Here is a 41644-nt window from a genome sequence, read left to right as displayed (position 1 = left end):
GCGGCGGGCAGCGTCCCGGCGCCTGGCCCACCGCGGCATCGGCGTCGGCCCCGGCCCCGGCGTCCGCCCCCGCGGCGCCGCCCGCACAGGACCCCGCTCCTGCACCGCCCGCGGCGGGCGCGCAGCCCATCGGCGACGCCTCACGTGTCCACCAGATGTGGCCCACCGTCCTCGAGGCGGTCAAGCGGCTGCGCAAGGTGACGTGGATACTGCTCGACCAGAACGCCCGGCTCGTCGGCTTCGACGGCTCGACCCTGCAGATCGGCTTCGACAACCCCGGTGCCCGCGACAGCTTCGCCAACCGCGGACACGAGGAGGTGCTCAAGCAGGCGATCAGCGAGGCCCTGGGCGTCCAGTGGCGCATCGAGGCGATCGTCAGCCCGGGCGGCGGCCCCGGAGGCGGTGGCCCGGGCCCGGCGGGACCCGGCGGTGGCCCCGGCGGCTCCCGTCCCGCCCCCGCGTCCCCGGCACCGTCCGCGCAGCAGCAGCAGCAGCCGCACCAGCACCATCACCAGCAACCGCAGCAACAACCCCACCAGCAGTCCCAGAGCCCGGCGCCGTCCCCGTCGCCGCCCGCCGCCGCGGCGGCCCGTGCCGCCGTCAACGCGGCGCCTGCGGCGTCCGCGTACCCGCCGGTCACCGACGAGCCGCCGCCCATCGAGTACGACATGCCCGAGGACGACGACCCGGACCTGGACGAGACGGCGCTCAGCGGCCACGACCTCATCGTGCGCGAGCTGGGTGCCACCGTGATCGAGGAGATCGCCAACGAGTAGCCGCGGCGCCCCCGTTCCCCTGTGCGGAACGGTACGGCGGGGGCGGAACGGGCGACGCGCGCCGCTCGTTCCCTCGTACGGGTAGCGCGAGCGGGCCCCCGAGCACGTAGGCTCGCCCTACCCGCACAACCGACGTCGTGAGGCAGGAGCGAGACCGTGATCCCCGGTGGTGGTCAGCCGAACATGCAGCAGCTGCTCAAGCAGGCACAGAAGATGCAGCAGGACCTCGCGGCGGCCCAGCAGGAGCTCGCCGAGACCGAGATCGAGGGAACGGCCGGCGGTGGTCTGGTGAAGGCGACCGTGACCGGAGCCGGTGAGCTGCGGGGGCTGGTCATCGACCCCAAGGCGGTCGATCCTGAGGACACGGAGACGCTGGCCGATCTGGTCGTCGCCGCCGTGCACAACGCGACCGCGAGCGCGCAGGAGCTGCAGCAGAGCAAGCTCGGCCCGCTCGCCCAGGGGCTCGGGGGCATCCCCGGCCTTCCTTTCTAGTTCCAGGCGACGAAGAGGGCACAGCGTGTACGAGGGCGTGGTTCAGGACCTGATCGACGAGCTGGGCAGGCTGCCCGGCGTGGGTCCCAAGAGCGCGCAGCGGATCGCCTTCCACATCCTGCAGGCGGACCCCGCCGACGTCCGACGGCTCGCGCACGCCCTCAGCGAGGTGAAGGCGAAGGTCAGGTTCTGCGCGGTCTGCGGCAACGTCGCCGAGGCCGACCAGTGCCGGGTCTGCCGTGATCCGCGCCGCGACCCGGCCGTCATCTGCGTGGTCGAGGAACCCAAGGACGTGGTGGCGATCGAGCGGACCCGCGAGTTCCGCGGCCGCTACCACGTGCTCGGCGGCGCGATCAGTCCGATCGAGGGGGTCGGCCCGGACGACCTGCGCATACGGGAGCTGCTGGCGCGGCTCGCGGACGGTAGCGTCACCGAGCTGATCCTGGCCACCGACCCCAACCTCGAGGGGGAGGCGACGGCCACGTATCTCGCACGCATGGTCAAACCGATGGGACTGAAGGTCACCCGTCTCGCGAGCGGTCTGCCGGTCGGCGGCGACTTGGAGTACGCCGACGAGGTCACGCTCGGCCGGGCCTTTGAAGGAAGGCGGCTGCTTGATGTCTGACAACGCCCTGGACCCCGACGACTTCGCCTCCTCGATCTCGGACCAGATCGAGAGCTTCATCCTGTCGGTACGGGAGGTCGCCAAGGGCGACGACCCCGACAGCGCGGTGCCCTACCTGCTGCTGGAGGTCTCCCAGCTGCTGCTGGCCGGGGGCCGCCTCGGGGCGCACGAGGACATCGTCCCGGAGGAGCGCTACGAGCCCGACATCGGCCCGGAGCCCGACGCCGACGAGCTGCGCCAGCGGCTCGCGGTGCTGCTGGAGCCGATCGACGTCTACTCCGAGGTCTTCGACCCTTACGTGCCGCGCAGCACCCCGGTGGCCTGCCGGATCTCCGACGACCTCGCGGACGTGGTGACGGACCTCGCGCACGGCCTGGCGCACTTCCGCGAGGGCCGGGTCAGCGAGGCGCTGTGGTGGTGGCAGTTCTCCTACCTGTCCAACTGGGGGCCGACCGCCTCGGCCTCGCTGCGGGCCCTGCAGTCCCTCGTCGCCCATGTGCGGCTGGACAGCCCGCTGGACGCGCTGGACGGACTGGACACCGACCACGGCGCGGACGACGAGGACAAGCTCGCCGCCGAGGCCGGCCGGGTCATGGCCGCCGAGATCGCCAAGCCGCTGGGGCTGCGCCCCAGCCGCTGAACCCCCACCGCGCCCGCCCCTCCCGAGGGGCGGGCGCGTGTGCGTGGTCGGGTCTCCCAGGCGGGGACCCGGGGCCGTAGTGACCCGGAGCACGCCGCCCGGTGTGCATAGGTCGGCGTGTCGTTGGGCAGATGGCTCGCAGAGTGGGCCCGGCGTCTCAGCATGTGGTATTGAGGGGTCGGTTCCGGCCTGCTCGTTAGACTGAGCCGAACGCAGTACCGGATTTGAGGAGCGCACGTGGGCCTTGTCGTGCAGAAGTACGGCGGCTCCTCCGTTGCGGATGCCGAGGGCATCAAGCGCGTTGCCAAGCGGATCGTCGATGCCAAGAAGAGCGGCCACCAGGTGGTCGTCGTGGTCTCGGCGATGGGTGACACGACGGACGAGTTGATCGAGCTCGCCGAACAGGTATCTCCGATGCCTACCGGCCGCGAGTTCGACATGCTGCTGACCGCCGGAGAACGGATCTCCATGGCCCTGCTGGCGATGGCGATCAAGAACCTCGGACACGAGGCGCAGTCGTTCACCGGTAGTCAGGCGGGTGTCATCACCGACTCCGTCCACAACAAAGCACGCATCATCGACGTCACGCCGGGCCGCATCCGCACCGCCCTCGACCAGGGCAACATCGCGATCGTGGCCGGCTTCCAGGGCGTGTCCCAGGACAGCAAGGACATCACGACGCTGGGCCGGGGCGGCTCCGACACCACCGCGGTGGCGCTGGCGGCGGCCCTCGACGCCGGGGTGTGCGAGATCTACACCGACGTCGACGGCGTGTTCACCGCCGACCCGCGCGTGGTGAAGAAGGCGCGGAAGATCGACTGGATCTCCTCCGAGGACATGCTGGAGCTCGCCAGCTCCGGCTCCAAGGTGCTGCTCCACCGCTGCGTGGAGTACGCCCGCCGTTACAACATCCCGATCCACGTCCGGTCGTCGTTCTCCGGCCTCCAGGGCACTTGGGTCAGCAATGAGCCGCGAGAGGACCAGACGGGCATGGAGCACGCGATCATCTCCGGTGTCGCGCACGACACATCCGAGGCCAAGGTGACGGTCGTCGGTGTGCCCGACAAGCCGGGCGAGGCGGCCGTGATCTTCCGGGCGATCGCGGACGCCGAGATCAACATCGACATGGTGGTGCAGAACGTGTCGGCCGCGGCCACCGGCCTGACCGACATCTCCTTCACCCTCCCCAAGGCCGACGGCCCGAGGGCGATCGAGGCCCTGAAGCGCGTCCAGGGCACCATCGGTTTCGAGACGCTCCGCTACGACGACCAGATCGCCAAGATCTCGCTGGTCGGCGCAGGCATGAAGACCAACCCCGGTGTCACGGCGCAGTTCTTCGAGGCGCTGTCCAACGCGGGCGTGAACATCGAGCTGATCTCGACCTCCGAGATCCGCATCTCGGTCGTCACCCGCGCCGACGACGTCAACGAGGCCGTGCGCGCCGTGCACTCCGCGTTCGGCCTGGACAGCGAAACCGACGAAGCGGTCGTCTACGGAGGAACAGGCCGCTGAGCACCCCGATTTCGGTCGGGTGACCCAAATCTCTGGTCTGGACCGCTTGATCGGAAGCCTGTAGGCGCCAGACAATTTCAGCTCCCTGTGTGTCGCAACCGTGCGACGCGCAGGGAGCGTCTTTGTGTCAGCGCACTGCCCTACTGTGCTGCAGGCCGGGCGCGGCGCAACAGCGCCAGCAAAAGGGGCATTGGGGAAGAGTTGGTACGCATGCGCATATGTGCTACACCGTCAAAAACGGTGCCTCGGGCGTACAACCCTGACGGGGGGACGCGTGTCCAACAGGCGTGGCAGAGGCACTCGGCATCGAAGCACCCCTCGTGGGGCGGGGCAGCGCTCCGGCGCGTCCGCACGTCCGGCGGCCGTCGCGCGCAGTCGGCGGCATCCCGGTGATCGCGCCCTGGCCTGTGGTGCAGGCGCCCTCGGACCGCGACCGCGGCGACACTGACGCCGCGATGTCAGTCGGGACCACCGTCGACCACCTCACCGAGACCTACCGGGCCCACTACCGCTCGCTGCTCGGCCTCGCCGCACTCCTGCTGGACGACACCGCCTCCTGCGAGGACGTCGTCCAGGAGGCCTTCATCCGCGTCCACTCGGCCCGCAAGCGGGTCCGCGAACCCGAGAAGACCCTCGCCTACCTCCGGCAGACCGTCGTCAACCTCTCCCGCTCCGCGCTGCGCCGCCGCATCATGGGCATGCGGCTGCTGTCCAAGCCCATGCCCGACATGGCGAGCGCCGAGGAGGGGGCGTACGAGGCGCTGGAGCGTGACGAGTTGAAGGCGGCCCTGCGCAAGCTGCAGCGCCGGCAGCGCGAGGTCCTCGTCCTGCGCTACTTCGCCGACATGACCGAAGCCCAAGTAGCCGAGACCCTCGGCATTTCCCTAGGCTCGGTGAAGGCGTACGGCTCGCGTGGTCTCGCGGCGCTCCGCGTCGCGATGGAGGCCCCGGCATGACCAACCCGAACCCACCCGGCGGTATGGAAACCGAGAACGACATCGGCGGTGGCAGCCCCGAGGAGCGGCTGAACCCCGACGAACTGGCGCTGCGCCGGCTCATGCGCGACGCCGTGAGCGACATCCAACCGGGCCAGGAGGCGCTGGAGCACCTGCGCCGCGCGGTCCCCGCCCGGCGGGCGCACCGTCGGCAGTTGCTGGCCGGCAGCGCGGCCGCGTGCCTGCTGGCGCTGGTCGCGGTCCCCGCCGCCCTCCACGCGGCGGACCTCTCCGGATCCGCCAGGACCGGCACCGCCAACGCCTCCAGCGCCCAGGACACCGGTGGCACCGACGGCGACGCGAACGGCCCCGCCGCCGGCGCCGGCACGCCCTCCCCGTCCGACGGCGACGGCCGTCGCGACGAGGACCCCACGCGCACCGGCGGCTCCCACGGGCACGTCACCCCCGGAGCAACGGGCTCCGCGGACCCCTCCGACACGCTCGCGGCCAACGCCCCGCTGTGCACCGCCGGCGACCTCGGCAGCGCCTCCGGGTACGCCGGCGCCGCCGACGGCTCGGGCCGGGTCGACGGCTGGTTCCAGGTGGCGAACACCTCGAAGGGCTCGTGCACCGTCGATGGCGGCGGTTCGGTCAGCGTCTCCTCCACCCAGGGCGCGGCCGACTCCGCCCGCATCAACGTCGTCGACCACACCCCGAACGACGGCACCACACTGCCCGACTCCCTCGGCACGACGCTGATCCTCAAGCCCGGGCAGAGCTACCGGGTCGAGTTCACCTGGGTCCCGGCCGCCGGCGGCGACTCGGGCGGCTGCACCCCCCCGGCCACGCCGACGCCCACCGCGACCGCCACCAACACCCCGTCCGGCGAGGCGTCCGCGCCCCCGGCGGGTGTGGACGGCCCCGGCCAGGGCGGCCCGGCGGGCAGCATCGTGCTGAGCCACACGCCCGAGGCCGGAGCGCCCGTCGTCATGGCGACGATCGGCGGTGCCTGCGCCGGGACGGTCTACAGGACAGGCGCCATCGCCGCGCAGTAGCGGGGGGCGGTTCCCGGGGACGCCCGGGCGCCCCGTACCGTTGACGGCGTGTACCGGTTCCTGCTGTCCCCCCGCTGGCTGGGCGGGCACCTCTTCATGGTGTGCGCCGTGGTCCTCTGCACCTTCATGGGCAGCTGGCAGCTGAGCCGGTTCGAGGCCCGCGTCGACAGCCACCGCGCCGCCCAGGACAAGCCCGCGGCCACCGCCCGGGACGCGGCGCCGCTGGAGCGCCTGCTGCCGCGGGCGACCTCCGCGCTGACCACCGAGACGGCCGGCCGCACGGTACGGGCCACCGGCCGCTACGACACGGCGCACCAGTTCCTCGTGCCCGGCCGTGAGCTCGACGGACGCACCGGCTACTACGTGCTCACCCCGCTGCTGACCGGCGACGGCGCTGCCGCCCTGCCCGTCGTCCGCGGCTGGCTGCCCGGCGACGCGGACCGCGCGTCCGCCGTCGGCGTGCCCGCACCGCCGGCCGGCGAGGTCACCGTCACCGGGGCCCTGCAGGCCCCCGAGAGCGCCGGCACCGACGGCGCGATCGGCCGCGGCGGGCTCGCCGAGGGACAGCTGGGGATCATCAGCGCGGCGTCCCTGGTCAACCTCGTCCCGTACCAGGTGTATGGCGCCTGGATCACCCAGACCGAGGCCGTCCCCGCGCCCCTGCGGGCCGTCCCGCCGGTCGCGCCGAGCGGCACCGGCCTGGACCTCAAGGCCTTCCAGAACCTCGGTTACACCGGCGAGTGGTTCGTCTTCGCGGGCTTCGTGGTCTTCATGTGGTTCCGGCTCGTCCGGCGGGAGGCCGAGACCCGGCGCGACGCCGAGCTCGGCCTCACCGGGGAGGAGGGGCCGGCCGCGGCCTCAGCCGCCGAGGTGGCGCCGGACGAAATCCAGCTCCAGTCGTAGCTGCTTGATCCGCTCGTCGACGACGAGCGAGCCGTGCCCGGCGTCGTAGCGGTAGACCTCGTGCGCCTTGCCCAGGCCCGCCAGCCGCTCGACGTAGTTGTCGATCTGCCGGATGGGGCAGCGCGGGTCGTTGAGGCCCGCCGAGACGTAGACCGGGGCCTTGACCCGCGCCACGTACGTGATCGGCGAGGACGCCTCGTAGCGGTCCGGGACCTCCTCGGGGGAACCGCCGAACAGGGTGCGGTCCAGCGCCTTCAGCGCCTCCATCTCGTCGCCGTACGCCGTCACGTAGTCCGCGACCGGCACCGCCGCCAGGCCCACCGTCCACAGCTCGGGCTGGGTGCCCAGCCCCAGCAGCGTCAGGAAGCCGCCCCAGGAGCCGCCGGACAGCACCAGCCGGGCCGGGTCGGCGAAGCCCGACTCCACCGCCCACGTCCGGACGGCCGCGATGTCCTCCAGCTCGATCAGGCCGACGCGGTGCTTGAGCGCGTCCGTCCACTCCCGGCCGTAGCCCGTGGAACCGCGGTAGTTGACCCGCACCACCGCGTACCCGTGGTCCAGCCAGGCCGCCGGGCCGGCCGCGAAGGCGTCCGAGTCGTGCCAGGTGGGCCCGCCGTGGATCTCGAACACCGTCGGGTACGGGCCCTCGCCCCGCGCGGGCCGCTGGACGAGCGCGTGCACCGGCCCGCCGGGCCCGTCCACCCACACGTCCTCCACCGGGAGCGAGCCCGGGGCCCGCTCACCCGGCGCCTCCAGCACCACGGCCCCGGTCGTCGACCGCACCTCGGAGGGCGCCGCCGCCGACGACCACAGGAACTCCACCGTGCCGTCGGGGCGGGCCGTCGCGCCGCTCACCGAACCCGCCGGGGTGTCCAGCCGGGTCAGCTCGCCGTCCGCCAGCCCGTAGCGGTAGATCTCGCTGCGGGCCCGGTACGTGTGCACCACCAGCAGCGCGGTGCCGTCCGGGTACCACTCCGCCGCGACGTCACCGGGCAGGTCGATCGCCAGGGCGGTCTCCGTGCCCGCCGCGACGTCCCAGACCATCGGCTCCCAGCGGCCGCGCCGCTGGTGCGCCACCAGCAGCCGGGCGTCGCCCGGCACGGGGGCGAACCCCAGGCACTCCAGGCCCAGTTCCTTCGTGCCGCCCTCGCTGTCGTCCAGCTCCGCGACCGTCGTGCCGTCCGTCGTGACGACCCGCAGCGCCGAGTGCATCGCGTCGCCGTGCTCGGTGTGCTCGACGACGACCAGCGTGCCGTCCTCCGACAGCGCGCCGACCCCACCCGACTCCTCGTGCCGGTAGATCTCCACCGGTTCCGCCCCGGGACGCACGACGTGGATCGTCGTGCCCTCCTCGTCGGTGGAGCGGCCCACCACCGACAGCCCGCCCCGGCCCAGCGCCAGCCCCGCGGGGTACGAGGGCTCCAGGCCGGGCGCGGCCGGCTCGTCCGGGCCGCCCGCGAAGGGCTGCCGCATCCAGACCCCGAACTCGTCCCCGTCGGTGTCCGCGAACCACCACACCCACGCGCCGTCCGGCGTCAGCGTCCCGTCCGACGTGCCGTTCGGCCGGTCGGTGACCTGCCGCTGCGCCCCGGTCGTCCGGTCCCACGCGTACAGCTCGTAGGTACCCGTCGCATTCGACACGAACAGGCTGCGGTGGGGGGCGTCCTCCGCCCACTCCGGCAGTCCGACGCGTGGCGCCCGGAAGCGCTTCTCCCAATCCGGCATACCAGCCATGACGTCGCTCATGCCACCATCAAACCCGATCGCGCCCCGCAGCGGACCGTGGCCGTCGTCACCAGCTGCGATCACGCCCCGGAACGACGATCAGCGCCGTCCCCCGCCCCAGGTCCACCCGCGACCGCGGGGGTGCCCCGTCGCCCTCCTCGTCGCGCAGCATCAGCGTCGCCCGGCGCTCGTCCAACTCGCTGCGCTTGCCCGGCGAGAAGCTCGCGTGCAGCTGCTCGAAACCGGTCGCGGAGACCTGCCCGCTCCGTCCGCCCCACCGGCCCGCCCGCAGCACCTGGTCGACGAAGGCCACCCCGATCAGCAGGATCACCAGGCCCGGCAGCGTCATGAAGACCACGAACTCGACACCCATGGCCCAACCTTCGCACGGCGGCGGCGCACCTGCGACGGCCCGGGCGGCACCCGGTTACCCTCGCGCCATGACCGACACCGAACATCCCCTCGTCCCGCCGGACTTCGTCGTCCCGGACCCGCCCGCCACCGAACGCTTCCGCCTGGAGCCCCTCGGCCCGCGGCACAACGCCGCCGACCACGCCGCCTGGACGTCCGGCATCGACCACATCCGCGCCACCCCCGGCTTCGAGGGCCGCTCCTGGCCGCCGCCGGACGGGATGAGCCTCGAAGCCAACCTGGAGGACCTGCGCAAGCACGCGGAGGACTTCGAGCGCCGCACCGGCTTCACCTACACCGTCCTGTCCGTCCCCGGCGGCGACGTCATCGGCTGCGTGTACGTCTACGGCTCACGCACCGAGCCCGGCGTCATCGACGTCCGCTCCTGGGTCAGCGCCCCCCACGCCGCCCTGGACGCCGCGCTCCACCGCGTCGTCAGCGACTGGCTGGCCGACGCCTGGCCCTTCGAGCGCATCGCCTACGCGCCCCGCTGAACCCCTGTCCGGGCCCTTGGGAAGTTCACGCGTTCGGCCCACTCGGGCCGCCATCACGTACGACGTGTGATGGGGTGGTGACGCAGCGGAGCCGCGGGGGGTGCGTCCGAGCGCTCCGCGACACGACCGGACCCTGATTCCCCGGGGCGGCCCGGGCGCCGCGTCCGGCGGTCCCCCCGTCACACGGGCGTACGAGGAAGGCGTGGCGATGATCGCTGTACGGGACACCGACGGGATACCCCGGCGCAGGCTGCGGGGCGCGCTCGCGGTGCTGAGCACCTGCGGGCTCCTGCTGACCGCTGCCTGCGCCACCGCCGACCCGCTGCGGCTGTCCCCCGACCCCGGCCGGGCGGCCGCGGACCCCGCGGCGGGCGTACCCCCCGAGCTGCGGCGCTACTACGAGCAGCACCTCGACTGGGAAGCCTGTCAGGACGTGCCCGGCTTCCAGTGCGCGACCGTGACGGTGCCCCTGGACTACGCCCACCCGGAAGCGGGCGACATCACCCTGACCGCCGCCCGCGTGCGGGCCACCGGCGAGGCCGCCGCCCGCGTCGGCTCGCTCCAAATCAACCCCGGCGGTCCCGGCGAGTCCGCCGTCGACTACCTGGTCGCCGCCGCCGGCACCTTCTCCCCGGCCACGCGCTCCGCGTACGACCTGGTCGCCGTCGACCCGCGCGGCGTGCAGTACAGCACCCCCGTGGAGTGCGCCACCGACACCCCGGCCATCCCCATGGGCTTCGGCCTGCGGCTGTCCGGCGACGCGGCCGAGATCACCGACTCCTACGAGGCGTTCGAGGAACTCGCCGACGCCTGCGAGGAGCACGCCGGGGAACTGCTGCCCCACCTCGGCACCCCGGACGCGGCACGCGACATGGACGTCGTGCGCGCCCTCCTCGGCGACGAGCGCCTGCACTACCTCGGCTACTCCTACGGCACCTACCTCGGCGCGACCTACGCCGAGCTGTTCCCCTCGCGGGTCGGCCGCATGGTCCTCGACGGCGCCGTCGACCCGGCGATCGACGGCTACCGCGAGAACCTGGACAGCACCGCCGGGTACCAGCTGGCCTGGGACTCCTTCGCCGCCGACTGCGCCGCCCGCCCCGACTGCCCGGTCGGCCACTCCGTCGCGGAGGCCGGCCGCGTCCTCGACGGCCTGCGGGACAAGCTGGACGCCGGCCCGCTGCGCCAGGGCAAGGACATCACCGTCACCGGCGAGGACCTCCTCACCGCGGTCATCACGGCCCTGCGCGAGGCCTCCTGGGAGGAACTGCGCACCATGCTGCGCCAGATCCTGGCCGGCGACACCACCGAGCTGCAGCAGTTCGGCGGCACGGACGAGGGCGACTCCGGCAACGCCGCGGACGCCCTCCTCGCCGTCGACTGCCTCAGCTCCACCCTCGGGGCCCGCTTCTCCGAGGCCCAGGCCCAGGCCGCACTGCCCGCCTTCCTGCACGCCTCGCCCCAGTTCGGCACCTCACTGGCCACGTTCCTGGTGCTGTGCACCCACTGGCCCGTCCCGGCGACCCAGACCCCGCACGCCATCGCCGCCCCCGGGGCCGCCCCCATCCTCGTCGTCGGCACCACCCGCGACCCCGCCACCCCGTACCCCTGGGCCCAGTCCCTCGCCCGTCAACTCGACTCCGGCCACCTCCTCACCTACGACGGCGACGGCCACACCGCCTACCACCGCGGCAGCCCCTGCATCGACGACGCCGTCGACCTCTACCTGACCCACGGCGAACTCCCCGCCCCCGGCACCATCTGCGGCTGACCCGCGCCGCTGCGCGTCCGGGCCTTGGCCGTTGGCCCGTGCCGGGTCAGACTCGTGCCCGTGGAGGAAGCGATCCCGCTCGGCCGGGGCGATGTGCGCTGGGTGTTCCCGGATCCGGCTGACGCCGAGGCCGTGCAGGAAGCGCTGAGCACGGCCGGTGCGCTCGTCTCGCGGTTGGCCGAGCACCTCGGCGTCCGGGCCGGTCACACCGGAAGTGGCCTGGAGTACCACCGCGTTGAGGGCTTCGAGCTCGCGGGAGTCTTCGGCTCCGTGGAGGTCCGCGAGGTCTCCTTCCATGCGCGGCTGTACGTCCCGCGGCGATGCCTCTGGGACCTGCGCGGGGGTCCGCCGTGGGAGGTCGAGGCGGAGGTCAGGGTGGCGTGCGACCGCGAGGTGGATTGCGGCGGGCACACCGTCGCCGAGAGCGGGCGCTCCTGCGACACCCCCCTGGACGCGGCGCGCGGCCTGGTGCGGGCCGCGGCGTGGCTGCTTGCCCAGGGTGTCGGTGAGCCGCCGCACGCTTGGCGCTCGCGGGACCCTGGGTGCCCCCCGGGTCCGGTGGACTGAGAGGACGGCCTCGGGGCGGCCGGCACGCGGCGGCCATCCCTATTAGTATTGAATGATACGATCGCGATCGTAACAATAGGTGGAGCTGACGCGATGGGTGTGGCCCGTTCCTTCCTCTCGTGCAGCACCGGGAGGACAGGAGCAGTCATGAAGATCGCAGTCGCCGGCGGTACCGGGGTGGCCGGACGTTTCGTGGTGGAGGCCGTACGGGCCCGCGGACACGAACCCGTGGTGCTGTCACGCGGACAGGGCGTCGACCTGGTGAGCGGGTCGGGGCTGGAAGCGGCGCTGACCGGGGCCGACGCGGTGATCGACGTCAGCAACGTGACCACGAACCGCAAGTCGGTCGCCGTCGGCTTCTTCGAGAAGGCGGGACGGAACCTCATCGGTGCGGCCGAACGCGCCGGGGTCCGGCACCTCGTGACGCCGTCGATCGTGGGGGTCGACCGGGTCGGGCACCCGTACTACACGGGCAAGCTGCGGCAGGAGGAGATCATCCGGGGCGGGCCGGTGCCATGGACCATCATGCGGGCGACGCAGTTCTACGAGTTCGTCGGTCAGGCGCTGAGCGGTGTCCCCGGACCGATCGCGCTGGTGCCGACGGCGCCGGTCCAGCCCATCGCCGTACGGGAAGTGGCCGAAGCCCTCGTCGACCTCGCCCTCGAAGCGCCGAAGGGGATGGCCCCCGAGCTCGCGGGCCCGCAGGTCGAGTCCCTGGTCGACCTGGCCCGGCGCCTCATCGCCGCGGGCGGCGCGCGCCGCCGTCCGGTCGTGCCCCTGTACTTCCCCGGCGGGATGCGCAGCGGCGGCCTGCTGCCGACCGGCCCGGGCCCCCGCGGCACCCAGACGTTCGCCGAGTGGCTCGAGGCGCAGAGCGCGGCGAAGCCCTCATGAGCGGCCCCGGCTTCGGCCGGGACCGCGAGCGGTGGTCAGGCGGATAGTCACATGAACGAGTCAGGGCTCCCGGGAACATTCCTGGGAGCCCTGATCTGCATCTACGAAGTCGGGGTGGCGGGATTTGAACCCACGGCCTCTTCGTCCCGAACGAAGCGCGCTACCAAGCTGCGCCACACCCCGGTGTCGCGTCGTGGCCTCGGGCCCGGCGCGACGAGGATTACTCTAGCGGACCTCCCGCTGGAGACGAAATCCGGTTTTCCGCGGCGGCTCAGGCGCCCGGTGTCAGGGTGAGCAGGGTGGCCTCGGGCGGGCAGGCGAAGCGGACCGGGGTGTAGCGGTTGGTGCCGCAGCCCGCGGAGACGTGCAGGTAGGAGCGGTGACCGGCGGCCTCGTGGGTGGACAGGCCCTTGACCCGGTCCGCGTCGATGTCGCAGTTGGTGACGAGGGCGCCGTAGAACGGGATGCACAGCTGGCCGCCGTGGGTGTGCCCGGCGAGGATCAGCGGGTAGCGGTCGGCGGTGAAGGCGTCGAGTACGCGCAGGTACGGGGCGTGGACGACCGCGAGCGAGAGGTCGGCGTCCGTGTCGGGACCGCCGGCGATGGCGGCGTAGCGGTCGCGCCGGATGTGGGGGTCGTCGAGGCCCGCGAAGGCGATCTCGATGCCGTCGTCGAGCTTGAGGCGGCCGCGGGTGTTGTTGACCCCGACCCAGCCGGCCACGTCGAAGGCGTCGCGGATCTCCTCCCACGGGTTGCGGATGACGCCGATGGCGGGGTTGTTCTGGCCGTTGAGACCGTGCGTGCCCCGGAGGCGCTCGGCGAGGTAGCGGGCGGGGTTGCGCGGGGTGGGGCCGTAGTAGTCGTTGGAGCCGAAGACGTAGGCGCCGGGGAGGTCGAGCAGCGGCCCGAGGGCGTCCATCAGCTCGGGGACGCCCTGGGGGTCGGAGAGGTTGTCGCCGGTGTTCACGACGAAGTCGGGGCGGAGCCCGGCCAGCGACTGCAGCCAGCGGCGCTTCTTGTTCTGGCCGCGGACCATGTGGATGTCGGAGACCTGCAGGACGCGGATCGGCCGCATCCCGGCCGGCAGCACCGGGACCGCCACCCTGCGCAGCCGGAACGACCGTGCCTCGATCCCGGCCGCGTAGGCCACGCAGGCCGCACCGGCAGCTGTGATGCCCAGGGGTACTCCGTATCGCGCGCGCATGCCCTCCATGGTGGCAGACGGCACGTCAGGGATAAATCCGCGGCCCTCCCGGTGGCGACCTGGCAGACTCGACGCCATGACCACCACGCTCAAGAAGCGTCTGCACGACGACCTCACGGCTGCCATCAAGGGGCGGGACGAGCTGACCTCGTCCACCCTCCGTCTGACCCTCACCGCGATCACCAAGGAGGAGGTCGCGGGCAAGGAGGCGCGCGAGCTCTCCGACGACGAGGTGCTGAAGGTGATCGCCCGCGAGGCGAAGAAGCGCCGGGAGGCCGCCGACGCCTTCGAGCAGGGCGGCCGCAAGGAGGCCGCGGAGCGTGAGCTGGCCGAGCGCGAGGTGCTGGACGCCTACCTGCCCAAGCAACTGGACGACGCGGAGCTGGCCGGCATCGTTGCCGCGGCGATCGAGGAGTCGGGCGCCGAGGGGCCGAAGGCGATCGGCGCGGTCATGAAGATCGTGAACCCGAAGGTCGCCGGCCTGGCCGAGGGCGGCCGGGTCGCCGCCGAGGTGCGCAAGCAGCTCGCGGGCGGCTGACGGGGCCGACGGGGTCGACGGGCCCCGACGCCACGGAGGGCGGCGTGGCCCGCCGGGAGCCCTCCACCGGAACGCCGAAGGGGCGCCGGGACCGATCGGTCCCGGCGCCCCTTCGGCGTCACGTCGTCTCCCGCGGGGCTCAGCCCGGCCCGGTGCCGCCCGTCTCGGGGGTGCCGGTCCCGGGACCCGTGGTGCCGTTGTTTCCGCCGCCGCGGCCGTTGCCACCGCCGGTGGTGAAGCCGTTGGCCCCGTCGCCGCCGAGGGTGTCGCCGCCGAAGATCCCGCCGAGCAGGCCGTCGTCGCCACCGTTGCCGTTGCCGCCGTTGTCACCGCGGCCGTGGTGGTCGTCATCGTCGTTGCGCGGCTTCTCGGGATCCTTGATGGCCACCGTCGGCAGGCCGGGCGAGACGGTGCCGGCCAGGGCGCCGGACATCGCGTCCTTCCAGATCGGACCCGGGGTGTCGGCGCCGTAGACCTCGGCGTGGTAGTGGCCGCCGATGGTGATGTTGGTCATCCTGCGCTTGTGGGCCGGGTCGCCGACCCAGACGGCACCCGCCATGTCCGAGGTGTAGCCCACGAACCAGGCGGCGTACCGGAAGTCCGTCGTACCCGTCTTGCCCGCGCTGTCGCGGTCGCTGAGTCCGGCCTGCTGACCGGTGCCGTCCTCGACCACGCCCTTGAGCAGGGTGCTGATCGTGGAGGCGGTCTGCTCGGACATGGCCCGCTCGCACTCGGTCTTGGGCACCGGCAGCTTCTTGCCGTTCGCGTCGGTGATCGACTCGATGGCGACCGGGGTGCAGTACTCGCCCTTGTTGGCGAAGGCCGCGTAGGCGGCGGCCATCTTCAGCGGCGACATCTCGTTGACGCCGAGGGTGAAGGAGGCACCGAGGCCGAACTTCGTCCCGCCGGCGCGCTTGGTGATGCCGAGGGAGTTGACCATCCGCGTCACGTCGCACAGGCCGGCGTCGGCCTCCAGGGAGACGAAGTAGGTGTTGATCGACTTCGCCAGCGCCTCCCTCATTCCGTACGGGCCGACCTCGTCCTTCCTCTCGTTGGGCACCTTGTCCTTGCTCGTGTAGCGCTTGCCGTCGCAGTCGGTCACGTCCGGGTACGGCATCTCGTTCGGCGAGGGGTAGGACTGGGCCGTCGACATGCCCTTCTCCAGGGCGGCCGCGGCGGTGAAGGGCTTGAACGTCGAACCCGGCTGGTAGCCCGCGCCGCCGCCCATGTTCCGGTCGACGGAGTAGTTGATCTGGGTCTGGTTCTTCTTGAAGCCGTACGGGCGGGACTGGCCCATCCCGACGATCCTGCCCGTGCCCGGCTGGACCAGGGTCACGGCGGTGGCGACGTCGTCGCTCTTGTACACGTGCTGGCTGATCGAGTCCTGGACCGCCCGCTGCGCCTTCGGGTCGAGGGTGGTGCGGACGGTGAGGCCGCCCTGGTCCCAGCGCTTGGCGCGCTCGGCCTTGGTCTTGCCGAAGGCCTTGTCGCTGAGGAAGACCTGGCGCACGTAGTCGCAGAAGAACCCGGCGCCGTTGACGGCGGTGATGCAGCCGTTCTTGGGCTCGCGGATCTTGAGGCCGAGCGGCTTCTTCTTCGCGGCGTCGGCCTGGGCCTGCGTGACGTCCTTCAGGTCGGCCATGCGCTGCAGCACCACGTCGCGGCGCTTCTTGGCCTCCTCCGGGTCGTTCACGGGGTCGTACCGGCTCGGCGACTGGACGAGGCCGGCCAGCAGCGCGGACTCGGTGAGCGACAGGTCCTTGGCGGACTTGCTGAAGTAACGCCGGGAGGCGGCCTCGACCCCGTAGGCCTGCTCGCCGAAGAAGGTGATGTTGAGGTAGTTCTCGAGGATCTTCTGCTTCCCCAGCTCCTGCTCGAGCTGGATGGCGTACTTCATCTCTTTGATCTTGCGACCGATGGTCTGCTGGGTGGCCTGCTGGACCTTGGTGGGGTCGTCGCCGGCCTCCTCGATGAAGACGTTCTTCACGTACTGCTGCGTCAGGGTGGAAGCGCCCTCGGAGACACCGCCCTCCTGGGCGTTCTTGTTGAGCGCGCGCAGGATGCCCTTGACGTCGATCGCGCCGTGCTCGTAGAAGCGGGCGTCCTCGATGGCGACGATGGCCTGCTGCATCGACTTGCTGATCTTGTCGAGCCCCACGACCGTGCGGTCGCGCGAGTAGACGTTCGCGATCAGGTCGCCCTTGACGTCCAGGATCCGGGTGCTCTGCGAGAGCGGCGGGCGCTTCAGCTCGCCCGGCAGGGAGTCGAAGCCGGCCGCGGTGCCCTTGGCGCTCAGTCCGAGCGCCCCCGCCGCGGGGAGGGCGATGCCGGCCAGCACCACGCCGGCCAGGACGCTGACACCCAGGAACTTGGCGGCCTGCTGAGCGGTACTGGTGCCGCCGCTGCTGGTGGGGCGCGATCGCTTGTGACCCATGGGGTGCAGCTTACGTTGCCATTCTTAAGACGTGGGCATGCTTGTTCGCCTACTCTGTAACAGACAGGCGCGAACACTGCGCACACGTCTGTCTTCCATCCTCACTCTTGTGGGTGATGAGAACTGCCCGAATTCCTGTCATATGCCAGCCATATGACCTGGATCTCAGGCCCCAGAAGTGGCGAGCTGACCGTTTTGCGGCAATTCGCCCGTTCTGCCGTCGGCTCACTCCGTCGGGTGATCTGCCGCGTACCCATAGTCCGTTCGGGCCATTCAAGATTGGGCCTGAAAGGGCTGTTGCGCCGTGCCCACCTTCCGTAACGTCCTCAACTGGCAACGGTGAATATGCCGCTTGCCGCCGTGGGGGAGCCTCGATTCGGGAGAGGACGGCGCCAGCATGAGCAGCTGGGTTACGGACTGGAGTACGCAGGCCGCGTGCCGCACGACGGATCCGGATGAACTTTTCGTCCAGGGAGCGGCCCAGAACAGGGCCAAGGCGGTGTGCACCGGCTGCCCGGTGCGTACCGAGTGCCTGGCCGACGCTCTGGACAACCGTGTGGAGTTCGGCGTCTGGGGCGGGATGACCGAGCGGGAGCGCAGGGCGCTGCTGCGCCGGCGTCCCACGGTCACCTCGTGGCGCAGGCTCCTGGAGACGGCGCGCACGGAGTACGAGCGCAGCACGGGTGTGCTCCCGCTCGACGACGAGGGCTACGACGGGGACTACGACGACTACGCCGCCGTCGGCTGACCCTGCGCGAGACGTTGGCCGATCGCGCGCAGGCCCTCGAGGTCGTGCACGTCGCCGGGCAGGGCCGCGACGTCCACCATGGGCACGTCCGGGTGCACCGAGACGAAACGCTCACGGGTGCGCCGCTCGCGCGCGACCAGCTGCATCCGTTCGGCGTGCAGGCGCAGCAGGCCGGCGGTGAGGCGGTCGGTGTCCAGCGGGTCCGTGGTCCGGCCCGCGGCGGGGTCCTGTGCGGGTACGGAAACGGTCGGGGAGCCGGTGGGCGATTCGGGAGAGCTGGTGTCCGCACTGTCCGTACTGGGGGTCCCTTCGCCGCCGTCGGCCGTACGGAGTCCAGCTTTCCCGCCGGGCTGATCCACAATGCCGACGCTTTGAAGATTTTCTGCGGATTCGTCAAACTCCCCGGTCAGCCGGGGAGTTGGCGGATATCCGGCGACAGGGGCGGCGTCGGAGGCGTCAGTCGCGTCAGCGGCATCCAGGTCGTCCAGGTCGTCCAGTGCCTCCGCCGCCGCCAGCGCCCGCTCCGCCGTGAGCTGCGCCGCCCCGCTGCCGTGCACACGGTTCAGCACCAGCCCGGCGAGCGGCATGTTCTCCGCCGCCAGCCGCTCCACGAAGTACGAGGCCTCGCGCAGCGCGTCCCGCTCCGGCGCGGCCACCACCAGGAACGCCGTCCCGTTCGCCTGGAGCAGCTTGTACGTGGCGTCCGCCCGGGAGCGGAAGCCGCCGAACATCGAGTCCATCGCCGCCACGAAGGTCTGCACGTCGCGCAGCAGGTGCGCGCCCATGACCTTGCTGAGCGTGCCGGTCATCATCGACATCCCGACGTTGAGGAACTTCACGCCGGCCCGTCCGCCGACCTTCGCGGGGGCCATCAGCAGCCGGATGAAACGCCCGTCCAGGAAGGACCCCAGCCGCTTGGGGGCGTCCAGGAAGTCCAGCGCCGACCGGCTCGGCGGGGTGTCGACGATGATCAGGTCCCACGCGTCGAGCGCGCGCAGCTGGCCCAGCTTCTCCATGGCCATGTACTCCTGCGTGCCGGCGAAGCCCGCGGAGAGCGACTGGTAGAAGGGGTTGTCCAGGATCGCCCGGGCCCGCTCCTGGTCCGTGTGCTGGAGCACGACCTCGTCGAAGGTCCGCTTCATGTCGAGCATCATCGCGTGCAGCTCACCGCCCGCGGACTCGTCGATCCCGGCCACCTTGCGCGGGGTGTTGTCGAGTTCCGTGAGGCCCATGGACTGCGCCAGCCGACGCGCCGGGTCGATGGTCAGCACGACGGCCTTGCGGCCGCGCTCGGCGGCACGGACGCCCAGCGCCGCGGCCGTGGTGGTCTTGCCGACCCCGCCCGAGCCGCAGCAGACGACGATCCGGGTCCTCGGATCGTCGATCAGCGGGTCGATGTCCAATACCGGACTCTCCAGGCTCATGCGACCCCCAGCCCCTGCTTCCGCAGATTTTCAGCCAATCTGTACAACCCACCGAGATCGACCCCGTCGCCCATCAGTTCCAGCTCGTACGCGGGCAGCCCCAGCGCGGCCAGTTCCTCGCGCTGGGCCCGCTCCAGGGCCACGCGCTCCGCGTGCTCGTGCGCCTGCGCCAGCAGCGGGTCGACGAGCCGCTCCGCGAGGCCGCCGCGCCGCGCGCCGCCCAGCCCGGCCTGGGAGAGCGCCTTGGCGATCGCCGTGCGCTGCCCGTCGCGCGCCGAGGCCACGGCCGCGCCGTCCATCACCACCGGGCGCACCATGTTGATGACCACGGCCCCGGTCGGCAGCCCCGCCTCGCGCAGCTCGGCCACGCCGTCCACGGTCTCCTGGACCGGCATCTCCTCCAGGAGGGTGACCAGGTGCACCGCGGTCTCCGGGGACTTCATCACCCGCATCACGGCCTGCGCCTGATTGTGTATCGGGCCGAACCGGGCCAGCCCGGCGACCTCGTCGTTGACGTTGAGGAAGCGCGTGATCCGCCCGGTCGGCGGCGCGTCCAGCACCACCGCGTCGTACGACCGCCAGCCCGCCCGGTCCTTGCGGCGCACGGCCTCGCAGACCTTGCCGGTCAGCAGGACGTCGCGCAGTCCCGGCGCCACGGTGGTGGCGAAGTCGATCGCGCCCAGCTTCTTCAGGGCCCGGCCGGCCCGGCCGAGCTTGTAGAACATGTCGAGGTAGTCCAGCAGCGCCTGTTCGGCGTCGATGGCCAGGGCGTACACCTCGCCGCCGCCCGGGGCCACGGCGATCTTGCGCTCCTCGTAGGGGAGGGCCTCGGTCTCGAAGAGCTGCGCGATGCCCTGCCGCCCCTCCACCTCCGTCAGCAGTGTCCGTCGACCCTCGGCGGCGAGGGCGAGTGCCAGCGCAGCGGCGACCGTCGTCTTGCCGGTACCGCCCTTGCCCGTCACGATGTGGAGCCTCACACCTGCGAGCCTAACCAGTCGAGGGCGGGGCTACTCGGGGGCGGGGCTGTGCCAGGCATTACAGTCCCCTCATGACGAAGTGGGAATACGCGACCGTGCCGCTGCTGGTGCACGCGACGAAGCAGATCCTGGACACCTGGGGCGAGGACGGCTGGGAGCTCGTCCAGGTCGTGCCGGGCCCGAACAACCCCGAGCAGCTGGTGGCGTACTTCAAACGCGAGAAGAACGCGTGAGCGCGGTCGAGCAGCGGCTGGCGGAACTGGGGCTCGAGCTCCCCGCGGTGGCCGCCCCGCTCGCCGCGTACGTCCCGGCCGTCCGGTCCGGTGCGTACGTCTACACCGCGGGCCAGCTGCCGCTCGTCGAGGGCAAGCTGACCTGCACCGGCAAGGTCGGCGCCGAGGTCACCGCGGACGAGGCCAAGCAACTCGCCCGCACCTGCGCGCTCAACGCCCTGGCCGCGGTCCGCTCCGTCGTGGGTGACCTCGACCGCGTCAAGCGCGTCGTGAAGGTCGTCGGCTTCGTCGCCTCCGCCCCCGACTTCACCGGGCAGCCGGCCGTCGTCAACGGCGCGAGCGAGCTGCTCGGCGAGGTCCTCGGCGAGAAGGGCGTGCACGCCCGCAGCGCCGTCGGTGTGGCCGTCCTGCCGCTCGACGCGCCGGTCGAGGTCGAGATCCAGGTCGAGGTCGAGGACTGACGTCCCGCACCCCTCCGGCGGAGCCGTGCCCCGGCCACCGGAGGGGTACCCCGGGCCCGCCCGGCCCGGGCCCTATCGAACATCCCCGCGCAAGCGCATAGCATCCGCCACATGACCACCACGAACGGCCAGTGGTTCCCGGCGAGCTGGCCCGAGCGCATCCGCGCCCTCACCGCGGGCACCCTGGAGCCCGTCGTGCCGCGCCGTGCGGCGACCGTCCTGCTGCTGCGGGACGGCGACGGCGGCCCCGCCGTGCACCTGCTGCGGCGCCGGGCCTCGATGGCCTTCGCCGCGGGCGCGTACGCCTATCCCGGCGGCGGTGTGGACCCGCGCGACGAGCGCCCGGTGGCCTGGGCGGGGCCCCCGCCGCCGACCTGGGCCGCCCGGCTGGGCGAGGGCCTGGACCCCGCCGCCGCGCAGGCGATCGTGTGCGCGGCCGTGCGCGAGACCTTCGAGGAGTCCGGCGTGCTGCTCGCCGGGCCCGACGAGCGGTCCGTCGTCGCGGACACCACCGGCGAGGACTGGGAGGCCGACCGGCGCGCCCTGGTCTCGCGGGAGCTGTCCTTCGCCGACTTCCTGGCCCGCCGTTCCCTGGTGCTCCGCTCCGACCTGCTCGGCCCGTGGGCCCGCTGGATCACCCCGGAGTTCGAGGAGCGCCGGTACGACACGTGGTTCTTCGTGACCGCGCTCCCGCCCGGCCAGCGCACCCGCGACGTGTCGGGCGAGGCGGACCGCACGGTGTGGCTGCGGCCCGCCGAGGCCGTGGACGGCTACGACCGCGGCGAGATGACCATGCTGCCGCCGACGATCGCGACGCTGCGGGAACTGCTGCCGTACGACTCGGCGTCAGCGGCCCTGGCGGGTGCCGCGGACGGGCGCGACCTCACCCCGGTGCTGGCGCGGGCCGCGCTGGTGGGCGAGGAGATCGTGCTGACCTGGCCCGGCCACGAGGAATTCACCAAGCGCATGGGAGCCGCCGGATGACCTCGGCCCTTCAACCCGGCAAGCCCCGCGCGGAGGTCGGGGGCCGGGCGACCGCCCGCGCGGTGTGCGTGCTCGCGCCGAACCCCTCGCCCATGACGCTGGACGGCACGAACACCTGGCTCGTCTCCGAGCCGGACTCCGAACTCGCCGTCGTCATCGACCCGGGGCCGCTCGACGAGGGCCACCTGAACAACGTGGTCTCCACCGCGCACTCCCTCGGCAAGCGGATCGCCCTCACCCTGCTCACCCACGGCCACCCCGACCACGCCGAGGGCGCGGGCCGCTTCGCCGAGCTGACGGGGACGGCGGTGCGCGCCCTGGACCCGGCACTGCGCCTTGGCGAGGAGGGCCTGTCCGCGGGCGACGTCGTCACCACCGGCGGCCTGGAACTGCGCGTCGTGCCCACCCCCGGGCACACCGCGGACTCGCTCTCCTTCCACCTGCCCGCCGACCTGGCCGTGCTCACCGGCGACACCGTCCTCGGCCGTGGCACCACGGTCGTCGCCCACCCCGACGGGCGGCTGGGTGACTACCTGGACTCCCTGCGCCGGCTGCAGGCGCTCACGATGCACGACGGCGTCGCCACCGTCCTGCCCGGCCACGGCCCGGTCCTCGCCGACGCCCGGGGCGCGGTCGAGTTCTACCTCGCCCACCGTGCCCACCGCCTCGCCCAGGTCGAGACGGCCGTCGAGCGGGGCCTCGCGACCCCCTCCGAGGTCGTCGCCCACGTCTACGCGGACGTCGACCGCGCCCTGTGGCCGGCCGCCGAGCTGTCGGTGCGGGCGCAGCTGGACTACCTGCTGGAGCACGGGCTGATCTGACGTGCGGTGTGCCCGCCCGGCGCCCCCGCGCCCCGCGGACGCTGAGGAGACGCAAGAAGGGGCGCCCACCTCCGGGTGGGCGCCCCTTCGTCCGCGTACGGGCGTCAGCGCGAGCGCTTCGCCAGCCGCTCGACGTCCAGCAGGATGACCGCCCGCGCCTCCAGGCGCAGCCAGCCGCGGCCCGCGAAGTCGGCGAGGGCCTTGTTGACGGTCTCGCGGGAGGCGCCCACCAGCTGGGCGAGTTCCTCCTGCGTGAGGTCGTGGACGACGTGGATGCCCTCCTCGGACTGCACGCCGAAGCGGCGCGACAGGTCCAGCAACGCCTTGGCGACGCGGCCGGGGACGTCGGAGAAGACCAGGTCGGACATGACGTCGTTGGTGCGGCGCAGGCGCCGGGCGACGGCGCGCAGCAGCGCGGTGGAGACCTCGGGGCGGGCGTTGAGCCACGGCTGCAGGTCGCCGTGGCCGAGGCCGAGCAGCTTGACCTCGGTCAGCGCGGTGGCGGTGGCGGTGCGCGGGCCGGGGTCGAAGAGCGACAGCTCACCGATCAGCTCGCCGGGGCCGACGACGGCGAGCATGTTCTCGCGGCCGTCGGGCGAGGTGCGGTGCAGCTTCACCTTGCCCTCGGTGACGACGTACAGCCGGTCCCCGGGTTCCCCCTCGTGGAACAGCGAGTCGCCACGCGCGAGCGTGACCTCCGTCATGGAGGCGCGCAGTTCAGCGGCCTGCTCATCGTCGAGCGCCGCGAAAAGCGGTGCGCGCCGCAGAACGTCGTCCACGAGCTCTCTCCTTGTCGACATCGCTGGGTCGGTCCCCATCATGCCCGACAGCAAAACAGTGCGATCAATCACAAGTCTGTCTTATGTGCTCGTGTGATTGTGCTCCGGGGGTCCGTTTGGGGGCCGGATCGCGGCTCTCCAGGGCGATTGTCGGTGGTGAGGCTTAGGCTGGCCGGGTGTCCGATACGCCAAGTGCGCAGAAGAAACGGCAGGGTGGCGGGGCCAGGAGGGTGACCGCCGCCGCGGATTCCGCTGTGAGCGAACAGCCCGCCCGGGCGACCCCCGGCGGCCGCGCGCGGGCGTCCGGCAAGCCCGAGTCGCGGCTCGCGATGGTCCGCAGGGCCCGGCGGATCAACCGCGAGCTCGCCGAGGTGTACCCGTACGCCCACCCCGAGCTCGACTTCGAGAACCCCTTCCAGCTGCTCGTCGCCACGGTGCTCTCGGCCCAGACGACCGACCTGAGGGTCAACCAGACCACCCCCGCGCTCTTCGCGAAGTACCCGACGCCGGAGGACCTGGCGGCCGCCGACCCGGAGGAGCTGGAGCAGATCCTCCGTCCCACCGGCTTCTTCCGCGCCAAGGCGCGGGCGCTGCTCGGCCTGTCGGCGGCACTCCGTGACATCTTCGGCGGCGAGGTGCCCGGCCGGCTGGAGGACCTGGTCACGCTGCCCGGCGTGGGCCGCAAGACGGCCAACGTGGTGCTCGGCAACGCCTTCGGCGTCCCCGGCCTCACCGTGGACACCCACTTCCAGCGGCTGGTCCACCGTTTCGGCTGGACCGGGGCGAAGGAGCCGGAGAAGATCGAGCAGGACATCATGGCGATCTTCCCGAAGAGCGAGTGGACGATGCTCTCGCACCGTCTGATCTTCCACGGCCGCCGGATGTGCCACGCCCGCCGCCCCGCTTGCGGCGTCTGCCCGATCGCGCCGCTGTGCCCGTCGTACGGCGAGGGCGAGACGGATCCGGAGAAGGCGAAGAAGCTGCTGAAGTACGAGATGGGCGGTGGCCCGGGGCAGCGGCTCAAGCCGCCGCCGGGATTCCCGGGCACGGCGGCGCCGCCGCTGGAGGCGGAGTGACGCAGGCACGACCCGACATCGAGGACGTCACGGTCGACCGCGAGGGGCTGCCGTCCTGGCTCGGCCCGGTGGTCCGCGCGGTCGACGGCGTACGGCCCGAGCAGCTCAGCCGCTTCCTGCCGCCGCCGAGCGGCGGCCGTCCCTCCGCCGTCCTCATCCTCCTCGGCGCGGGGGCCGAGGGGCCCGAGCTGCTCCTGATGGAGCGGGCGGCCTCCCTGCGCTCGCACGCGGGGCAGCCCTCCTTCCCGGGCGGCGCGCTCGACCCGGAGGACGGCGACCCGGAGGGCGAGGGGCCGCTGCGGGCCGCGCTGCGCGAGGCCTGGGAGGAGACCGGCCTCGACCCGTCGGGGGTGCAGGTCTTCGGGGTGCTCCCGCGGCTCTACATCCCGGTGAGCGACTTCGTCGTGACGCCGGTCCTCGGCTGGTGGCGTACGCCGTCGCCGGTGGGAGCGGTCGACCTGGCCGAGACCGCACGGGTGTTCACCGTCCCCGTGGCGGATCTCACCGATCCTGCCAACCGGGCCATGGTGACGCATCCCAGCGGCTTCCAGGGGCCCGCGTTCCTGGTGCGGGAGGCCCTGGTGTGGGGTTTCACGGCGGGTCTGATCGACCGGATCCTCCACCACGCGGGCTGGGAACGACCCTGGGATCGTGCAAAGACGGTCCCGCTGGGTTGATCCTCCATGAGACGGTGTCCCGGTGAATGTGCTGGACATCGTGCTGCTGCTGGCCGCCGTGTGGTTCGCGATCGTGGGCTACCGCCAGGGATTCATCGTCGGCGTGATGTCGGTGGTCGGGTTCCTCGGCGGTGGTCTCGTCGCGGTCTACGTGCTGCCCGCGATCTGGAACGCGGTCACCGACAACGCTCAGCCCGGCACGGTGGCGGTCGTCGCCGCGGTGGTCCTGATCATCGTGTGCGCGTCGGTGGGCCAGGCCTTCACCACGCACCTCGGCAACAAGGTCCGTACGCACGTCAGCTGGTCTCCGGCGCGGGCGATCGACGCCATCGGCGGCGCCCTGGTGAACGTCCTGGCGATGCTGCTGGTCGCCTGGCTCATCGGCTCCGCGCTCGCCACCACGACCACGCTGCCCAGCCTCGGCCGTGAGGTCCGCTCCTCCCGGGTGCTGCTGGGGGTGGCGCAGGTCGTGCCGCGCGAGGCCAACAACTGGTTCGCCGACTTCAGTTCGGTGCTCGCGCAGAACGGACTGCCGCAGGTCTTCTCGCCGTTCGGCAACGAGCCGATCACCGCCGTCCCCGCCCCCGACCCGGCGCTCGCCGACAGCGCGGTCGTCGGCCGCGCGCGGCGCAGCATCGTCAAGGTCGTCGGCACCGCACCGAGCTGCGGCAAGGTGCTGGAGGGCACCGGCTTCGTCTTCGCGCCCCACCGGGTGATGACCAACGCCCACGTCGTCGGCGGCGTCGACAACCCGACCGTGCAGATCGGCGGCGAGGGCCGGGTGCACGACGGCAAGGTCGTGCTCTACGACTGGCAGCGCGACATCGCCGTCATCGACGTACCGTCCCTGGACGCGCCCGCGTTGTCCTTCAGCACCACCGACGCCGGGTCACGCGACGACGCCATCGTCGCCGGCTTCCCGGAGAACGGCGGCTTCGACGTGCGTGCCGCCCGGGTACGCGGCCGCATCCCCGCCTCGGGCCCGGACATCTACCACCGGGGCACCGTCGAGCGCGACGTCTACTCGCTGTACACGCTCGTCCGCCAGGGCAACTCCGGCGGACCGCTGCTCACCCCCGAGGGGCGGGTCTACGGTGTGGTGTTCGCCAAGTCCCTCGACGACGCGGACACCGGCTACGCCCTGACGGCGGACGAGGTCCAGCCGGACGTCCAGGCCGGGCGTACGGCGAACCGGCAGGTCGACACCCAGGGCTGTGCCCTGTAGGGCCTCCGGGGGAGCGGGCCGGTCGGCGAGGGGCCGGGCGGTCAGTCGCTGCGGGTATGCCTCAGCCGGGCGCCCACCCAGCGGGCGCGGCGCCTGAGGATGTGGGGAATGCCGAGGCGGGAGCCTCCGGACCGATGGTCCGGGGCCTGCGTCCCGGTGGTGACCCGCGCTCCGTTGGCGCGGCGGTCGCGTGACACGTCACGGTAGTCGTGCGTCCAGCCCATACCGAGCTGTCTGCCCGGGGTCCATGGTCGGTAACCGCCTGGCGCTCCATCAGTTGGCCTATGCGCCCGGCATTTGGCCGATCGTCATACTGGATTAACGGTCCGGTTCCGGGTCCTTGAGCCAGTTGACCAGCTCGGCCGAGAAAACCGCCGGATCCTCCTCGTGGGGGAAGTGCCCCAGCCCTTCGAAGAGCCGCCAGCGGTACGGCGCCTCCACGTACTCCCCGCTGCCCGCGGCGTGCCGGGACCGCATCGCCGGGTCGAGCGAGCCGTGCAGGTGCAGCGTGGGCACCCGCACCGGACGCTTCATGCGGCGGTTGAACTGGAAGCCGTCCACCCGGGCCAGCGAGCGCACCATCCAGCGGTACGGCTCGATCGAGCAGTGCGCCGTCGACGGGATGAGCATCGCCCGGCGGTAGGCGTCGACCGTCCCGTCCTCCGGCAGCCGGGGCCCCGACCAGTCCCGCAACAGCCGTCCCACCAGCGCCGCGTCGTCCGCGACCAGCTGCCGCTCCGGGACGAACGGGCGCTGGAACCCCCACACGTAGCCGCCGGCCGCGCTGTGCCGCAGGTCCGTCAGCATCGCCGAGCGCCAGCGCCGCGGGTGCGGCATGGAGCACACCGCGAGCCGCCGGACGAGCTTGGGCCGCATCGCGGCCGCCGTCCAGGCCAGGTAACCGCCGAGGTCGTGCCCGACCAGCGCGGCGTCCGGCTCGCCGAGCGAGCGGATCACGCCGGTGACGTCGAGCGCCAGGTTCGCGGGGTCGTAGCCGCGCGGTGTGCGGTCGCTGCCGCCCACCCCGCGCAGGTCCATCGCGACCGCGCGGAAACCCGCGTCGGCCAGCGCGGTCAGCTGGTGCCGCCAGGTCCACCAGAACTGCGGGAAACCGTGCAGCAGGAGCACCAGGGGGCCGTCGCCGAGCTCGGCGATGTGGAAGCGGGCACCGTTCGCGGCGACGTCCCGGTGGGTCCAGGGCCCGTCGATGCGCACCACCGGGGAACTATCAGCGACCGTCATGCCCCGAGCGTGTCACACCTTGGCCTCCACCGTGGCCTCCGTCGTGCCGGAGGGGGCGCTCCGGGGGTGCGGCTTGACGCCCTGCAGCACCGCCGCGGTCTCCTTCGCCGAGGCGATGCTGCGCTCCGGCTTCTTGATCTTCTTGAACTTCGAGCGCGCCATCAGGCCCAGCAGACCGGCCAGCACCAGGTACGCCGCGCCGACGATGAGGAACGACCAGGCGAGGCCGAGCCCCAGGTTGTGGATGCCGTACGCCGCCGCGAAGCTGAGCACCGGCAGCGAGAAGAGGGCCAGGATGCCGGCGGCGCCCACCGCGCCGCCGCCGATGCCGGCGCGCTTCACGTCCAGCCGCAGTTCGGCCTTGGCGAGGGCGATCTCCTCGTGGACCAGTTCGGACAGGTCCGCCGTCGCCGAGGCGAAGAGATGGCCGAGGCTGCGGCTTCCGTTCGGGCTCACGGTCACCCCCACGTTCACGGGCTCGTCCGCTGGGCTCATCGGGTCCTCCGTCGTCGTCATGGTGCGTCAGTCGTCATACGGGGCATTCGGGTTACCCCCTGATCATGCCCGACTCATCCTCGCCGGTGTCCCCGGAGCGCGCCACTTCCGCGAGCCTGCGGTGCTCGGCCGCCTTCGCCTCGTGGATCGCGGCCATGCGCAGGTGGAACTCGGGGTCCGCCCACTCGTAGACGTCCGGCACGCCGTCCCGGTCCTCGTCGCGCTCCTCGTGCTCACAGATGCGGCGGTACCTGTCGTTGCGGAGCTTGAGCAGCACCGCGGCGAGCACCGCCGAGGTGAACGAGCCGATCAGGACGGCCGCCTTGACCTCCTCGGTCAGCACCTGGTCGCCCTCGAAGGCCAGCTCGCCGATGAGCAGGGAGACCGTGAAGCCGATCCCGGCGAGCGTGGCGACGGCCAGGACGTCGGCCCACGCCAGGTCGGGGTTGAGCTCCGCGCGGGTGAAGCGCGCCGCCAGCCATGTGCCGCCGAACACCCCGACCGCCTTGCCGACGACCAGTCCCAGCACCACGCCCAGCGTCTCGGGGCGGCCGAACACCTCCGCGAGCGTGCCGCCGGCGATCGGCACCCCGGCGGAGAAGAGCGCGAAGAGCGGCACCGCGATCCCGGCCGAGAGCGGCCGTACGAGGTGCTCGATCCGCTCTCCGGGGGACTGCTCCTCGCCCTCGCGCCGGTGGCAGCGCAGCATCAGGCCCATCGCGACGCCCGCGATCGTGGCGTGCACCCCGCTGGCGTGCATCAGCGCCCAGTTGACGAGGGCGAGCGGCACGTACACGTACCAGCCGTGCACCTCGCAGCGCAGCAGCACCCGGAACAGCACGAGCCCGGCGAGGGCCAGGGCCAGCGCGACGAGGTTGATGCCCGAGGTGAAGAAGACCGCGATGATCAGGATTGCGAACAGGTCGTCCACGACCGCCAGCGTCAGCAGGAACGCGCGCAGTGCGGACGGCAGCGCGGTGCCGAGCACCGCCAGCACCGCCAGGGCGAACGCGATGTCGGTCGCCATCGGCACCGCCCAGCCCTGCAGGGAGCCGCCACCCGTGGCGTTGACCACCGCGTACACGACGGCGGGCACGGCCATGCCGCAGATCGCGGCGACGACGGGGAGCGCCGCCGCCGACGGACGGCGCAGCTCGCCCGCGACCAGTTCCCGCTTGAGTTCGATGCCGGCGACGAAGAAGAAGACCGTCAGCAGCCCGTCCGCGGCCCAGTGCCCCACCGACAGGTCCAGGTGCAGCGCCCCGGGCCCGAAGCTGAAGGCGACGGTGGACCGGTACGAGGCGCTCAGCGGGGTGTTCGCCCAGACCAGCGCGACGACGGCGGCCAGCAGCAGGATCACGCCGCCCACGGTCTCCGTCCGCAGCGCGTCGGCGACGTACTTCCGTTCGGGGAGGGACATCCGGCCCAGGAAGACCGAACGGCGGCGGTTGGTCGCGGTCACGGGGGGTGGACCTCCGGTCGGGCTCGGCATGGCTGATCACCTTGCCGACCAGACTTCCCGGCACGCCCCGATCCACTGTCGCGTTCCCTACGCGCCCGGCAGCTTATCGGGTCGGCGCCGGAGGCTCCGGCGTTCTTCACATTACGGACAATCGCCGGGCGTCGCAGGGCCCCCGCACCCCCGGGGAACGGGGAAGAGGCCCCCGCAGGGGCCTCTTCGGTGCGGTGACGGGGACCGGTCAGTCCTCGCTCGCGGCGCTCGGGAGTTTCGTCTGGATGAGGTCCATGACCGTGGAGTCCGTCAGGGTGGTGACGTCCCCCAGCTCCCGGTTCTCGGCGACGTCGCGCAGCAGACGCCGCATGATCTTGCCGGAGCGGGTCTTCGGCAGCTCTGCCACCGTCAGGATCCGCTTCGGCTTGGCGATCGGGCCGAGCGTCTTGGCGACGTGGTCGCGCAGCCCGGCGATCAGCTCGTCGCCGTCCTCGGCCGCGGCGGTGCCGCGCAGGATCACGAAGGCGACGATGGCCTGGCCGGTGGTGGCGTCGGCGGCGCCGACCACGGCCGCCTCGGCGACCTTCGGGTGCGAGACGAGGGCCGACTCGACCTCGGTGGTGGAGATGTTGTGGCCCGAGACGAGCATGACGTCGTCCACCCGGCCGAGGAGCCAGATGTCGCCGTCCTCGTCCTTCTTGGCGCCGTCGCCGGCGAAGTAGCGGCCCTCGAAGCGGGACCAGTAGGTGTCGAGGTAGCGCTGGTCGTCGCCCCAGATGGTGCGGAGCATCGACGGCCACGGCTCGGTGAGGACGAGGTAGCCGCCGGAGCCGTTGGGCACCTCGTTGGCCTCGTCGTCCACGACGGTGGCGGAGATGCCGGGCAGCGCACGCTGCGCGGAGCCGGGCTTGGTCTCCGTCACGCCGGGCAGCGGGGAGATCATCATGGCGCCGGTCTCGGTCTGCCACCAGGTGTCCACGATCGGGCAGCGGCCGCCGCCGATGTGCTCGCGGTACCAGATCCACGCCTCGGGGTTGATCGGCTCGCCGACGCTGCCCAGGACGCGCAGCGAGGACAGGTCGAACTTGGCGGGGATGTCGTCGCCCCACTTCATGAACGTGCGGATCGCCGTGGGGGCGGTGTAGAGGATCGTGACCCCGTACTTCTGGACGATCTCCCAGAAGCGGCCCTGGTGCGGGGTGTCCGGGGTGCCCTCGTACAGCACCTGGGTGGCGCCGTTGGCCAACGGGCCGTAGACGATGTAGGAGTGGCCGGTGACCCAGCCGACGTCGGCGGTGCACCAGTAGACGTCGGTCTCCGGCTTCAGGTCGAAGACCGCGTGGTGGGTGTAGGCGGCCTGCGTCAGGTAGCCGCCCGAGGTGTGCAGGATGCCCTTGGGCTTACCGGTGGTGCCGGAGGTGTAGAGGATGAAGAGCGGGTGCTCGGCCTCGAAGGCCTCCGGGGTGTGCTCCGCGGACTGCCGCTCGACGATCTCGTGCCACCACACGTCGCGGCCCTCGGTCCAGGCCACCTCCTGGCCGGTGCGGCGCACGACGAGCACCTTCCCCACGCCGGCGGAGCGGGCGACCGCGTCGTCCACGGCGGGCTTCAGCGCGGACGGCTTGCCGCGGCGGTAGCCGCCGTCGGCGGTGATGACCAGCTTGGCGTCGGCGTCGGCGATGCGGGCGGCGAGCGCGTCGGCCGAGAAGCCGCCGAAGACCACCGAGTGCGCGGCGCCGACGCGGGCGCAGGCCAGCATCGCCACGACGGTCTCGGGGATCATGGGCATGTAGATCGCGACCCGGTCGCCGGCCGTCACGCCCAGCTCGGTCAGGGCGTTCGCGGCGCGGCTCACCTCGTCCTTGAGCTCGGCGTAGGTGATGGCCCGGCCGTCACCGGGCTCGCCCTCGAAATGGAGCGCCACCCGGTCGCCGTTGCCGGCCTCGACGTGCCGGTCGACGCAGTTGTAGGCGACGTTCAGGGTGCCGTCGGCGAACCACTTCGCGAACGGCGGGTTGGACCAGTCCAGGGTCTCGGTCGGCTCCTTCGCCCAGGTCAGCCGGCGGGCCTGCGTGGCCCAGAAGCCCAGTCGGTCGTCACCGGCCTGCTGGTAGGCCTCCGCGGTCACATTGGCACCGGCCGCCAGCTCAGCGGGCGGAGCGAACCGGCGCTCCTCCTTCAAAAGGTTGGCCAGGCTCTCGTTGCTCACGCCGTGCTCCTTCGCAGGGTGTCCTTTTGTGTCCCAGGCCATAGCTCACCAGCCGGAGGGGCGGGATGACAAGGGTTCGCGTCAAAAATTGGTTTAGACCTGTCACGGTGGAGCACCCGCACACGGGTCCGGCCCGCCGGCAGGTGCGCGGCGGGCCGGGACGGGCGGGCCGCCCGGTGCGGGCGGCCCGCTCAGACGGTGTCGAGCACCTCCGGCCGTACGGCGGCGAACGTGCCGGTCCCGGCGTCGAGGACGTAGGCCTGGGCCTCGGCGACGTGGAAGTACATGCCGTGCAGCTGGAGCGATCCCTCGGCCACCCTGCGGGCGACGCAGGCATGCGCCATCAGGTGGTCCAGCTGCTGAACGACGTTGACGAGGCAGAGCCGCTCGAGGTCGTCGGCGACCGGGCGGTCGGCGAGGGCGACCTCGCCGCGTCCGGGCCGGCCGGTCCGCTCCATTCGGGCGAGGCTCGGGCGGCCGTGCCGGAGCCAGCGGGCCAGCGGGGTCTGCGCCCCCGGCTCGTGGCCCGCCCCGCCCAGCAGCGCCTGCATGGCCCCGCACCCGGAGTGCCCGCACACGGTGATGCTGCCGACCTCCAGCACTTCCACCGCGTACTCGATGGCGGCGCCCACCGAGTCGCAGGAGGCGTCGGCGCCGGGCGGCGGCATCAGGTTGCCCACGTTGCGCACGGTGAACAGGTCACCGGGCCCGCTCGAGGTGATCATGCTGGTGACCAGGCGGGAGTCGGCGCAGGTGAGGAAGAGCTGGGTGGGTCGCTGCCCCTCGCGGGCGAGCCGCGCCAGCTCGTCCCTGACCAGCGGCGCCGTATTGCGCTGGAAGGCGCTGAGCCCGCCCACCAGCTGTCCGGCGGCACCCGCCTCGGTATCCGGTTTGGTGCAGTGGTGGTTGCGCCACGGCGTCCAGGGGCGGCAGGCGTGCGCGCTCGACGGGACCGTGATCGGGGTGCCCGACCGGCCCGTGAGGGTCGCCCAGCCGCCACGCGCCCGGTGACCCTCGCACCAGTGCTGCAGCGACTCGTACGCCGCGTGGTCCATGAAGGAGCCGTCCAGGGTGATCACGGCGCTGGCGCCGTCCGGTACCTCCGCCAGCGCCCGGGTCAGCCGGGGCACCGCGAGGAAGGTCAACTGCCCGCGTACGTGCACCTGGTGGACGCCGGACTCCTCCGCCACCGTGATCCGGGTGTGCGTCAGCCGGCGCAGCGACAGGAAGACGGCCACGGCGATGCCGGTCAGGACCCCCTCCAGCACGCCGAGCAGCAGCACCGCGCCGAGCGTCGCCGCGTAGACCGGGAACTCCCGGTGGCGCTGCACGTGCTTGATGTGCGCGAAGCTCAGCATCTTCAGCCCGACCACCATGACCAGGGCGGCGAGGGCTGCGAGCGGGATGTGCTCCAGCAGCCCGGCCAGCAGCCCGGCGCACAGCAGCACCCACACCCCGTGCAGCGTCGTGGCCCGGCGCGTCCGCGCGCCCGCGGCCACGTTCGCCGAGCCGCGGATGGCGCCGCCGGCCACGGGCAGCCCGCCGAGCAGGCCCGAGACGACGTTGGACGCGCCCTGCCCGAGCAGCTCCCGGTTGAGGCGGGCCGGGACGGTGTCCCCGGGCGCCCCGCGCCCGGAGCGCAGCTTGTCGATCGCCACCGCCGACAGCAGCGACTCCATGCTCGCGACCAGGGTGACGGTCAGGACGGCGGCGGCGATGCCGAGCACCGGCCCGTGCGGCAGCCCGGGGAGGGCCACTGTGTGCCAGGCGGGCAGGTCGACCCGCGGCACCACGATGGGCACGCCGACGGCGGTCGCCGCCGCGATGGCGGCGAGCGGTGCGGGGACCGTGCGCAGCGCCTTGCCGGCCCGCCCGGGCAGGCGCGGCCAGCCGACCAGCACGGTCACCGTCACTGCCGCGATCAGCAGCGCACCTGGATGCGGGGACGACAACTGCTGCGGCAGGGCGGCCAGGTTGCTGAGCGCCGAGCTGTCCGGGCGTGCGCCGAGCACGACATGGAGCTGGGCGAGGGCGATGGCGGCGCCGATGCCCGCCAGCATGCCGTGCACGATCGCCGGGCTGACGGCGAGTGCCGCCCGGGCCACCCGCAGGGCGCCCAGGGCGAGTTGGGCGAGCCCGGCCAGCACCGTGATGGCGCACGTGGTGCGCCAGCCGTAGCGCTGGACGAGCTCGGCGGTGACCACCACCAGGCTGGTGGCGGCCCCGCTGACCTGGAGCGGCGCACCGCCCATCAGTCCGGCGACGATGCCGCCGACCGCGGCGGCGATCAGCCCCGACTGCAGGGGGGCGCCGGTCGCCAGGGCGATGCCCAGCGACAGCGGGACGGCGATCAGGAAGACGGTGATCGAGGCCGACAGATCGTGCCGCCAGGCGGCGGTCCCGTCGTCGGCGCGGGGCGGTGGCGGCGGCAGGTCCTGCGGCGGGGCCTGCGACTGCTGCATCTGTGGTTCTGGCGTGGGCTGCATGTTCCCGTCTCCTCCGGGGCGGCGCGGCCGCGTCCGGCTGGTGCGCGTACGCGGTCGTGGTCACGGCTGGTGCGGCGGGTGCTCTCGACCTCGAAAGTCACGGAATGTGATTGCTTGATTACTCTCAAGAGTCGGTAAATGGAGAGTAATGCAGACAAAGGGTCCGTGGATGAGGATTCGCCCGAACGGGCGAACGATTACCCGGTGAGGGTGAACCGTTCGCCCAGGACGAAGCCCGGATCGACCTGGGAGGCGAGGTCCGCGCCGGTCCGCGCGTTGCCCCAGCTCTCCGCGTTCTTGAGGTGGAAGTGGACCATCTGGCGGGTGTAGCGCTCCCAGTCCCGCCGCTCGTACGTGGCGTCCGCGGCGTCGTGCATCGACCGCAGCGCGGCGCGGTTGGACTCCTCCAGTGCCGCGAAGCGCGGCGGGCGGCCCTTCTCCATGGCGCGGACCCAGTCCGAGTGCCGGACGGTGACCAGCAGGTCGTCTCCCACCTGCGAGCGCAGGAAGTCCACGTCGTCCGGGCCCTGCACCTTGTTGCCGACGACGTGCAGGGCGACCCCGAAGTCCCGGGCGTACTCCTTGTACTGGCGGTAGACCGCCACGCCCTTCCGGGTGGGCTCGGCGACCAGGAAGGTCATGTCGAAGCGGGTGAACATGCCGGAGGCGAAGGAGTCGCTGCCGGCCGTCATGTCGACGACGACGTACTCGCCGCGGCCGTCGACCAGATGGTTGAGGAACAGCTCCACCGCCCCGACCTTCGAGTGGTAGCAGGCCACCCCCAGGTCGGACTCGGCGAAGGGGCCGGTGACCATCAGCTGCGCCTCGCCGCCGTCGAGGGCGACGGGCCGGGCGCAGGCGGCGTAGACCGGGTTGTCCTCGCCGATCCGCAGCAGGCGGGAGCCCTCGCCGGGCGGTGTGGTCTTGATCATCGTCTCCGCGGACGCGATCCGCGGGTTGGCGCCGCGCAGGTACTCCTTGATCTCCGGGAGGTGGGCGCCCATCGCCGGGAGGGCGGCGGCCTCCTCCTCGTCGAGGCCGAGCGCCGGCCCGAGGTGCTGGTTGATATCGGCGTCGACGGCGACGACGGGGACGCGGGCGGCGGCCAGGTGGCGGATGAAGAGGGAGGACAGCGTGGTCTTGCCGCTGCCGCCCTTTCCGACGAAAGCGATCTTCATGTTCGTTAAGCGTAGTGACGGGGCACGTGTGCTGCCGCTTCCGCCGCCGGAGTTCACCCGTCGGTGGAGATCCGGGTCCCGTCCGGCCCCTCCGTCCGGCACGGCGCGGGGGTGCGGGCCCGCGTGACGATGCCCACTCGCCCACCGGGGCGACGCCGGGGGTGCGTAGGGTCGTGGCTATGGGTACGACAGCTGATCCGCTCGCCGTCCTCGGTTCGCTCGCCGGTGTCGCCGAGTCGGTGGACTCCGTACGGAAGGCCGTGGACCAGGTCTACGGCCACCGGGTGATGCGCCGCCGCTCCGACGAGGTGTCCTCGGAGGCGGCGCTGCGCGGCGCCCGCGGTTCCGCGGCGCTCGCCGGTGCCGACTGGGCGCTGGAAGAGGTGCGCAGGCGCAGCGACTTCTCCTCCGACGACGAGTCGCGCGCGGTGGGCGCCGCGCTGCGGCTCACCGCCGAGTCCGGCCAGTTGCTCTCCGTCTGGCGGCAGTCGCCGCTGCAGGCGCTGGCAAGGCTGCACCTGGTGGCGGCCGGTGGCACCTCACCGGACGAGACGGTCGGCCGGCCGCGGCAGACCGGCGAGAAGGTCGAGGAGCCGCTCCTGGACGTCGCCGAGTTCCCGCTGCCCGAACCCGCGGAGGTCGTCGCGCGGCTCGACGGACTCGCCGACCTCCTGCTGTCCGGCAGCGAGGCGCCGGCGCTGGTCGTTGCCGCGGTCGTGCACGGCGAGCTGCTGTGCCTGCGGCCGTTCGGCTCGTACAACGGCATCGTGGCGCGGGCCGCGCAGCGCGTCGTCCTCGTCGGGAGCGGTCTGGACCCCAAGTCCATCTGCCCGGCCGAGGTCGGGCACGCCGAACTCGGTCGCGCGGAGTACCTGAAGGCGCTGCGGGGCTACGTCTCCGGCACGCCCGAGGGCATGGCGGCCTGGATCTCGCACTGCGGGAAGGCCGTGGGCCTGGGCGTACGGGAGAGCGTGGCGGTCTGCGAGGCCCTGCAGCGCGGCGCCGCGTAGGGAGCGCCGGGGCGCGGGCCACGAGGTCCACGCGCACGAGGTCACGCGCACAAGGTTGCGGCGGCACCGCGCGGGTGCCGCCGCTGGCATGACCGTCGGGTTACCAGGCGTGCACGATGTTTGCCCATCAGGTCGGGAGCTTTGCCCGTCACCTGGTGCGGCCGGCCCGGTCAGCGGGTCTGCGTCGCGTGGGTTCCCAGCTGTCATGCTCGGTCCGTGGGGCCTGATTCGACGGGGTTCCTCGCGGAAGTCCGTGGTCACGCGGGCCGTACAACCTTTCTACTGCACCTTCGGGAGAACTGGAACCCCTCGCCGCAGTTCTTTGCATACGGGGTCTGATCAGCAGGATCTCCCCGAAGGGCGCGCACAGGTGCGTATCAGGACAGTGCGGGCCTGCGCCGGCGGGCCGCGTACCAGACGAGTCCCGCCGTGGCGGCGGCCGCGCCGACCGCGGCCAGTGCGAGGACGGGCCCCGAGGGCATCGTCAACGCGGGCACGCGCTGGTGCAGCCGGACCGGACGGCTGAAGGTGAGCACCGGCCATTCGCGTGACGCCGCCTCCCGGCGCAGCCCGCGGTCGGGGTTGACCGCGTACGGGTGGCCGACCGATTCGAGCATCGGGACGTCGGTCACCGAGTCGCTGTAGGCGAAGGAGCGCTTGAGGTCGTAGCCCTCGACGGCGGCGAGCTCGGTGATGGCCCGCGCCTTGGCCGGCCCGTAGACGTAGTGCTCGATCCGGCCGGTGTAGCAGCCGTCCTTGACCGCCATCCGGGTGGCGATGACGTGGTCGGCGCCGAGCATTTCGCCGATGGGCTCCACGACCTCGGCGCCCGAGGCGCTGACGATGACGACGTCGCGGCCGGCCAGGTGGTGCTCCTCGATGAGGGAGGCGGCCTCGTCGTAGATGATCGGGTCGATCAGGTCGTGGAGGGTCTCGGCCACGATCTCCCGCACCTGCTGCACATTCCAGCCACGGCACATGTCGGAGAGGTACTTTCGCATCCCCTCCATCTGGTCGTGGTCGGCGCCGCCGAGCAGATACACGAACTGGGCGTACGCGGTCCGCAGCACGGCGCGGCGGTTGATGAGGCCGCCTTGGTAGAACGGCCTGCTGAACGCCAAGGTGCTCGACTTGGCGATCACCGTCTTGTCGAGATCGAAGAACGCGGCGGTGCGCGCCGGCAGGTGGTTTTCCACGAGGATGAGCATAGGGACCCACCATTCGGCGTAAGCTCCTGCGCGTGGGTTTGCCTGAGAAGGCCTTCGGGTACACCATGGAAGTCACGGATCGTTCGCGACCGTGCTAACCCGGTCTGGCTCCTCCCCCCCCGAGTCGGACCGTGGGGACGACCCCCGCTCTCCCCCCCGGCGGGGGTCGTCGCATGTCCGGGGGCATATTCAGGCCATGAGTCCGGACGCGCCCGGCATGTGATCGGCCCCCCGCGGCTTCCGCGGGGGGCCGGTCTTTTTCTTCGCTTGGCTACGTTGAGTGACGGATCACATTCGTTGTGCTGCTCAGGGGGAAGCCACTCGCGCGGGTGGTGGAGTTATCCACAACGGCCTGGTTATCCACGGATTCCCACCAAGATCATCAAGTTACGGCGACTCGCGAGACTCTGGCGGCAAATGCCGCGCCGGAGATGTGTGCGGTGCATGTGCCCGATACCGACGGGACGGGCCGGAGCGAGCGAGGGGGACGCCGAGGTGGCCGAATCATTCAACGGTGAAACAAAACGAGCGCGTGACGGGCGGGTGCCCGGGCGGGCATCCGCATGGCCGCGCGGAAAGGACGATCCGGGCGGCGGCCCGCTCATCGTCACCGAGGACGCGGCCCTGTTGGACGACCTGCTGCGCCTGTGCGCCGCGGCGGGTGCGGAACCGGAGGTCGCCTTCGGGGTCCCGCCGGCGCCGGGCAGCTGGGAGGGGGCGCCGCTGGTGCTGGTCGGCGCCGCGGGCACCCGCCGCGTACCCGGCACGGCACGCCGCCGCCGGGGCGTGCTCCTGGTCGGACGGGATCTGGACGATCCGGACGTGTGGCGCCGCGCCGTGGAGGTCGGCGCCGAGCACGTCGCCTTCCTGCCCGACGCCGAGACCTGGCTGGTCGACCGGATCGCCGACGTGGCGGAGGGCGCCGTCGACCCGGCCCTGACGATCGGCGTCGTGGGCGGCCGCGGCGGCGCGGGGGCCAGCACCCTGGCCTGCGCGATGGCCGTCACGGCCGCCCGCTCCGGGCGCCGCACGCTGCTCGTCGACGCCGATCCGCTCGGCGGCGGGCTGGACGTACTGCTCGGGGCCGAACGGGTGGGCGGGCTGCGCTGGCCCGACCTCGCCGAGTCGCGGGGCCGGGTCAACAGCGGGGCGCTGGAGGAGTCGCTGCCCCGCACGCACGCCCTGAGCGTCCTCAGCTGGGACCGTGGCGACACCGTCGTCATCCCGCCGCAGGCCATGCGGTCGGTGATGGGCGCCGCCCGGCGGCGCGGCGGGGTGGTCGTCGTCGACCTGCCGCGCCGCATGGACGAGGCGGTGGCCGAGGCGCTCGCCCAGATCGACGTCGGGCTGCTGGTCGTCCCCGCCGAGCTGCGCGCGGTCGCGGCCGCCGGCCGGGTCGCGTCCCGGATGGCCATGGTGCTGCGGGACCTGCGTGTGGTCGCCCGCGGCCCCTTCGGCTCGGGGCTCACCGACGAGGCGCTCGCCGAACTGGTCGGGCTCCCGCTCGCCGGTGAGCTGCCGACGGAGCCCGGCCTGCCCGCCGCCCTGGACGGCGGCGAGGCACCGGGCGGCAGCGGCCGGGGCCCACTGGCCGGGTTCTGCTCGGCCTTCCTCGCGGCGGCGCTGCCCGGCGGGAGCGTGGCCGCATGAGCGCCGACGTCATGACGCCCGCCCTGCTCGACGCCGTGCGGCTGCGGCTGGCCGCCTCCGGTGACGAGCCCACCCCGGCCGGCGTGGCCGCCGCGCTGCGGGCACAGGGCCGGCTGCTGGGCGACACCGAAGTGCTCGACGTGGTGGCCGCCCTGCGCTCGGAGATGGTCGGCGCCGGGCCCCTGGAGGGGCTGCTCGCCGAACCGGACGTCACCGATGTGCTGGTGAACGGGCCGGACGAGGTATGGGCCGACCGGGGCGCCGGACTGGAGCGCACCGAAGTGCGGTTCGCGGACGCGGCGGCCGTGCGCAGGCTCGCCCAGCGGCTCGCCTCCGCGGCCGGACGGCGGCTGGACGACGCCCGGCCCTGGGTCGACGCCCGGCTGCCGGACGGCACCCGGCTGCACGCGGTGCTGCCACCGGTGGTGGTCGGCGCCCCGTGCCTGTCCCTGCGGGTCGTCCGCACCCGGGCCTTCGCCCTGGACGAACTGGTGGCCGCGGGCAGCATGGACGGCGGCACGGCCGCCCTCCTGCGGGCGGTGCTGGACGCCCGTCTGTCGTACCTGGTCTCCGGCGGCACGGGCTCCGGCAAGACCACGCTGCTGAGCTGCCTGCTCGGCCTCGTCCCGCCGGGCGAGCGCATCGTCCTCGCCGAGGACTCCGCCGAGCTGCGGCCGCGCCATCCGCACGTCGTCCGGCTGGAGACCCGGCCCGCCAACCAGGAGGGCGCCGGGCTGGTCACCTTGCGGGACCTCGTACGGCAGGCGCTGCGCATGCGGCCGGACCGGCTGGTGGTCGGCGAGGTGCGCGGGCCCGAGGTCCTGGATCTGCTGGGCGCCCTCAACACCGGCCACGAGGGCGGCTGCGGGACGGTCCACGCCAATGCCGCGGGTGATGTGCCCGCCCGGCTGGAGGCGCTGGGCGCCGTGGCGGGCTTGGACCGGGCCGCGCTGCACAGCCAGTTGGCGGCCGCCCTGTCGGTGGTGGTGCATCTGGTGCGGGACCGCTCGGGGCAGCGCCGGGTCGCCGAGATCCACGTCCTGGAGCGCGGGCCGGACGGGATCGTCGGCACGGTGCCGGCCCTGTGCGGTGGTGAACGCGGCCCGGGATGGGGCCGGTTGGCCGCACTCTGCGCAAGGGGGCGGTCATGAGCGCCGCGGTGCTCCTCGCCACCCTGTGCGCGGGCACCGCCGCCTGGGTGGCGTGTGCGGGGGACGAAGTCCTGCGTAGGGCAAGGACGTTGCTCAGTGGCGCCTCTGGGGCCCGCGGGATGGCCGGCGGGCTCCTGGGGCCGGGCGGCCTCGAAACCCGCCTCAGCGGGCTGCTGGAGCCGTTCCGGGTGCGGTACGGCTGGCGCCTCGGCCGCGAAGTGCTGTTCCTGCCGGGCGGGTTGGTCGCGGGACTGGCCGCCGGGTCGGCGCTGCCGGTCCTGCTCGGGGCGGCCGCGGTGCCGTTCGCCGGGCGGTGGATGCGCGGGCGGGAGCGGCGCGCCACAGCGGAACGGCGGGCCCTGGCGGTGGGCGCGCTGTGCGCGGCGGTCGCCGGCGATCTGCGGGCAGGACTTGCACCGCCCGCCGCACTGGCCGGTGCGCTGGGCCGCGAAGGCTGGCCGGAGCACCCCGGACTGTCGGACGCGGCGCTGCCGTTGCTGGCGGCCGCCCGTTTCGGCGGTGACGTGCCCGCGGCGCTGCGGTCGGCCGCCCGGCTGGAGGGCGCCGAGGGGCTCTCCGGTGTCGCCGCCTGCTGGCAGGTGGCGGTGGACGGCGGCGCGGGGCTCGCCGACGGCCTGGACCGGATCGCGGCCGCCCTGCGTGCCGAACGCGACCAGCGGGAGGACCTGAGGGCCCAGCTGGCGGCACCCCGCTCCACCGTCGCGCTGCTGGCCCTGCTGCCCGTCTTCGGGCTGGTCCTGGGCGCCGGTCTGGGTGCCGATCCGGTGGGCATCCTGCTGCGCACACCCGCGGGGCTGGGCTGCCTGGCCGCCGGCGGGCTTCTGGAGTGGGCCGGGCTCGCCTGGACCGCGCGCATCGTCCGGACCGCGGAGGGCGGGTCATGAGCGGCGACGCCGTCCACAGGCTGGGGATCGTCGTGGCCGTCGCTGCCACCGCCCTGTGCGTCGCGGGCGCCCTCGCCGCCACCCGGAGGGAGCGCGCCGCGCGGCGCAGGCTGCGGTTGCTCCTGGGCACGGCACCGCCGGCCCGGCGCGGCCGCGGATGGCCGGGCACGGCCTCCGCCCGGGAGTGGGCGGCGGTCGCCGGGGTCGTCCTGGGTGCGTTCGCCCTGGTCGGCGGAGTCCCCGGCGCGGTGGCCGGGCTCGGCGCCGCGTACGCGC

The 41644-nt window shown here is 72.7% G+C and carries 39 protein-coding genes, 1 tRNA gene and 2 pseudogenes; 26 read left to right on the top strand and 16 right to left on the bottom strand.

Annotation, left to right across the window (positions count from 1 at the left end):
* From PV410_RS42315 to PV410_RS42280, 8 genes and pseudogenes are all read left to right on the top strand, one after another.
* A pseudogene (locus PV410_RS42315) lies at positions 1-776 on the top strand (DNA polymerase III subunit gamma and tau); the annotation flags it as partial.
* A gap of 156 nt (positions 777-932) precedes the next feature.
* On the top strand, positions 933-1268 hold the full coding sequence (locus tag PV410_RS42310; protein ID WP_431958833.1) for a YbaB/EbfC family nucleoid-associated protein: 336 nt from the start codon (positions 933-935) through the stop codon (positions 1266-1268).
* A 25-nt stretch (positions 1269-1293) separates the two neighbouring features.
* A complete protein-coding gene (gene recR / locus PV410_RS42305; protein WP_018558314.1) occupies positions 1294-1893 on the top strand; it encodes a recombination mediator RecR in 600 nt (199 codons plus the stop codon).
* Complete coding sequence (locus PV410_RS42300; protein ID WP_500332022.1) at positions 1886-2533, top strand: DUF5063 domain-containing protein; 648 nt, start codon at positions 1886-1888, stop codon at positions 2531-2533. Before recR ends, PV410_RS42300 begins: the two co-directional genes overlap by 8 nt.
* A gap of 237 nt (positions 2534-2770) precedes the next feature.
* Positions 2771-4045, top strand: a complete 1275-nt coding sequence (locus PV410_RS42295; RefSeq protein ID WP_499513036.1) for an aspartate kinase — start codon at positions 2771-2773, stop codon at positions 4043-4045.
* A gap of 287 nt (positions 4046-4332) precedes the next feature.
* Positions 4333-5001 carry a SigE family RNA polymerase sigma factor gene (locus tag PV410_RS42290; protein ID WP_500332021.1) on the top strand — a complete coding sequence of 223 codons (669 nt, stop codon included), beginning with the start codon at positions 4333-4335 and terminating at the stop codon, positions 4999-5001.
* Positions 4998-6035, top strand: coding sequence for a hypothetical protein (locus tag PV410_RS42285; RefSeq protein WP_500332020.1), 1038 nt, complete (start codon positions 4998-5000; stop codon positions 6033-6035). Before PV410_RS42290 ends, PV410_RS42285 begins: the two co-directional genes overlap by 4 nt.
* Positions 6036-6083: 48 nt before the next feature.
* Positions 6084-6938, top strand: coding sequence for an SURF1 family protein (locus PV410_RS42280; RefSeq protein ID WP_500332019.1), 855 nt, complete (start codon positions 6084-6086; stop codon positions 6936-6938).
* Here PV410_RS42280 and PV410_RS42275 read toward each other — a convergent pair.
* On the bottom strand, positions 6894-8684 hold the full coding sequence (locus tag PV410_RS42275) for a S9 family peptidase (protein WP_500332018.1): 1791 nt from the start codon (positions 8682-8684) through the stop codon (positions 6894-6896). The genes PV410_RS42280 and PV410_RS42275 overlap by 45 nt on opposite strands.
* A 46-nt stretch (positions 8685-8730) precedes the next feature.
* Complete coding sequence (locus PV410_RS42270; protein WP_500332017.1) at positions 8731-9036, bottom strand: DUF6191 domain-containing protein; 306 nt, start codon at positions 9034-9036, stop codon at positions 8731-8733.
* A 67-nt stretch (positions 9037-9103) separates the two neighbouring features.
* Between PV410_RS42270 and PV410_RS42265 the strand changes: the two genes are divergently transcribed.
* The 4 genes from PV410_RS42265 (at position 9104) to PV410_RS42250 (ending at position 12800) form a co-directional block, all read left to right on the top strand.
* On the top strand, positions 9104-9568 hold the full coding sequence (locus PV410_RS42265; RefSeq protein ID WP_500332016.1) for a GNAT family N-acetyltransferase: 465 nt from the start codon (positions 9104-9106) through the stop codon (positions 9566-9568).
* Between the two features lie 208 nt (positions 9569-9776).
* Complete coding sequence (locus tag PV410_RS42260) at positions 9777-11339, top strand: alpha/beta hydrolase (RefSeq protein WP_500332015.1); 1563 nt, start codon at positions 9777-9779, stop codon at positions 11337-11339.
* Positions 11340-11399: 60 nt separating this feature from the next.
* Positions 11400-11906, top strand: a complete 507-nt coding sequence (locus PV410_RS42255; RefSeq protein ID WP_500332014.1) for a hypothetical protein — start codon at positions 11400-11402, stop codon at positions 11904-11906.
* A gap of 147 nt (positions 11907-12053) precedes the next feature.
* On the top strand, positions 12054-12800 hold the full coding sequence (locus tag PV410_RS42250) for an SDR family oxidoreductase (protein WP_500332013.1): 747 nt from the start codon (positions 12054-12056) through the stop codon (positions 12798-12800).
* A 109-nt stretch (positions 12801-12909) separates the two neighbouring features.
* Here the strand turns inward: PV410_RS42250 and PV410_RS42245 are convergent.
* Positions 12910-12983, bottom strand: a tRNA-Pro gene (locus PV410_RS42245).
* A gap of 88 nt (positions 12984-13071) precedes the next feature.
* On the bottom strand, positions 13072-14004 hold the full coding sequence (locus PV410_RS42240; RefSeq protein WP_500332012.1) for a metallophosphoesterase: 933 nt from the start codon (positions 14002-14004) through the stop codon (positions 13072-13074).
* A gap of 76 nt (positions 14005-14080) precedes the next feature.
* On the opposite strand from PV410_RS42240, the gene PV410_RS42235 reads away from it, so the two are divergent.
* Positions 14081-14542, top strand: coding sequence for a GatB/YqeY domain-containing protein (locus PV410_RS42235; RefSeq protein WP_500332011.1), 462 nt, complete (start codon positions 14081-14083; stop codon positions 14540-14542).
* Positions 14543-14681: 139 nt separating this feature from the next.
* Here PV410_RS42235 and PV410_RS42230 read toward each other — a convergent pair whose 3' ends face one another.
* Positions 14682-16976 carry a transglycosylase domain-containing protein gene (locus PV410_RS42230; protein ID WP_500332010.1) on the bottom strand — a complete coding sequence of 765 codons (2295 nt, stop codon included), beginning with the start codon at positions 16974-16976 and terminating at the stop codon, positions 14682-14684.
* A 397-nt stretch (positions 16977-17373) separates the two neighbouring features.
* On the opposite strand from PV410_RS42230, the gene PV410_RS42225 reads away from it, so the two are divergent.
* Complete coding sequence (locus PV410_RS42225; RefSeq protein ID WP_499604943.1) at positions 17374-17724, top strand: WhiB family transcriptional regulator; 351 nt, start codon at positions 17374-17376, stop codon at positions 17722-17724.
* Here the strand turns inward: PV410_RS42225 and bagB are convergent.
* Positions 17706-19148 (bottom strand): ATPase BagB, encoded by a 1443-nt coding sequence (gene bagB, locus PV410_RS42220; RefSeq protein ID WP_500332009.1) that lies wholly within the window; start codon positions 19146-19148, stop codon positions 17706-17708. The two genes, PV410_RS42225 and bagB, sit on opposite strands and share 19 nt — an antisense overlap.
* Positions 19145-20125: a P-loop NTPase family protein gene (gene bagA, locus PV410_RS42215; RefSeq protein ID WP_499513051.1), complete on the bottom strand. Its 981-nt coding sequence runs from the start codon at positions 20123-20125 to the stop codon at positions 19145-19147. Before bagA ends, bagB begins: the two co-directional genes overlap by 4 nt.
* A gap of 71 nt (positions 20126-20196) precedes the next feature.
* On the opposite strand from bagA, the gene sp36 reads away from it, so the two are divergent.
* From sp36 to PV410_RS42195, 4 genes are all read left to right on the top strand, one after another.
* Positions 20197-20358: a Sp36 family protein gene (gene sp36, locus PV410_RS42210; protein ID WP_450400653.1), complete on the top strand. Its 162-nt coding sequence runs from the start codon at positions 20197-20199 to the stop codon at positions 20356-20358.
* On the top strand, positions 20355-20819 hold the full coding sequence (locus PV410_RS42205) for a RidA family protein (protein WP_500332008.1): 465 nt from the start codon (positions 20355-20357) through the stop codon (positions 20817-20819). Before sp36 ends, PV410_RS42205 begins: the two co-directional genes overlap by 4 nt.
* 111 nt (positions 20820-20930) lie before the next feature.
* On the top strand, positions 20931-21803 hold the full coding sequence (locus PV410_RS42200; RefSeq protein WP_500332007.1) for an NUDIX hydrolase: 873 nt from the start codon (positions 20931-20933) through the stop codon (positions 21801-21803).
* Complete coding sequence (locus PV410_RS42195; RefSeq protein ID WP_500332006.1) at positions 21800-22624, top strand: MBL fold metallo-hydrolase; 825 nt, start codon at positions 21800-21802, stop codon at positions 22622-22624. Before PV410_RS42200 ends, PV410_RS42195 begins: the two co-directional genes overlap by 4 nt.
* A 104-nt stretch (positions 22625-22728) precedes the next feature.
* On the opposite strand, the gene PV410_RS42190 is transcribed toward PV410_RS42195, so the two are convergent.
* Positions 22729-23403: a Crp/Fnr family transcriptional regulator gene (locus PV410_RS42190; RefSeq protein ID WP_431950174.1), complete on the bottom strand. Its 675-nt coding sequence runs from the start codon at positions 23401-23403 to the stop codon at positions 22729-22731.
* Between the two features lie 254 nt (positions 23404-23657).
* Between PV410_RS42190 and nth the strand changes: the two genes are divergently transcribed.
* Genes nth through PV410_RS42175 form a run of 3 tightly spaced genes read left to right on the top strand, consistent with a single transcriptional unit; the run spans position 23658 to position 26381 of the window.
* Positions 23658-24479: an endonuclease III gene (gene nth, locus PV410_RS42185; RefSeq protein ID WP_500332005.1), complete on the top strand. Its 822-nt coding sequence runs from the start codon at positions 23658-23660 to the stop codon at positions 24477-24479.
* A complete protein-coding gene (locus tag PV410_RS42180; RefSeq protein WP_500332004.1) occupies positions 24476-25156 on the top strand; it encodes an NUDIX hydrolase in 681 nt (226 codons plus the stop codon). The genes nth and PV410_RS42180 overlap by 4 nt, the downstream gene beginning before the upstream one ends.
* Before the next feature lie 22 nt (positions 25157-25178).
* On the top strand, positions 25179-26381 hold the full coding sequence (locus PV410_RS42175) for a MarP family serine protease (RefSeq protein ID WP_500332003.1): 1203 nt from the start codon (positions 25179-25181) through the stop codon (positions 26379-26381).
* 41 nt (positions 26382-26422) lie between these two features.
* Here PV410_RS42175 and PV410_RS42170 read toward each other — a convergent pair whose 3' ends face one another.
* The 7 genes from PV410_RS42170 to PV410_RS42140 form a co-directional block, all read right to left on the bottom strand.
* Positions 26423-26605: a hypothetical protein gene (locus PV410_RS42170; protein WP_499513058.1), complete on the bottom strand. Its 183-nt coding sequence runs from the start codon at positions 26603-26605 to the stop codon at positions 26423-26425.
* 94 nt (positions 26606-26699) lie between these two features.
* Positions 26700-27623, bottom strand: coding sequence for an alpha/beta fold hydrolase (locus PV410_RS42165; protein ID WP_499513059.1), 924 nt, complete (start codon positions 27621-27623; stop codon positions 26700-26702).
* A 12-nt stretch (positions 27624-27635) separates the two neighbouring features.
* Positions 27636-28118, bottom strand: a complete 483-nt coding sequence (locus PV410_RS42160) for a phage holin family protein (protein ID WP_500332002.1) — start codon at positions 28116-28118, stop codon at positions 27636-27638.
* A 52-nt stretch (positions 28119-28170) separates the two neighbouring features.
* The gene (gene nhaA, locus PV410_RS42155; RefSeq protein WP_500332001.1) at positions 28171-29610 is read right to left on the bottom strand and encodes a Na+/H+ antiporter NhaA; all 1440 of its coding nucleotides are present in this window, start codon (positions 29608-29610) and stop codon (positions 28171-28173) included.
* A gap of 208 nt (positions 29611-29818) precedes the next feature.
* Complete coding sequence (gene acs, locus PV410_RS42150; protein ID WP_500332000.1) at positions 29819-31822, bottom strand: acetate--CoA ligase; 2004 nt, start codon at positions 31820-31822, stop codon at positions 29819-29821.
* Positions 31823-31971: 149 nt separating this feature from the next.
* Positions 31972-34266 carry a SulP family inorganic anion transporter gene (locus PV410_RS42145; RefSeq protein ID WP_500331999.1) on the bottom strand — a complete coding sequence of 765 codons (2295 nt, stop codon included), beginning with the start codon at positions 34264-34266 and terminating at the stop codon, positions 31972-31974.
* A gap of 197 nt (positions 34267-34463) precedes the next feature.
* Positions 34464-35444 carry an ATP-binding protein gene (locus tag PV410_RS42140; RefSeq protein ID WP_500331998.1) on the bottom strand — a complete coding sequence of 327 codons (981 nt, stop codon included), beginning with the start codon at positions 35442-35444 and terminating at the stop codon, positions 34464-34466.
* A gap of 179 nt (positions 35445-35623) precedes the next feature.
* On the opposite strand from PV410_RS42140, the gene PV410_RS42135 reads away from it, so the two are divergent.
* The gene (locus PV410_RS42135; protein ID WP_500331997.1) at positions 35624-36454 is read left to right on the top strand and encodes a Fic family protein; all 831 of its coding nucleotides are present in this window, start codon (positions 35624-35626) and stop codon (positions 36452-36454) included.
* A 377-nt stretch (positions 36455-36831) separates the two neighbouring features.
* Here the strand turns inward: PV410_RS42135 and PV410_RS42130 are convergent, their stop codons facing one another.
* On the bottom strand, positions 36832-37662 hold the full coding sequence (locus PV410_RS42130) for an HAD family hydrolase (protein ID WP_500331996.1): 831 nt from the start codon (positions 37660-37662) through the stop codon (positions 36832-36834).
* A gap of 543 nt (positions 37663-38205) precedes the next feature.
* Between PV410_RS42130 and ssd the strand changes: the two genes are divergently transcribed.
* The 4 genes and pseudogenes from ssd to PV410_RS42110 form a co-directional block, all read left to right on the top strand.
* Positions 38206-39312 (top strand): septum site-determining protein Ssd, encoded by a 1107-nt coding sequence (gene ssd, locus PV410_RS42125; protein ID WP_500331995.1) that lies wholly within the window; start codon positions 38206-38208, stop codon positions 39310-39312.
* A complete protein-coding gene (locus tag PV410_RS42120; protein ID WP_500331994.1) occupies positions 39309-40463 on the top strand; it encodes a TadA family conjugal transfer-associated ATPase in 1155 nt (384 codons plus the stop codon). Before ssd ends, PV410_RS42120 begins: the two co-directional genes overlap by 4 nt.
* The gene (locus PV410_RS42115) at positions 40460-41368 is read left to right on the top strand and encodes a type II secretion system F family protein (protein ID WP_500331993.1); all 909 of its coding nucleotides are present in this window, start codon (positions 40460-40462) and stop codon (positions 41366-41368) included. Before PV410_RS42120 ends, PV410_RS42115 begins: the two co-directional genes overlap by 4 nt.
* Positions 41365-41644: pseudogene (locus PV410_RS42110) on the top strand (type II secretion system F family protein); the annotation flags it as partial. The gene PV410_RS42115 and the pseudogene PV410_RS42110, both read left to right, overlap by 4 nt.

The sequence above is a fragment of the Streptomyces sp. PA03-5A genome (assembly GCF_033792725.1).
Classification (GTDB): domain Bacteria; phylum Actinomycetota; class Actinomycetes; order Streptomycetales; family Streptomycetaceae; genus Actinacidiphila.
The sequence above is the reverse complement of the archived record's forward strand: the minus strand, read 5'-3'. Positions and strand labels throughout refer to the sequence as shown.

What these genes read in the sequence shown, in the direction of transcription:
- PV410_RS42300 (WP_500332022.1), top strand. Translation starts at nt 1,886, where the DNA reads ATGTCTGACAACGCCCTGGACCCCGACGACTTCGCCTCCTCGATCTCG.
- PV410_RS42285 (WP_500332020.1), top strand. Translation starts at nt 4,998, where the DNA reads ATGACCAACCCGAACCCACCCGGCGGTATGGAAACCGAGAACGACATC.
- PV410_RS42275 (WP_500332018.1), bottom strand. Translation starts at nt 8,684, where the DNA reads ATGAGCGACGTCATGGCTGGTATGCCGGATTGGGAGAAGCGCTTCCGG.
- PV410_RS42270 (WP_500332017.1), bottom strand. Translation starts at nt 9,036, where the DNA reads ATGGGTGTCGAGTTCGTGGTCTTCATGACGCTGCCGGGCCTGGTGATC.
- PV410_RS42265 (WP_500332016.1), top strand. Translation starts at nt 9,104, where the DNA reads ATGACCGACACCGAACATCCCCTCGTCCCGCCGGACTTCGTCGTCCCG.
- PV410_RS42260 (WP_500332015.1), top strand. Translation starts at nt 9,777, where the DNA reads ATGATCGCTGTACGGGACACCGACGGGATACCCCGGCGCAGGCTGCGG.
- PV410_RS42250 (WP_500332013.1), top strand. Translation starts at nt 12,054, where the DNA reads ATGAAGATCGCAGTCGCCGGCGGTACCGGGGTGGCCGGACGTTTCGTG.
- PV410_RS42240 (WP_500332012.1), bottom strand. Translation starts at nt 14,004, where the DNA reads ATGCGCGCGCGATACGGAGTACCCCTGGGCATCACAGCTGCCGGTGCG.
- PV410_RS42235 (WP_500332011.1), top strand. Translation starts at nt 14,081, where the DNA reads ATGACCACCACGCTCAAGAAGCGTCTGCACGACGACCTCACGGCTGCC.
- PV410_RS42230 (WP_500332010.1), bottom strand. Translation starts at nt 16,976, where the DNA reads ATGGGTCACAAGCGATCGCGCCCCACCAGCAGCGGCGGCACCAGTACC.
- PV410_RS42225 (WP_499604943.1), top strand. Translation starts at nt 17,374, where the DNA reads ATGAGCAGCTGGGTTACGGACTGGAGTACGCAGGCCGCGTGCCGCACG.
- bagB (WP_500332009.1), bottom strand. Translation starts at nt 19,148, where the DNA reads ATGAGCCTGGAGAGTCCGGTATTGGACATCGACCCGCTGATCGACGAT.
- sp36 (WP_450400653.1), top strand. Translation starts at nt 20,197, where the DNA reads ATGACGAAGTGGGAATACGCGACCGTGCCGCTGCTGGTGCACGCGACG.
- PV410_RS42200 (WP_500332007.1), top strand. Translation starts at nt 20,931, where the DNA reads ATGACCACCACGAACGGCCAGTGGTTCCCGGCGAGCTGGCCCGAGCGC.
- PV410_RS42195 (WP_500332006.1), top strand. Translation starts at nt 21,800, where the DNA reads ATGACCTCGGCCCTTCAACCCGGCAAGCCCCGCGCGGAGGTCGGGGGC.
- PV410_RS42170 (WP_499513058.1), bottom strand. Translation starts at nt 26,605, where the DNA reads ATGGGCTGGACGCACGACTACCGTGACGTGTCACGCGACCGCCGCGCC.
- PV410_RS42165 (WP_499513059.1), bottom strand. Translation starts at nt 27,623, where the DNA reads ATGACGGTCGCTGATAGTTCCCCGGTGGTGCGCATCGACGGGCCCTGG.
- PV410_RS42160 (WP_500332002.1), bottom strand. Translation starts at nt 28,118, where the DNA reads ATGAGCCCAGCGGACGAGCCCGTGAACGTGGGGGTGACCGTGAGCCCG.
- nhaA (WP_500332001.1), bottom strand. Translation starts at nt 29,610, where the DNA reads ATGCCGAGCCCGACCGGAGGTCCACCCCCCGTGACCGCGACCAACCGC.
- acs (WP_500332000.1), bottom strand. Translation starts at nt 31,822, where the DNA reads ATGGCCTGGGACACAAAAGGACACCCTGCGAAGGAGCACGGCGTGAGC.
- PV410_RS42145 (WP_500331999.1), bottom strand. Translation starts at nt 34,266, where the DNA reads ATGCAGCCCACGCCAGAACCACAGATGCAGCAGTCGCAGGCCCCGCCG.
- PV410_RS42140 (WP_500331998.1), bottom strand. Translation starts at nt 35,444, where the DNA reads ATGAAGATCGCTTTCGTCGGAAAGGGCGGCAGCGGCAAGACCACGCTG.
- PV410_RS42135 (WP_500331997.1), top strand. Translation starts at nt 35,624, where the DNA reads ATGGGTACGACAGCTGATCCGCTCGCCGTCCTCGGTTCGCTCGCCGGT.
- PV410_RS42130 (WP_500331996.1), bottom strand. Translation starts at nt 37,662, where the DNA reads ATGCTCATCCTCGTGGAAAACCACCTGCCGGCGCGCACCGCCGCGTTC.
- PV410_RS42120 (WP_500331994.1), top strand. Translation starts at nt 39,309, where the DNA reads ATGAGCGCCGACGTCATGACGCCCGCCCTGCTCGACGCCGTGCGGCTG.
- PV410_RS42115 (WP_500331993.1), top strand. Translation starts at nt 40,460, where the DNA reads ATGAGCGCCGCGGTGCTCCTCGCCACCCTGTGCGCGGGCACCGCCGCC.